The 56,191-nt window shown below is 62.1% G+C and carries 55 protein-coding genes and 2 tRNA genes (2 of these 57 running past the window's edge); 24 read left to right on the top strand and 33 right to left on the bottom strand.

Annotated features, from left to right (window positions below; genetic code table 11):
• Positions 1-71, bottom strand: the beginning of a protein-coding gene (rpiB, locus tag NJ75_RS02735; RefSeq protein ID WP_039331261.1) for a ribose 5-phosphate isomerase B. 367 nt of this gene lie to the left of the window's left edge; only the first 71 of its 438 coding nucleotides appear in the window; its start codon is at positions 69-71; its stop codon lies off the left edge, out of view.
• A gap of 200 nt (positions 72-271) precedes the next feature.
• Here rpiB and NJ75_RS02730 point away from each other — a divergent pair, with 200 nt between their 5' ends.
• Positions 272-1,564, top strand: coding sequence for a flavin-dependent oxidoreductase (locus NJ75_RS02730; protein WP_039331259.1), 1,293 nt, complete (start codon positions 272-274; stop codon positions 1,562-1,564).
• Entirely contained in the window at positions 1,561-2,016 is a 456-nt protein-coding gene (locus tag NJ75_RS02725) for a DUF3237 domain-containing protein (RefSeq protein WP_039331257.1), read from the top strand. Before NJ75_RS02730 ends, NJ75_RS02725 begins: the two co-directional genes overlap by 4 nt.
• Positions 2,017-2,040: 24 nt before the next feature.
• Here the strand turns inward: NJ75_RS02725 and NJ75_RS02720 are convergent, their stop codons facing one another.
• The 4 genes from NJ75_RS02720 to NJ75_RS02705 form a co-directional block, all read right to left on the bottom strand.
• Complete coding sequence (locus NJ75_RS02720; protein WP_236727042.1) at positions 2,041-2,745, bottom strand: FkbM family methyltransferase; 705 nt, start codon at positions 2,743-2,745, stop codon at positions 2,041-2,043.
• A 122-nt stretch (positions 2,746-2,867) separates the two neighbouring features.
• Entirely contained in the window at positions 2,868-4,871 is a 2,004-nt protein-coding gene (rpoD, locus tag NJ75_RS02715; protein ID WP_039331253.1) for an RNA polymerase sigma factor RpoD, read from the bottom strand.
• A gap of 64 nt (positions 4,872-4,935) precedes the next feature.
• Positions 4,936-6,795, bottom strand: a complete 1,860-nt coding sequence (gene dnaG / locus NJ75_RS02710) for a DNA primase (RefSeq protein ID WP_039331251.1) — start codon at positions 6,793-6,795, stop codon at positions 4,936-4,938.
• A 7-nt stretch (positions 6,796-6,802) separates the two neighbouring features.
• Positions 6,803-7,258, bottom strand: coding sequence for a GatB/YqeY domain-containing protein (locus tag NJ75_RS02705; protein ID WP_039331249.1), 456 nt, complete (start codon positions 7,256-7,258; stop codon positions 6,803-6,805).
• A 160-nt stretch (positions 7,259-7,418) separates the two neighbouring features.
• On the opposite strand from NJ75_RS02705, the gene carA reads away from it, so the two are divergent.
• From carA to greA, 4 genes are all read left to right on the top strand, one after another.
• Positions 7,419-8,594, top strand: a complete 1,176-nt coding sequence (carA, locus tag NJ75_RS02700) for a glutamine-hydrolyzing carbamoyl-phosphate synthase small subunit (RefSeq protein WP_039331247.1) — start codon at positions 7,419-7,421, stop codon at positions 8,592-8,594.
• Positions 8,594-9,016 (top strand): ribonuclease E inhibitor RraB, encoded by a 423-nt coding sequence (locus NJ75_RS02695; RefSeq protein ID WP_039331245.1) that lies wholly within the window; start codon positions 8,594-8,596, stop codon positions 9,014-9,016. The genes carA and NJ75_RS02695 overlap by 1 nt, the downstream gene beginning before the upstream one ends.
• 35 nt (positions 9,017-9,051) lie before the next feature.
• The gene (gene carB, locus NJ75_RS02690) at positions 9,052-12,375 is read left to right on the top strand and encodes a carbamoyl-phosphate synthase large subunit (RefSeq protein WP_039331243.1); all 3,324 of its coding nucleotides are present in this window, start codon (positions 9,052-9,054) and stop codon (positions 12,373-12,375) included.
• Positions 12,376-12,504: 129 nt separating this feature from the next.
• Positions 12,505-12,981: a transcription elongation factor GreA gene (greA, locus tag NJ75_RS02685; RefSeq protein WP_039331241.1), complete on the top strand. Its 477-nt coding sequence runs from the start codon at positions 12,505-12,507 to the stop codon at positions 12,979-12,981.
• Between the two features lie 64 nt (positions 12,982-13,045).
• Here greA and NJ75_RS02680 read toward each other — a convergent pair whose 3' ends face one another.
• The 5 genes from NJ75_RS02680 to NJ75_RS02660 all read right to left on the bottom strand — a co-directional run bounded on the left by NJ75_RS02680 (position 13,046) and on the right by NJ75_RS02660 (position 15,141).
• On the bottom strand, positions 13,046-13,267 hold the full coding sequence (locus NJ75_RS02680; protein ID WP_039331239.1) for a DUF4170 domain-containing protein: 222 nt from the start codon (positions 13,265-13,267) through the stop codon (positions 13,046-13,048).
• 91 nt (positions 13,268-13,358) lie between these two features.
• Positions 13,359-13,871 carry a hypothetical protein gene (locus NJ75_RS02675; protein ID WP_039331237.1) on the bottom strand — a complete coding sequence of 171 codons (513 nt, stop codon included), beginning with the start codon at positions 13,869-13,871 and terminating at the stop codon, positions 13,359-13,361.
• 1 nt (position 13,872) lies between these two features.
• Complete coding sequence (locus NJ75_RS02670; RefSeq protein WP_039331235.1) at positions 13,873-14,157, bottom strand: hypothetical protein; 285 nt, start codon at positions 14,155-14,157, stop codon at positions 13,873-13,875.
• A complete protein-coding gene (locus NJ75_RS02665; RefSeq protein WP_052241879.1) occupies positions 14,154-14,534 on the bottom strand; it encodes a phage holin family protein in 381 nt (126 codons plus the stop codon). Before NJ75_RS02665 ends, NJ75_RS02670 begins: the two co-directional genes overlap by 4 nt.
• Positions 14,535-14,562: 28 nt before the next feature.
• Complete coding sequence (locus NJ75_RS02660) at positions 14,563-15,141, bottom strand: hypothetical protein (RefSeq protein ID WP_052241877.1); 579 nt, start codon at positions 15,139-15,141, stop codon at positions 14,563-14,565.
• Positions 15,142-15,363: 222 nt separating this feature from the next.
• On the opposite strand from NJ75_RS02660, the gene eno reads away from it, so the two are divergent.
• Complete coding sequence (gene eno, locus NJ75_RS02655; protein ID WP_039331231.1) at positions 15,364-16,650, top strand: phosphopyruvate hydratase; 1,287 nt, start codon at positions 15,364-15,366, stop codon at positions 16,648-16,650.
• Positions 16,651-16,718: 68 nt separating this feature from the next.
• Here eno and NJ75_RS02650 read toward each other — a convergent pair whose 3' ends face one another.
• Positions 16,719-17,243, bottom strand: a complete 525-nt coding sequence (locus NJ75_RS02650; RefSeq protein WP_039331229.1) for a helix-turn-helix domain-containing protein — start codon at positions 17,241-17,243, stop codon at positions 16,719-16,721.
• A gap of 626 nt (positions 17,244-17,869) precedes the next feature.
• On the opposite strand from NJ75_RS02650, the gene NJ75_RS02645 reads away from it, so the two are divergent.
• Genes NJ75_RS02645 through NJ75_RS02630 form a run of 4 tightly spaced genes read left to right on the top strand, consistent with a single transcriptional unit; the run spans position 17,870 to position 21,162 of the window.
• On the top strand, positions 17,870-18,958 hold the full coding sequence (locus NJ75_RS02645) for a phosphotransferase family protein (RefSeq protein WP_039331228.1): 1,089 nt from the start codon (positions 17,870-17,872) through the stop codon (positions 18,956-18,958).
• Positions 18,958-20,052, top strand: coding sequence for a hypothetical protein (locus NJ75_RS24700; protein ID WP_169745689.1), 1,095 nt, complete (start codon positions 18,958-18,960; stop codon positions 20,050-20,052). Before NJ75_RS02645 ends, NJ75_RS24700 begins: the two co-directional genes overlap by 1 nt.
• Positions 20,045-20,638 (top strand): DUF1214 domain-containing protein, encoded by a 594-nt coding sequence (locus tag NJ75_RS02635; protein ID WP_169745688.1) that lies wholly within the window; start codon positions 20,045-20,047, stop codon positions 20,636-20,638. Before NJ75_RS24700 ends, NJ75_RS02635 begins: the two co-directional genes overlap by 8 nt.
• Before the next feature lie 53 nt (positions 20,639-20,691).
• Entirely contained in the window at positions 20,692-21,162 is a 471-nt protein-coding gene (locus NJ75_RS02630) for a DUF1254 domain-containing protein (protein WP_156135684.1), read from the top strand.
• 4 nt (positions 21,163-21,166) lie between these two features.
• Here NJ75_RS02630 and ribH read toward each other — a convergent pair whose 3' ends face one another.
• Complete coding sequence (ribH, locus tag NJ75_RS02625) at positions 21,167-21,586, bottom strand: 6,7-dimethyl-8-ribityllumazine synthase (protein WP_039331220.1); 420 nt, start codon at positions 21,584-21,586, stop codon at positions 21,167-21,169.
• Between the two features lie 370 nt (positions 21,587-21,956).
• Between ribH and NJ75_RS02620 the strand changes: the two genes are divergently transcribed.
• Positions 21,957-24,890: a TonB-dependent receptor gene (locus NJ75_RS02620; RefSeq protein WP_052241876.1), complete on the top strand. Its 2,934-nt coding sequence runs from the start codon at positions 21,957-21,959 to the stop codon at positions 24,888-24,890.
• A 70-nt stretch (positions 24,891-24,960) separates the two neighbouring features.
• Here the strand turns inward: NJ75_RS02620 and NJ75_RS02615 are convergent, their stop codons facing one another.
• The 8 genes from NJ75_RS02615 to NJ75_RS02580 form a co-directional block, all read right to left on the bottom strand.
• Complete coding sequence (locus NJ75_RS02615; protein WP_039331218.1) at positions 24,961-25,302, bottom strand: putative quinol monooxygenase; 342 nt, start codon at positions 25,300-25,302, stop codon at positions 24,961-24,963.
• Positions 25,303-25,393: 91 nt separating this feature from the next.
• Positions 25,394-25,469, bottom strand: a tRNA-Lys gene (locus NJ75_RS02610).
• Positions 25,470-25,515: 46 nt separating this feature from the next.
• Positions 25,516-25,591: transfer RNA gene (locus NJ75_RS02605), tRNA-Lys, on the bottom strand.
• Positions 25,592-25,669: 78 nt separating this feature from the next.
• Positions 25,670-26,785, bottom strand: coding sequence for a rod shape-determining protein RodA (rodA, locus tag NJ75_RS02600; protein WP_039331216.1), 1,116 nt, complete (start codon positions 26,783-26,785; stop codon positions 25,670-25,672).
• Positions 26,785-28,866, bottom strand: a complete 2,082-nt coding sequence (gene mrdA, locus NJ75_RS02595) for a penicillin-binding protein 2 (RefSeq protein ID WP_039331214.1) — start codon at positions 28,864-28,866, stop codon at positions 26,785-26,787. The genes rodA and mrdA overlap by 1 nt, the downstream gene beginning before the upstream one ends.
• 2 nt (positions 28,867-28,868) lie before the next feature.
• A complete protein-coding gene (locus NJ75_RS02590; protein ID WP_039331212.1) occupies positions 28,869-29,420 on the bottom strand; it encodes a hypothetical protein in 552 nt (183 codons plus the stop codon).
• Positions 29,420-30,352: a rod shape-determining protein MreC gene (mreC, locus tag NJ75_RS02585; RefSeq protein ID WP_236727041.1), complete on the bottom strand. Its 933-nt coding sequence runs from the start codon at positions 30,350-30,352 to the stop codon at positions 29,420-29,422. The genes NJ75_RS02590 and mreC overlap by 1 nt, the downstream gene beginning before the upstream one ends.
• A 50-nt stretch (positions 30,353-30,402) precedes the next feature.
• Positions 30,403-31,449, bottom strand: coding sequence for a rod shape-determining protein (locus NJ75_RS02580; protein ID WP_039331208.1), 1,047 nt, complete (start codon positions 31,447-31,449; stop codon positions 30,403-30,405).
• A gap of 188 nt (positions 31,450-31,637) precedes the next feature.
• On the opposite strand from NJ75_RS02580, the gene mutL reads away from it, so the two are divergent.
• Together mutL and NJ75_RS02570 are read left to right on the top strand one after the other, a co-directional pair.
• On the top strand, positions 31,638-33,437 hold the full coding sequence (mutL, locus tag NJ75_RS02575) for a DNA mismatch repair endonuclease MutL (RefSeq protein WP_039331206.1): 1,800 nt from the start codon (positions 31,638-31,640) through the stop codon (positions 33,435-33,437).
• Positions 33,437-33,937 (top strand): hypothetical protein, encoded by a 501-nt coding sequence (locus tag NJ75_RS02570; RefSeq protein WP_039331204.1) that lies wholly within the window; start codon positions 33,437-33,439, stop codon positions 33,935-33,937. The genes mutL and NJ75_RS02570 overlap by 1 nt, the downstream gene beginning before the upstream one ends.
• Before the next feature lie 4 nt (positions 33,938-33,941).
• On the opposite strand, the gene NJ75_RS02565 is transcribed toward NJ75_RS02570, so the two are convergent.
• The 3 genes from NJ75_RS02565 to NJ75_RS02555 all read right to left on the bottom strand — a co-directional run bounded on the left by NJ75_RS02565 (position 33,942) and on the right by NJ75_RS02555 (position 36,072).
• The gene (locus NJ75_RS02565) at positions 33,942-34,400 is read right to left on the bottom strand and encodes a MaoC family dehydratase (protein WP_039331202.1); all 459 of its coding nucleotides are present in this window, start codon (positions 34,398-34,400) and stop codon (positions 33,942-33,944) included.
• Positions 34,401-34,443: 43 nt separating this feature from the next.
• The gene (locus NJ75_RS02560; protein WP_039331200.1) at positions 34,444-35,247 is read right to left on the bottom strand and encodes a DUF1206 domain-containing protein; all 804 of its coding nucleotides are present in this window, start codon (positions 35,245-35,247) and stop codon (positions 34,444-34,446) included.
• Positions 35,248-35,310: 63 nt separating this feature from the next.
• Positions 35,311-36,072, bottom strand: a complete 762-nt coding sequence (locus NJ75_RS02555) for a MauE/DoxX family redox-associated membrane protein (protein WP_039331197.1) — start codon at positions 36,070-36,072, stop codon at positions 35,311-35,313.
• A 44-nt stretch (positions 36,073-36,116) separates the two neighbouring features.
• Between NJ75_RS02555 and NJ75_RS02550 the strand changes: the two genes are divergently transcribed.
• Complete coding sequence (locus NJ75_RS02550) at positions 36,117-36,512, top strand: MerR family transcriptional regulator (RefSeq protein WP_039331195.1); 396 nt, start codon at positions 36,117-36,119, stop codon at positions 36,510-36,512.
• 3 nt (positions 36,513-36,515) lie between these two features.
• On the opposite strand, the gene ychF is transcribed toward NJ75_RS02550, so the two are convergent.
• Positions 36,516-37,616 (bottom strand): redox-regulated ATPase YchF, encoded by a 1,101-nt coding sequence (gene ychF / locus NJ75_RS02545; protein WP_039331193.1) that lies wholly within the window; start codon positions 37,614-37,616, stop codon positions 36,516-36,518.
• Positions 37,617-37,728: 112 nt separating this feature from the next.
• Here ychF and NJ75_RS02540 point away from each other — a divergent pair, with 112 nt between their 5' ends.
• The gene (locus NJ75_RS02540) at positions 37,729-39,234 is read left to right on the top strand and encodes a tetratricopeptide repeat protein (protein ID WP_039331191.1); all 1,506 of its coding nucleotides are present in this window, start codon (positions 37,729-37,731) and stop codon (positions 39,232-39,234) included.
• Positions 39,235-39,292: 58 nt separating this feature from the next.
• Here NJ75_RS02540 and NJ75_RS02535 read toward each other — a convergent pair whose 3' ends face one another.
• Entirely contained in the window at positions 39,293-40,009 is a 717-nt protein-coding gene (locus NJ75_RS02535) for a cistern family PEP-CTERM protein (RefSeq protein ID WP_039331189.1), read from the bottom strand.
• A gap of 182 nt (positions 40,010-40,191) precedes the next feature.
• On the opposite strand from NJ75_RS02535, the gene NJ75_RS02530 reads away from it, so the two are divergent.
• Positions 40,192-41,706, top strand: coding sequence for a tetratricopeptide repeat protein (locus tag NJ75_RS02530; protein WP_039331187.1), 1,515 nt, complete (start codon positions 40,192-40,194; stop codon positions 41,704-41,706).
• A 13-nt stretch (positions 41,707-41,719) separates the two neighbouring features.
• Here the strand turns inward: NJ75_RS02530 and NJ75_RS02525 are convergent, their stop codons facing one another.
• From NJ75_RS02525 to NJ75_RS02495, 7 genes are all read right to left on the bottom strand, one after another.
• On the bottom strand, positions 41,720-42,100 hold the full coding sequence (locus NJ75_RS02525; protein WP_039331185.1) for a PEP-CTERM sorting domain-containing protein: 381 nt from the start codon (positions 42,098-42,100) through the stop codon (positions 41,720-41,722).
• 154 nt (positions 42,101-42,254) lie between these two features.
• Positions 42,255-42,824, bottom strand: coding sequence for an aminoacyl-tRNA hydrolase (gene pth / locus NJ75_RS02520; RefSeq protein WP_039331488.1), 570 nt, complete (start codon positions 42,822-42,824; stop codon positions 42,255-42,257).
• 131 nt (positions 42,825-42,955) lie between these two features.
• On the bottom strand, positions 42,956-43,561 hold the full coding sequence (locus NJ75_RS02515; RefSeq protein ID WP_039331184.1) for a 50S ribosomal protein L25/general stress protein Ctc: 606 nt from the start codon (positions 43,559-43,561) through the stop codon (positions 42,956-42,958).
• Positions 43,562-43,682: 121 nt separating this feature from the next.
• Positions 43,683-44,600 (bottom strand): TraB/GumN family protein, encoded by a 918-nt coding sequence (locus NJ75_RS02510; protein WP_052241873.1) that lies wholly within the window; start codon positions 44,598-44,600, stop codon positions 43,683-43,685.
• Positions 44,597-45,514 carry a TraB/GumN family protein gene (locus NJ75_RS02505; protein ID WP_039331486.1) on the bottom strand — a complete coding sequence of 306 codons (918 nt, stop codon included), beginning with the start codon at positions 45,512-45,514 and terminating at the stop codon, positions 44,597-44,599. The genes NJ75_RS02510 and NJ75_RS02505 overlap by 4 nt, the downstream gene beginning before the upstream one ends.
• Positions 45,515-45,574: 60 nt before the next feature.
• On the bottom strand, positions 45,575-46,234 hold the full coding sequence (locus NJ75_RS02500) for a hypothetical protein (RefSeq protein WP_156135683.1): 660 nt from the start codon (positions 46,232-46,234) through the stop codon (positions 45,575-45,577).
• Positions 46,212-46,415, bottom strand: coding sequence for a helix-turn-helix transcriptional regulator (locus NJ75_RS02495; RefSeq protein WP_039331181.1), 204 nt, complete (start codon positions 46,413-46,415; stop codon positions 46,212-46,214). The genes NJ75_RS02500 and NJ75_RS02495 overlap by 23 nt, the downstream gene beginning before the upstream one ends.
• Positions 46,416-46,556: 141 nt before the next feature.
• On the opposite strand from NJ75_RS02495, the gene NJ75_RS02490 reads away from it, so the two are divergent.
• The 3 genes from NJ75_RS02490 to ppdK all read left to right on the top strand — a co-directional run bounded on the left by NJ75_RS02490 (position 46,557) and on the right by ppdK (position 52,346).
• Positions 46,557-47,462 carry a glycine--tRNA ligase subunit alpha gene (locus NJ75_RS02490; protein ID WP_039331485.1) on the top strand — a complete coding sequence of 302 codons (906 nt, stop codon included), beginning with the start codon at positions 46,557-46,559 and terminating at the stop codon, positions 47,460-47,462.
• Entirely contained in the window at positions 47,459-49,618 is a 2,160-nt protein-coding gene (gene glyS, locus NJ75_RS02485) for a glycine--tRNA ligase subunit beta (RefSeq protein WP_039331179.1), read from the top strand. Before NJ75_RS02490 ends, glyS begins: the two co-directional genes overlap by 4 nt.
• Before the next feature lie 64 nt (positions 49,619-49,682).
• Entirely contained in the window at positions 49,683-52,346 is a 2,664-nt protein-coding gene (ppdK, locus tag NJ75_RS02480; RefSeq protein WP_039331178.1) for a pyruvate, phosphate dikinase, read from the top strand.
• 69 nt (positions 52,347-52,415) lie between these two features.
• On the opposite strand, the gene NJ75_RS02475 is transcribed toward ppdK, so the two are convergent.
• Entirely contained in the window at positions 52,416-53,147 is a 732-nt protein-coding gene (locus NJ75_RS02475; RefSeq protein WP_407668271.1) for a class I SAM-dependent methyltransferase, read from the bottom strand.
• 122 nt (positions 53,148-53,269) lie between these two features.
• On the opposite strand from NJ75_RS02475, the gene NJ75_RS02470 reads away from it, so the two are divergent.
• The 4 genes from NJ75_RS02470 to NJ75_RS02455 form a co-directional block, all read left to right on the top strand.
• A complete protein-coding gene (locus NJ75_RS02470) occupies positions 53,270-54,061 on the top strand; it encodes a ComF family protein (RefSeq protein ID WP_039331174.1) in 792 nt (263 codons plus the stop codon).
• A 446-nt stretch (positions 54,062-54,507) separates the two neighbouring features.
• Complete coding sequence (gene hisI / locus NJ75_RS02465; protein ID WP_039331484.1) at positions 54,508-54,843, top strand: phosphoribosyl-AMP cyclohydrolase; 336 nt, start codon at positions 54,508-54,510, stop codon at positions 54,841-54,843.
• Positions 54,844-54,874: 31 nt separating this feature from the next.
• Entirely contained in the window at positions 54,875-55,351 is a 477-nt protein-coding gene (locus tag NJ75_RS02460; protein ID WP_039331172.1) for a MerR family transcriptional regulator, read from the top strand.
• A gap of 29 nt (positions 55,352-55,380) precedes the next feature.
• On the top strand, positions 55,381-56,191 hold the 5' end (the start) of the coding sequence (locus NJ75_RS02455; RefSeq protein WP_039331170.1) for an acyl-CoA dehydrogenase C-terminal domain-containing protein. Its footprint extends 992 nt past the window's final position; 811 of the gene's 1,803 nt are visible here — the first part of the coding sequence; it begins with the start codon at positions 55,381-55,383; the stop codon falls past the right edge of the window.

Below are 56,191 nucleotides of genomic sequence, written 5' to 3'. Positions count from 1 at the left end.
CCGATGAGATACTCACGCAGTGCGGCCTTCAGGTCGACAGCGGCGTGATCGGAAGCGATGGCGATACGCATGGGGATCGTTACTCGACAGCGGTATTAGGGGATTCGTTGGCGCGCCCATAGGCTCTTGCAGCGCAACAAGCCACCGCAAATCGCTGGAGGAAATCTGCCCGATGGGGCTCATCCTAACAGGTGGGAGCGTCATGGCGGTTGCGACCGGATCGCGCGATGCGTAAAGGCCCGGCAATCAGGATCGGACGGGACGAACAGGAATGCCGCAGGAACACGTGCTCATCGCCGGGGGCGGCATTGGCGGGCTCACGCTCGCACTGACGCTCCACCAGATCGGGGTCTCCTGCACGGTCTTCGAATCCGTTCGTGAATTGAAGCCGCTGGGTGTCGGCATAAATCTCCAGCCCAACGCCGTTCGCGAACTCGAAGACCTCGGCATCGGTGAGGCCGAGATGGATGCCGTGGGCATTCCGGCGCGTGAGTGGGCCCTGGTCGGGCCGAATGGACGCGAGATCTACTCCGAACCGCGTGGCAAGCTGGCCGGGTATAACTGGCACCAGTATGCCGTGCACCGCGGCGAATTCCACATGCTGCTCTACCGCAAGGTGATCGAGCGCATCGGGCCGCAAGCGGTGAGACTGGGCAGCAAGGTTACGGGCTATCGCATGGAAGCGAATGGTTCGGTCACCGCCTTGGTCGAGGATCGCTCGGGCAAAGTCGAAGAGGCGGCAGGAACGCTGCTGTTCGGGGCAGACGGCATACATTCGGCAATCCGCGCGCAGATGCACCCCGATCAGCCTCCGATCCATTGGGGCGGCACGATCATGTGGCGCGGCACTGCCAAGGGCGTACCGATCCGTTCGGGATCATCGTTCGTCGGCCTTGGCACGAGCCGGCATCGCGTGGTGATCTACCCGATTTCGCACCCGGATGCGGACGGCTTGTCCGATATCAACTGGATCGCCGAGCAGACGTACGACACCAGTCACGACTGGACCAAGTCGGGATGGTTCAGGCCTGTCGAAATGGCGGAGTTTGCGCACGAGTTCGACGGGTTCGTCTATGACTGGCTTGATCTGCCGGCTCTGCTGGCAAAGTCGGACATGGCTTACGAGAACCCGATGATAGATCGCGATCCCTTGCCGACCTGGGTCGATGGGCCGGTCGGGCTGATTGGGGACGCGGCACATCCGATGTATCCCACGGGGTCCAACGGCGCCTCGCAGGCAATTGTCGACGCACGCCAGATTGGACGCATCATGGTGGAGCGCGGCGTTACGCCCGAGGCGCTTGCCCAGTTCGACGCCGAATTCTGTGGCCCGATCGGCCAGGTCGCGATGCGCAACCGCGGGGCGGGCCCGTTCGGCCTGCTCAATATGGTGGACGAACGTTGCGGCGGTCAGTTCGAGAATATCGACGATGTCATCCCGGCTGCGGAGCGAAGTGCCTTCATGCTGGCCTACCAGCAGGCTGCGGGCTTTGCCAAGGACCGCCTGAACGGCGCGCCGAGGACCATTCCTGAAGGTGCGCAAGTCGCCAGGGTGCCCGCGTGACCATTGCGCTGACCCATGTGACCGATCTGGTTGTCGAACTGTCGAGGCCCCACGAGATGGGCGAATGCCCAATAGGTGTCCGGCGGATCATTCCGATTGTCGGAGGTAGCGCCGATGGACCGCTGCTCGGCGGCCGCATTCTGCCAATCGGGGCCGACTGGCAGACCGTCTCACGCGGAGGGATCGCCGAACTGGATGCGCGCTATGCGATCGAGACCAGCGACGGCGCGGTGATCGAAGTCATCAGCCAAGGCATTCGCCACGCAACGGCAGAGGTGCATGCGCGCATTGCTGGGGGCGAGGAAGTCGACCCGGCCGAGTACTACATGCGCACGGCAATCCGGCTCGAGACCGGACATGCCGGATACGATTGGGTCAACCGCGCCCTGTTCATCGCGAAGGGCGGGAAGGTTGGGAATACGGTCCGTCTGGCGGTCTACAGGATCGACTAGCAGCTTCGACTGCCGGTCCGGAAGTCAGTCCAGCAATGCGCGGTGTCGGCTGGAGAGAAAGATCGCATTCTTTCGGGTGAGATCGCCCGGCACGAGGCGTTTTCCGTTCCAGCCGTAAGGCGACAGACCGAGTTTGCCGAGGACAGCAACGGCAGACGCGTCGGGCCGTTCGATCAAGATCACCGGCTGATGCGAGGCGATCGTTTTGATGCCACCGCCGATGACTTGCGATTCGAAGCCTTGCACGTCAATCTTGATGATGTCCGGGGCGAGTTCCAGCGCGTCGAGCTTCTCGATCCTTACCTTATAGCTGTCGATTACAAGCCGATCTGGCGTGAAACGCGCCATGCGCCGCTCATCAAGCCACTGGACCGCAGCTTCGCGGTCAAGAGAGGCAATGCCGTCATAGACGAAGTTGCGATAGCGCGGCACGTGGATGTGCTGTTCGCCAGTTGCAGCGCCGAGTGCAATCTCACGCACATCCACGTCGCTGTCCCCTGAGAATCGCTGGCGAAGTTCTTCCGCCAGCGAGGGGATCGGTTCGATGGTGATGATCTTTCGCGGCCGTGCATAGCGCTGCAAGGCCACAACGCTTTGCCCCCAATTGCCGCCTATGTCGATCGCGAGGTCCAGCGGGGCGAGCTTTCGCAGCAGTCGTATCTCGGGGTCGACAAACAGGCCAAGATGGCGCGTGGCAAGGTTGTAGGCCGAAAACTTTGCGCGACGCACCGCGGGAAAATGCGTCTGCAGATCTCGCAACTGCCTCCGCAGTTCGCGCAATGGCCAACTTTCGGGACGATACCCCCATTCCAGAACTGGTCCGGGGGCAGCGCCTTCCATCAGCGGATTGCTTACTGGTCGAGGAACGAGCGCATCTTGCGCGACCGCGACGGATGCTTGAGCTTGCGCAGCGCCTTGGCCTCGATCTGGCGAATACGTTCGCGGGTGACCGAGAACTGCTGGCCGACTTCTTCCAGCGTGTGGTCGGTGTTCATGCCGATACCGAAGCGCATGCGCAGCACGCGCTCTTCACGCGGGGTGAGGCTGGCAAGCACGCGGGTGACCGTTTCCTTCAGGTTGGCCTGGATCGCCGCATCGACCGGAATGATCGCGTTCTTGTCCTCGATGAAATCGCCGAGGTGGGAATCTTCCTCGTCGCCGATGGGCGTTTCGAGGGAGATCGGCTCCTTGGCGATCTTCATCACCTTGCGAACCTTTTCGAGAGGCATCGACAGACGCTCGGCCATTTCTTCAGGCGTCGGTTCGCGGCCCTGCTCGTGCAGGAACTGGCGGCTGGTGCGAACCAGCTTGTTGATCGTCTCGATCATGTGGACCGGGATACGGATCGTTCGGGCCTGATCTGCGATCGAGCGGGTGATGGCCTGCCTGATCCACCAGGTGGCATAGGTCGAGAACTTGTAGCCGCGGCGGTATTCGAACTTGTCGACCGCCTTCATCAGGCCGATGTTGCCTTCCTGAATGAGGTCAAGGAACTGCAGGCCGCGGTTCGTGTACTTCTTGGCGATGGAGATCACGAGGCGCAGGTTGGCCTCGACCATTTCCTTCTTTGCGATGCGTGCTTCACGCTCGCCTTTCTGGACCATGTTCACGATGCGGCGGAATTCGCCCAGCGACATGCCGGTGGCAGCCGCGATGTCGGCAATCTCGGCCCGAATACGCTCAACCGGAGCTGCCTCGTTCGCAGCAAACGCTGCCCACTTCTTGTCGCGGCCGGACAAGGCTTGCAGCCAACCGTCGTCAAGCTCATGCCCGACATACATGTCGAGGAAGTCCTTGCGCGACACCTTGTGGCGCTCGGCAAGGCGCAGCATCTGGCCGCCCAGCGTCGTCAGGCGACGATTGAAGGCGTAGAGATTGTCGACGAGGTATTCGATCTTCGAAGCGTGGAACTGCACGGATTCGACCTGTGCCGTCAGGTCTTCGCGCAGCTTCTGGTATTGCGCTTCCTTGGCGGCGGGGAAATCATTGCCCATGCCAAGCGCGTCGAGACGCTCTGCTTGGATCTTCTCGAAGGCACGGAACAGCGAGGTGATTTCGGCAAAGCGCTCAAGCGCCGCCGGCTTCAACTGCGCTTCCATCTGGGCGAGGCTGAGGGTGTTGTCCTCTTCTTCTTCCTCGGCCGGACGGGCGCGGCGCTCGCGCAGTTCGTCGTCCTCGTCGTCGGAGGATTCTTCCTCCTCGACGTCCTCTTCTTCCTTGAAGGTGGGGCCGGCGGTGGCTTCGCTGATCTCGGGCTCGGCCTCTTCACCGTCTTCCGACAGGTTTTCGGGCTGCGGTTCCTTCGAAAGCATGGCGTCGAGATCGAGAATCTCGCGCAGCTGCATCTCGCCGGCGTTCAGCGCGTCGGACCACTGGATGATGGCGTGGAATGTGATCGGGCTCTCGCACAGGCCCATGATCATGGTGTCGCGACCGGCCTCGATGCGCTTGGCGATGGCGATTTCGCCCTCGCGGCTGAGCAGTTCAACGGCGCCCATTTCACGCAGATACATGCGCACCGGGTCGTCGGTCCGCTCGACCGTTTCCTTGCGCTTGATGACGTCCGGGCGGTCCTCGACGGTCTCGGCTTCGTCGAGTTCGTCGTCCTGAGCCTTTTCCTCGGGATCAACCGCGTCCTCGTCGCTCTCGACGATGTTGACGCCCATCTCGGAGATCGCGGCCATGATGTCTTCGATCTGCTCGGAAGACATCTGGTCCTGGGGAAGGGCCTCGTTCAGCTCGTCATACGTGATGATCCCGCGGCGCTTGGCGCGCGCGATCAACTTCTTGATCGATGCATCGTTGAGGTCGATCAGCGGAGCGTCGCCGCTATCGGTCTTGTCGTTCGAAGCCATTTAACCCAGGTACCACCATCTGAGAACCGGGCCGAAGGCGACCCGGTTTGCGCCATTGCTATAATTATAACGCAGCACGAGCACGGCCCATTTGCCCCAAACGGGCACGCAAAGCCATACTCCGCGCTATCAATCTTTGCTGTTCGGCGAAGTTTTCTTCCGAAAGCTCGGTTTCAACGCGCTTGTTTGCCTCGACAAGCGCCTCTTCAACCGCTGGCCATTCAACCAGAATGGCAATTGCCTCGGCAAGTTCGTCTCCTGCCGAATCACCACCGCTGGCCAAAAAACCGAATCGCATCCCGGCATAGTCCTGCGCCGACGGGAGCCTGAGCCCACGTTCCAGCAATATGGTGCGCAAGGTCGCGCTTTCAAGCGGTTGTGCCCCGTCCGACGTGACAAGCAGTGCATCGATCAGTGCGCAAGTGTCTGGATTCTCGGGCTGAAGGCGGGCGAGGGCGTCAGCATGGCGCGCAATGTGCTGCGGATGGCAGATCAGACCGTCGAGCACGGCTGCCAGCAGGCTGTTGCTCGGCCCCGTGCCGATGCGCAGCATTTTCGCCTTGTCCTGCTCGGCAAGTGGTGGCGGTGCCGGTTTCCAGGGCTGGCCTTTCGCGCGTGAACCTGACGGTCGTGGCTGAAAAGGCGCCCGTTCCTTTCGGGCGAACGCCAGTTCGCCAAATCGCTCGGTCAGTTCGCGCCTGTAGAGCGACTTGATGTCGGGGTGCTGGATGGTCTCGCAATGGGAAAGCAGCCTGGCCTTCAATCCAGCCTTGTCTTCTGGCGTCGCCAGCGGGGCAGCATCGCGTTCCGCTTCCCAGAGAACGTCGACGAGGCTTCGGGCACCGTCCAGCAATTCCTCCATCGCCGCCGCGCCCTGCTTTTTCACGACGTCGTCCGGGTCCATGCCTGCTGGCAGCGTGACGATGCGCAGCGAATGTCCGGGGCGGAGCAGGGGCAGGGCGCGCGTGATCGCCCGCATCGCTGCGCGCTGGCCCGCGCTGTCGCCATCGAAGCAAAGCGTGGGCGTTTCGACCAGTCGCCACAGGCGTTCGATCTGGTGCTCGGTCAGTGCCGTGCCAAGCGGGGCGACCGCTTCGCCGATTCCTGCGGCCGCGAGCGCCACCACGTCCATATATCCTTCGACGACCACGACACGTCCGCTCTGGCGGGTAGCAGGCCCGGCGCGATGCAGGTTGTAGACCGTGCGGCCCTTGTCGAACAGCGGCGTATCGGGAGAGTTCAGGTACTTTGGCGCGTCGGTCTTTTCCGCAGTGAGGATGCGACCGCCGAACGCAATCACGCGACCGCGCGGGTCAAGGATCGGCAGCATCAGGCGGCCACGGAAACGGTCGTAGGGTTCCTTGCCTTCGACCACGATTCGCAAGCCAGCCTCGATGAGCATCTCATCGGGGAAGGCCGACAGCGCCTCTTTCAGCGCAGTGCGGCTATCCGGAGCGAAGCCGAAGCCGAAATCCCGCACGATCTGTGCCGGGAACCCGCGAGAGGCGAGATAGCGTCGCGCCTCCGCACCACGCTCCTCGCCAAGGCAGCGCACGAAGAAGTCCTGCGCCGCCTGCATAACGTCATGCAACGACTTCTGCTGCTCAGCCTTCCTTGCTGCGCGGGGATCGGGGGCAGGAACTTCCATTCCAGCCTGCAGCGCCAGTTCCTTCACCGCGTCCATGAAGGGCAGGCCCTGATGGTCGGTCATCCAGCGGATGGCGTCGCCATGCGCGCCGCAGCCGAAGCAGTGGTAGAAGCCCTTCTCGTCGTTTATGGTGAAGCTGGGCGTCTTCTCGTTATGGAACGGGCAGCAGGCCTTGAATTCGCGCCCCGCCTTGGTGACGCGAACGCTCCGCCCGATCACGCCCGAAAGCGAGATGCGGGAGCGGAGTTCGTCCAGCCATTGCGGGGTGAGGCTCATGGCGCGGTCAGGCCGAAAGCGCCGCCTTCACCAGCCCGCTTGCCTTGCCCATGTCGAGCTGTGTGCCGTGCTTTGCCTTCAATGCGGCAACGACCTTGCCCATATCCTTCATTCCAGCCGCGCCGGTCTCGGCGATGATTGCGCCGATGGCGGCCTTGGTGTCGTCCTCGCTCATCTGTTGCGGAAGAAATTCCTCGATCACCGCAAGCTCGGCCTTTTCGACTTCTGCGAGTTCCTGGCGGCCGCCCTGTTCATAAAGCGAGATCGATTCGCGGCGCTGCTTCGCCATCTTCTGCAAAACGTCGGTGACGAGCACGTCATCCTCCGGCACAGCCGAGGCGGTGCGCAGTTCGATGTCCTTGTCCTTGAGCTTGGCGAGGATCAGGCGGACAGCGGCGAGGCGGGGCTTGTCGCCCGCTTTCATGGCCGAAACCTGCGCGGCCTTGATGGTATCGCGGATCATGTAATCGTATTTCCCGTGGAGTTCTCCGCCGTCATGGCGAGAAACCTTCCATGTAGGCCAAACTTTCGGGAATCGCTAGGTTGACGCTGCGTCGAGTCGGGTCTAGCAGCCGCCCCTTAGCAACATCGCCAGAACACCTGCCAACGGAGCGCCCCATATCATGGCCGACCCCGCACTTTCGCACGCGCCTCAACCAGATGGCGCGACGGGAGTCCTCGTACTTGCCGATGGGTCTGTTGCCTGGGGACGTGGTTTCGGCGCTGCCGGCGCAGCCGTCGGCGAGGTGTGCTTCAACACCGCGATGACCGGCTATCAGGAAGTGATGACCGATCCGTCCTATGCGGCGCAGATCGTGACGTTCACCTTCCCGCATGTCGGCAACGTCGGCACCAACCCCGAAGACATGGAAAGCCATGACACGCCCGGCGCCGTCGGCTGCGTGGTGCGCGAGGATGTGACTGCGCCTGCCAACTTCCGCAGCGCCGGCACCTTCCAGCAGTGGATGGAAAAGCAGGGTAAGATCGGCATTTCCGGCCTCGACACCCGCGCCCTGACCCGCCGCATTCGCATGAGCGGCGCGCCCAACGCGGTGATCGCACACGATCCCAAGGGAGAGTTCGACATCCCCGCATTGGTCGAGCGTGCGCGCAACTGGCCCGGCCTTGAAGGCATGGACCTTGCCCGCGTCGTCACGCGCGATGGGCAGGAGGCCTGGGAAGGCTCGGTCTGGCATCTCGGCAAGGGCTATGGCCGCTCACCGCATGACAAGCGCCCCCACGTCGTCGCCATGGACTTCGGTGCGAAGGACAACATCTTCCGCAACCTCGTGAAGGCGGGCGCGGCGGTGACGGTGGTTCCCGCCGAGACCTCGCTGGAAACGATCCTTGAATTGAAGCCCGATGGCGTGTTCCTGTCGAACGGCCCGGGCGATCCGGCGGCGACGGGGGCCTATGCCGTGCCGGTGATCCAGAAGCTGCTCGAGATGGACATGCCAGTCTTCGGCATCTGCCTCGGCCACCAGATGCTGGCGCTGGCCGCCGGCGCCCGCACCACCAAGATGCACCAGGGCCACCGCGGTGCGAACCACCCGGTCAAGCGCATGGAAGACGGCGTGGTCGAGATCACCTCAATGAACCACGGCTTCGCGGTCGACAACGCACCGGGCGCGCTGGGTGACAACGTGGTCGAAACCCACGTCTCGCTGTTCGACGGCTCGAACTGCGGGATTGCGGTGAAGGGCAAGCGGGCATTCGGGGTGCAGTATCACCCCGAGGCATCGCCGGGACCGCAGGACAGCTTCTACCTGTTCGAGAAGTTTGTGGGGATGTTGGGGTGATGAACTTCCTGCGTCGCTGGTTCGGACCAAAGCAGCGGTCGGTCTTTTCCGACGAGGCTGTCGGGGACGAACAGTACGACCCTGAGACGCAGGAAATGATCCTCTCCAGCTTTGATCTGCTTGAACATATGTCTGCCAAAGGGGAAAGTTTTGAGAAGGAGAGGGTAGTTAGCCATTTCTTCGCGGGCGAACCCCGGAACGTCAGCCGCGCAGCCTTGATGTTTCAGGACTTGGCATTTGTAACCGACATACCCGATCATGATCGCCTACACGTTGTCGGCCGAGCGCTCCTTTCACATCAGTGGGTCGAACAAACCATGCCATTGATGTGTCGTTTGGCTGGCGAGTTTGAACTGAATTACGACGGCTGGGATTGTGGGCCTGAAATTGGCCCTGACCAGCAACTGACCATTTTGAACTGACTCCGGCGACGGCCGTCAAGAAACCGCAGGACAACATGCCCAAACGCACTGACATCTCCTCGATCCTGATCATCGGCGCCGGGCCGATCATCATCGGCCAGGCTTGCGAGTTCGATTATTCGGGCACGCAGGCGGTGAAGGCGCTCAAGGAAGAGGGCTATCGCATCATCCTGGTCAACTCGAACCCCGCGACGATCATGACCGATCCGGACATGGCGCACGCGACTTATGTCGAACCGATCACGCCCGAAGTCGTCGCCAAGATCATCGAGAAGGAGCGCCCCGATGCGCTGCTGCCGACGATGGGCGGGCAGACCGCGCTCAACACCGCGCTGGCGCTGTTCAACGATGGCACGCTGGAAAAGTACGGCGTTCAGATGATCGGCGCCAATGCCGATGCGATCGACAAGGCCGAAGACCGCCAGCGCTTCCGCGAGGCGATGGACAAGATCGGCCTCGAATCCGCGCGCTCGGGCGTGGCGCACACCATCGACGAGGCGCTCGAAATCCTCGAGCGCACCGGCCTGCCTTCGATCATCCGCCCCAGCTTCACCATGGGCGGCACCGGCGGCGGCATTGCTTATAACAAGGAAGAGTTCGTCAAGATCGTGAAGGGCGGGCTTGAAGCATCGCCCACCACTGAAGTCCTGATCGAGGAATCGCTCCTCGGCTGGAAGGAGTACGAGATGGAGGTTGTCCGCGATAAAAAGGACAACTGCATCATCATCTGCTCGATCGAGAACGTCGATCCGATGGGGGTCCACACCGGAGACTCCATCACCGTCGCCCCGGCGCTGACGCTGACCGACAAGGAATACCAGATCATGCGCAACGCATCGATCGCGGTGCTCCGGGAAATCGGTGTGGAAACAGGCGGTTCGAACGTACAGTTCGCAGTCAATCCGAAAGACGGCCGCCTCATCGTCATCGAGATGAACCCGCGCGTTTCGCGCTCCTCGGCACTGGCCTCGAAGGCCACCGGCTTCCCGATCGCCAAGGTCGCGGCCAAGCTTGCCGTGGGCTACACGCTCGACGAGATCATGAACGACATCACCGGGGCCACCCCGGCGGCGTTCGAGCCGACCATTGACTACGTCGTCACCAAGATCCCGCGCTTCGCCTTCGAGAAGTTCAAGGGCGCGGAGCCGCTGCTCGGCACCGCAATGAAGTCGGTCGGCGAAGTCATGGCGATTGGCCGCAACATCAAGGAATCGATGCAGAAGGCCCTGCGCGGGCTGGAAACCGGCCTTGATGGCTTCAACCGCGTCGTCGGCCTCGAAGGCGCCAGCCGCGATGAGATCACCGCCGCGCTCGCCCGCGCCACGCCCGATCGCCTGCTGGTGATCGCGCAGGCTTTCCGCGAGGGCCTGTCGGTGGATGAAGTCCACGCCGTCACCAAGTACGAGCCGTGGTTCCTGCGTCATATCCACGAGATCGTGGAAGCAGAGAACGTCATCCAGCGCGATGGCTTGCCCAACGACGCGGCGGGCCTGCGCCGCCTGAAGGCGATGGGCTTCTCCGACAAGCGCCTCGCCACGCTGGCCGTGCGCGGCATTGGCGTTGCCGGTGGCATGGCAGAGACCCAGGCCAAGCGCTCGGGCCTGCTGCATGACGCGCTGCGCGCCATGGCCGGTGCCACCAGCGAAGCCGAAGTGCGGTCGTTGCGCCACAAGCTCGGCGTGCGCCCGGTGTTCAAGCGCATCGACAGCTGCGCCGCCGAGTTTGAGGCGGTCACGCCCTACATGTATTCGACCTACGAAGGCGCGCTGTTCGGCGAGCCGGAGAACGAGGCTGCTCCGACTGACGCCAAGAAGATCGTCATCCTCGGCGGTGGTCCGAACCGCATCGGTCAGGGCATCGAGTTCGACTACTGCTGCTGCCACGCCTGCTTCGCGCTGGGTGACGCCGGGTTCGAGACCATCATGGTCAACTGCAACCCGGAGACCGTGTCGACCGACTACGACACCTCGGATCGCCTCTACTTCGAGCCGTTGACCGCCGAAGACGTGCTGGAAATCCTCGCGGTCGAACAGTCGAAGGGCGAACTGGTCGGCGTGATCGTGCAATTCGGCGGGCAGACCCCGCTGAAGCTGGCGCAGGCGCTGCAGGATGCGGGCATCCCGATCCTCGGCACATCGCCGGACTCAATCGACCTTGCCGAAGACCGAGAGCGCTTCGCAGCATTGGTCGCCAAGCTCGGCCTCAAGCAGCCCGCCAACGGCATTGCCCGCAGTCGTGATGAGGCCGTCGCGGTGGCGAGCCGCATTGGCTATCCCGTGCTGATCCGTCCGAGCTACGTGCTCGGCGGCCGCGCGATGGAGATTGTCGACAGCCAGGCGCAGCTGGATGACTACATCGCCACTGCCGTGCAGGTCTCGGGCGACAGCCCGGTGCTGATCGACCAGTACCTGCGCGACGCGATTGAGTGCGACGTCGATGCTCTGGCCGATGGCACGGACGTAACCGTTGCAGGGGTCATGCAGCACATCGAGGAAGCCGGCATTCACTCGGGCGACAGCGCCTGCACCCTGCCGCCCTACAGCCTGTCAGCCGAGATCATTGCAGAGATGGAGCGCCAGGCGGTTTTGCTGGCACGCGGCCTCAACGTGCGCGGTCTGATGAACATCCAGTTCGCGATCAAGGACGGCGAGGTCTATCTGATCGAGGTGAACCCGCGTGCCAGCCGCACGGTGCCGTTCGTGGCCAAGGCCGTGGGTACGCCCATTGCCAAGATCGCGGCGCGCGTCATGGCGGGCGAGAAACTGGCCGATCTCCCCGCGATCAAGCGCGAGATCGACTACATGGCAGTCAAGGAAGCCGTGTTCCCGTTCGCCCGTTTCCCCGGCATCGACCCCGTGCTCTCGCCGGAAATGAAGTCAACCGGCGAAGTCATGGGCGTCGACAAGACCTTCGCGGTCGCTTTCGCCAAGTCGCAGCTTGGTGCAGGCACCAAGCTGCCGCAGAGCGGAACGATCTTCGTTTCGGTCAAGGACAGCGACAAGGCGGTGATCCTGCCCGCCGTGCGCAAGGCGATCAGCCTCGGCTTCAAGATCGTGGCCACCGGTGGCACGGCCCGCTATCTGACCGATGCGGGCCTGATCATCGAACGAGTGAACAAGGTGGCCGAAGGCCGTCCGCACATCGTCGACCGGATCATCGATGGCGACATCGCGCTGATCTTCAACACGACTGAAGGCTGGCAGAGCCACAAGGACTCGCAATCGATCCGCGCTTCGGCGTTGAACTCGCGCGTTCCCTACTTCACGACGGCTGCTGCTTCCGTCGCTGCGGTCGAGGCAATCGAGGCACTTCGCTCTGCCGAACTTGAAGTGCGTTCGTTGCAGGACTATTATGCTTGAACCTTATTAGTCCCCCGGCATTGTCATGAGACTGGTCCGGCTCGGCGCATTCGGCGTCGGTCGGCGGGGGCAGGTTTTCCCTCGGTTGCCGTAGCGGTAGCCGGGGCGTGACAGGAAAGAGAGTTACGGATGGCGAGTGTGGAAAAGCTGCCGATGCTTGCGGAAGGCTATGAAAAGCTGACTGCCGAGCTGAAAGCGCTGCGCGAGGAGCGGCCCAAGATCGTCGACGCGATCGAGGAAGCGCGCGCCCATGGCGACCTTTCGGAAAACGCGGAATATCATGCGGCCAAGGAACGTCAGGGCCAGGTCGAAGCGACTATCGCCGATCTCGAGGATCGCGTCAGCCGCGCTCAGATCATCGATCCGGCGACTCTCTCGGGTGACAAGATCATCTTCGGTGCCACCGTGACCTTGCTCGACGATGACGAAAAGCCGGTGAAGTACCAGATCGTCGGTCCATACGAGGCCGATGCCAAGAAGGGCATGATCAGCTACAACTCGCCGCTCGGCAAGGCACTGATCGGCCGCAAGGTCGATGAGGAGATCGAGGTGACTGTCCCCTCGGGCGACAAGTTCTACCTTGTCCAGAAGATCGAGTTCATTTGAGCGATCGGCATCACTAACGAAAAAAGGCCCCGGAGCGATCCGGGGCCTTTTTTTATAAGCTTGCTCAATCCTTCGGCAGGGCCGGTTCAAGCAGGCGATGGAGGTGCACGATCACGTAGCGCATCTCGGCGTCGTCCACGGTCCTCTGTGCGGCACCGCGCCAAGCTTCTTCAGCGCTGGCATAGTCGGGGAACACGCCGACAAGGTCGATTGCCTTGAGGTCTTGAAATTCGAGGCCCTGGGGGTCTTTGACCCGCCCGCCCATAACGAGGTGCAGCTTTTGCATTGGCGACTTTCCTTTGGGGAGGATTCGTGTGCGCCACTGACAAAAAGACGAGCCGCGCGCAAGTCATGCGAACGGCTCGCCTGAGCCCTTTTTAAGGCTTAACGCGCGCAGTGAGTTCGTTCACCTTGCGCAGCGCCGCTTCGCTCGCCTCTATGGCGGCTGAGCGAACGATCTCGGAAAGATCGAAAGCCTTGCGACGGGCCTCTTCGCTGCCGTCGGCAATCTTTTCGCCAACCGTGCCACTGAGCTCCTCAACCTTGTTAAGGCCGTCACGACCAACGTCCCGCGCACGGGTTGCATAGTCGATTGCGAGCTTTCCGGCGACTGCCGCCAGACCCGACGCGCTCTTGCGCAACGAACTGGCCGCGTCCTCAGCGGCGCCCCTGGCCTTGGTGCTGCGCCGGCCGACAGAGGGCAAGGCCTTCGCAACGAGCGCGCCCAGAAGTATACCGGCGGCGACCGACGCCACCGGGTGCTCCTCGATCAGCCCCTTGACGGTCTGGACCGACTTCGAGCTGGCAGTGCGTTCCGCCAGGCGCGACTTGGCCGCGTCAACCTTTTCGCGCAGGGTCTCTGCGCCGTTTACTTGCAGTTCTTCGCTCATCTCAATCTCCTGATCGGACTTTGTCGATCACGCGCTCGGCCAATTCCTGGATCGGTTCCCGGAGGAACCAGCCAAACAGTGCAGCGACGGTTACGCCGATCACCACCTTGTTCTCGTCGGCAACTGCACGAGCGCTATCGAGCATTTCAACGGCTTCCCCCACCGCACGTTCCTTGACGCGCCCCGGAGAAAGCTCCAGCTTGGCTATTTCCAGATCGCCCTTGACCACGGCCAGCGCTTCATCCCGAAGTGCCCTTGCGGCAGCCAACTCTGGTGGGGCGGTCATGGCTTCCCTCCTGCGCTGAGCGCCGCCTTGGCAGCGCGGATGCGCTTGGTCGCTCGCGCCAGGCATATGACAGCCAAGAGAGCGAGTGCACCGCCGACAATGGCAAGAGCTCCCCAAACGCCCACGTAGTGGGCAAGAGCAAGCAACAGCCCGACGACGATTGCCAGCAGGGTGAAGAAGCCGAATGCCAACCCAAGCAGCAGAAAGACGATGATCGCCTTTGCTTCGCCCAGGCCATATGACGCCTGAGCCTTCCTGTACGCGATTTCGGCTTCAAGGAGGGTTTGCCCGTCATCGATCAGGGCTTTGATGGCCGCACCGATCCCTGCCTCAGACGGGGAGGGATCAGGCGTCCAGGTTGAATTGTGCTCGCTCATCGGACCAATGCCGCCGCGTTCAGCGCGGTCAGTCGTCCGATCCGCCCGACAGCAATCGCGCGATGGCAAAGCCGGCCACCGCGGCAACACCGATTGCCACGCCCGGGCTCTTGCGCACGAATTCCTTCACGTCTTCGCCAAGCTCGCCAAGGTCCTTGGCTTCGAGCTTTGCCGCGGTCTCCTGGATCGAACGCGCTGCGCTGCGAGCATAGTCGCCGTACTGCACACCCAGCTTTTCGTCGATCGTGGTTGCAGTGTCGGAGATGGTCTTGCCCAACGCGCCGAGTGCGTCGCTGGCCCGGGCCTTGCCTTCTACGGCAAGGGCCGCGCCCTTTTCCTTTGCCTGCCCCGCGTAAACCTTGGCTTCGTCGACCCAGTCTGCGGTCGTGCCGCTGACCTTGGCCTTGTAGGCAGCACCCTTTTCCATCGCCTCACCCTTGAGAGCTTCGGCGCCAGCCTTTGCCTCCTCGATAGCCTTGGTAAAACGGCCCTTTGCAGTATCTGCGGCGCTTTCGTTGGTGTCAGCTACAGTGGCGACCACATTCTCTGCCGCCTTCGAAGCGCGCTTCTTGGGGGCGTCAGCGGGGGTCATTGTGGTGTCGGCCATGTTTGTTTCCCTTCGGCAGTTCGCACGGGTGCTAGACCCTCGATATGGGCGGTCTTGTCCATCTTGCTAGACCCTTGCAGCGGAATGCAAGAGCCTTGGCGCACAAGACCGGCCCGGATAGGCATGTTGCACTGCAAACGCGGCTTGCTTGCCACGGTTCCAGCCGATAGGAGCCGCGGCAACCTTGGCGCTCAATTCTCGCCGAACTGCAGGGAGCAGATAATGACCGCGATCATCGACATCCATGCGCGTGAAATTCTCGACAGCCGTGGCAATCCCACCGTTGAAGTCGACGTCTTTCTCGAAGACGGAAGCTTTGGCCGCGCTGCTGTTCCCTCAGGTGCATCAACAGGCGCCCACGAAGCAGTCGAACTGCGCGATGGCGACAAGGCCCGCTATCTGGGCAAGGGTGTGACCAAGGCCGTCACTGCGGTCAACTCCGACATCGCGGAATGCATCCTCGGCATGGACGCTGAAGATCAGCGGGACATCGATCTCGCCATGATCGAGCTCGATGGGACTGAAAACAAGGGCCGCCTGGGCGCGAACGCGATCCTTGGCACCAGCCTCGCAGTTGCCAAGGCAGCCGCGGACGCCCGCGGACTGCCGCTTTACAGCTATGTCGGGGGCGTGGCTGCTCATGTTCTCCCGGTGCCGATGATGAACATCATCAACGGCGGTGAGCACGCCGACAACCCTATCGATTTCCAGGAATTCATGATCATGCCCGTCGGCGCGCCGTCGCTGGCCGAAGCCGTGCGTTGGGGGGCGGAAGTGTTCCACACCCTCAAGAAGGGTCTTCACGAAAAGGGCCTCGCAACGGCGGTCGGAGACGAGGGCGGGTTCGCTCCGAACCTTGCCAGCACGCGCGACGCACTCGACTTCGTGATGGCGTCCATCGAGAAGGCGGGCTTCAAGCCCGGTGAAGACATGATGCTCGCGCTCGATTGCGCGGCAACGGAATTCTTCAAGAACGGCAAGTACGAAATCAGCGGAGAAGGCCTTTCGCTCTCGCCCGATGCCATGGCTGACTATCTCGCCGCGCTCTGCGACGCCTATCCGATCATCTCGATTGAAGACGGTATGAGCGAAGACGATTTCGAAGGCTGGGCAGCGCTGACTGCGAAGGTTGGCAAGCGCGTGCAGCTTGTGGGAGACGATCTCTTCGTGACCAATCCCAAACGTCTCGAGATGGGCATCGGAAAGGGTTTGGCAAACTCGCTGCTGGTCAAGGTGAATCAGATCGGGTCGCTCACCGAGACGCTCGAGGCCGTGTCGATCGCGCAGCGCAATGGCTACACCGCAGTCATGTCGCACCGTTCGGGCGAAACCGAAGATGCGACCATCGCTGACCTGGCGGTTGCCACCAATTGCGGCCAGATCAAGACCGGCTCTCTCGCCCGCTCCGATCGTCTCGCCAAGTACAACCAGCTCATCCGCATTGAAGAAGAGCTGGGTGTATCGGCGCGTTACGCCGGCAAGGCTGCCTTCGGTCGGCTTGGTGCCTGATCTTCGTAATAACTGAACTTGCGTTCGGAGGGGCAGCCTCAATTTAAGGGCGGTCCCTCTCACGCAGTTTAATGTGCTATTCTCAGTGAGCGCTTCACGATGTCCTCTTCGCTCTGCAGATCACCGGCGATATTTGAAAAGTAGGCCACCATTTTCTCGTAGCCATCGCTCGACAGCCGGACGAACACGCGGCGGGCGTCGGTCGCATCAGCTTCACGGACGATCAGGCCCTTGTCTTCAAGCACCGTCAACCAGCGCAATGCGGTGGTGGCTGGCACTGCCGCCCCGATGCATGCGCTGGTGACCGGCAGTCGCTTGCGTTCTTTCGCGGCGATAAAAAGGTCCAGCAGGATGTCCCAGGCTGGCTCTCCAAATAGGGTCGCGTCTGCGAAAATGTCCAACCGCCGGCGCCTGTCGCGATAGGCGGTTCTGGCGACTTCGGCCCAGACGTGGCTATCCTTCGGGATGGTGATGGCTTCCCGGTCGATCTGCAGTTCACCTTCGTTCAATTCCATTTCATGGGCCATCGCGAGCAATTCATTGGCGACGGAAATGAGTCGCCTGGCCCGTGACCTCACCTGTTCCCTGCCCATCCCATCACCCCTACTGTGCGCCCGCAAAGCGCTTCACGGGACCAGTCCGCCATCAGCCTTGTTAGCTTTGCGAAATTGGCAGGAGTGCGTGACGCAGCCATTCGGCGTTCCACTTAGGGCTGGCTCGTAGTCCTTGGGGTATGGCCAAAAGAAATCCGCAAATTTCAATTATATGATGCGATGATGACGTGTTGTATTCATCCGTAGTTGAACCAGAATGGAGCAGGTTCAATGCTCACCGGACGACAGTCTACGTTTTGGTGAGATCAGGTAGCACCAAACTCCCCAGGCATTTATGAGCAGCAATGCGCCGTTCTGTATTACGAGCGAACCTGAATTGCTCCTCAACCCCGCCACGATCCACGTGATTGCCACCGCCATGAACAGGACGAATCCCCACCCCGTCCAACGACGCCCCAGGTCTGCCGCTACGAGACTCGCCGCGACAATTGTACCCAGGGCTGCAAACCATTCGAGTGGGCCATCCACATCGCTGTCCTTTCTCCATGTGTCGTTCTGCCAAAACTGCGGACGATGGAGCGTTCCCTCGCACTGATTTAATCGGTCATTTGAATCGCCCTTCCAAAGTATGGCAGTCTCTGTCAGCCTGCATTCGGGAGAACGAGATGGCTGATTTTCCGACGCGCGCCGACGAGGTCGACGTTGCATGGCTTGAAGTGCAACTTGCCAAGGCCGGTGTGCTGGGTGACGCGCGGATTGCTGATATCGAATGGCAGGCAATCGGTACGGGGCAGGTGGGCGATACCGCACGGTTCACTTTGCGATACACCAACAATGCACCTCAGGCTCCAGCAACTGTCGCTGCAAAGTTCCCCTCAAGCGATGCTACCAGTCGCCAGACCGCGGCCCTGTTCTCGCTCTATTCACGTGAAGTCATGTTCTACCGGGAAGTGGCATCTCTGACACAGATGCGGGTACCGCAGGTCTATGCTGCCATGCTCGACGACAACGGTTGCGATTTCGTGCTGCTGTTCGAAGATCTTGGTCCCTGTAGTGCCGGAAACCAGCTGGCGGGATGTACCTTGCCTCAGGCGCAAGCAGCCATGCGCCAAGCTGCAGCCCTGCATGCGCCCACGATGGACCATCCCGTGCTCGACGCTGCATGGCTGCAGCCCGACCCGCAAGCGAGCCAGACGTTGCGGGACCTGTACCCGCAAGCCCAGGCAATCTTTCGGGATCGCTATGCCGATGCCCTGGAGCCCGATCTCATGGGGGTCTGCGAGGCGTTGAACGAGAATCTCGACCTGTGGTTCGATCGGAAACATTCACGCCGGTCCTTCCTCCACGGAGATTTTCGGCTCGACAACATGCTCTTCGGGATCATGGGAGGTCAGCAGCCCATTGCCTTGGTGGATTGGCAGACGGCGGCGGCAGGATGCGGCTTGACCGACGTCGGGTACTTCCTTGGCTGCGGCATCGGCTCGGAATTGCGCCGCCCGAACGAACGGGCGTTGCTCGACATCTACTGCGCTGAAATGACCCGTCTGGGCGCGCCACATACTCTAGACGATGTCTGGGACGACTATCGCATTGGAGCGCTCCACGGTGTTTCTACCGCCGTTTTCAGTGCCACTTTCGTGGTGCGCACGGACCGTGGTGATGCCAATTTCCTGTCGATGGCTCGCGGTGCCTGCGAACTTGCGCTTGAACATGACAGTCTCGGGGCGCTGAAGCGCCGGATGGAGCTTGCCTGATGTTGACCAAGGGAGACGACTATCCGCTGCACCAGACCCCGGAACCGATTGCCTATGCCGGTACGGACCGTAACTTCTACGATCGATACTTCTTTAATGGCTATGCACCCGACGGCTCCGGGTTCTTTGCGGTTGCACTCGGCATCTACCCGCATCTGAACGTCGCTGATGCCCATTTCTCCTGCATTCGAGAGGGAGTTCAGTACAACCTCCATGCCTCGCGCGAACTGAACATGGAGCGGTTCGATCTGGTGGTCGGGCCCATCAGCATTGAGATTATCGAACCCCTGAACGTCCTTCGGGTACGAGTGCGCGGGGAAGGGCTGGCGGCGGACCTCACTTTCACCGGCCGCGCTTTTCCGATTGAAGAGCCACGGTTCATCCATCGTATCGGCCCGCGGACGTTCATGGACTACACCCGCCTGACGCAGAACGGCCGCTACACGGGGTGGATCGAAGTCGATGGCGAAAGAATTGATCTGGCCACCGGAACTTGCGGCACCCGTGACCGCAGTTGGGGTGTGCGTCCCGTCGGCGCGTCCGACGCTCAGCCTCACGGGCATGGCGTGGTCTCATCCTTCTTCTGGCAATGGACGCCGGTTAATCTGCCAAATCGCAGCCTGTTTTTCCACATCAACGCTGATCGCCATGGTGCGCCGTGGAACACTCGCGCCGTGATCGCACCGGACGGTGGCGAAACGGAATCGTTCTTCGAAACTCCCGCCGCAGCCATGGTCTCCCCGATGCAGCCGGGCACACGGTGGCCCGCTGGCGGGACGCTGACCATCCAGCGGCCCGAAGGTTCGTTGGCGTTGACGTTTGAACCGCTCGTGAGATTTCAGATGAGGGGGCTTGGCTACACCAGTCCCAAGTGGGGGCATGGCCTTTATCATGGGCCGCTCGCCGTCGAGCGCGAGGACTTTGTCCTGGCTGACCTCGACCCGATGGCTCCAACGCTCGACAATCTCCACGTCCAGATCATCTCTCGCGTGTCCACCAGCGATGGCGAGACCGGCATCGGTGGTTTCGAGCAGCTTGTTATCGGCCCATATGGCCCGTGGGGCCTCACTGAATATTTCGATGTCGGTGCGTAGCCCCGCAAAGGCTGTCGGCGTGCTTGCTATGGTCGCGATCGGCCTCGTTGTCGGTGCTGCATCGGCGATCATTGCGCTGAAGCACGTCGGCATGGGAAGCGAGGAGTACAGCGGCTGGAGTGGCAGCCGCGTAACCGGATCGGCCGAGGCGGGGCCCTTGCTGCGTGCCAGAGTGGCGCTGACAGGACTGCTGGCGCTCAACCGCAGCCAGGCAATCTATTTCACCCGCAAGGTCGATGATCTTGGCGAACCCCTGCGAGAGGACTGCCATTACCGGCTGGTCGGCGGGCCGTTGCCGGGGAAGTGGTGGTCAATCACCGCATATGCCTCTGACGACTACCTTCCGCAGAACAAGGACGACGCGCTTTCTGTCGACGCCTCGGAAGTCACGCCGGACCAGCGTGGCATCTGGGAGGCGGAAGTCGGCCCGTCGGCCAATCCGGCCATGCCGTGGCTGTCAACCAGGCAAGCGGGCGAGTTCGACCTGACGCTGCGAATCTACAATCCTGCTTCGCAAGCACAGCGGGATTTTGCTTCGATCGCATTCCCGAAGGTCGAGCGCATTTCGTGCGGAGAAAGCCGGTGAGGGGCAGGGTGCTATATGGCGTTGCCTTCATCGCGGCAGTGGCTGTCGGTCACATGGCAACGATATTGGCAGCGCCTCAAGTCATAATGCACATCGCGATGCGGAGGCTCTCCGGCGACGGAGAAAGCGTAAACGTCTTCCGCTTCGCAGATCGCACGACCGCAGCTTCCCGGCAGATCGTTCGTCCGTCGCCAGACCTTGCCTACGCCAGTTGCGTCTATGACTTGTCTGCCGGCCCGATACTTGTCGATGTCCCGCCCAGCCCAAACAAGGGCTACGTATCGGTATCGGTCTTCGCGGCGAATACAGACAACGTGGCGGTGATGGATTCACTGCGCAGCCCGGACGGCATCCGCTTTATCCTTCAAAAGGAAGGTGGGCTGGTTCACCCCGTCGAACTGCCGGTCATCTACACGCCAACGGAGCGGGGCATCATTCTCGATCGTAGGTTGGCGCCTACCCAGAAGGAATTTGATCTGGCAGACAAGGCGCGCCGCGACGATCGCTGCGCGCCGGTTGGCTGATAGGTCAGGCCCAGCGTTCGCGAAGTGCAAGCAGGGCGAGTGCAGCCTTCGCTGCTTCGCCACCCTTGTCCTTCTGCGCAGGATCGGCGCGCACGATGGCCTGCGCTTCGTTCTCGACGGTTAGGATACCGTTGCCGATAGCGACGCCATCCATTGTCAGCGCCATGATGCCGCGTGCGCTTTCCCCGGCTACGATCTCGAAGTGATAGGTTTCGCCCCGAATGACCACACCGATGGCGACGTAGCCGTCGAAATCGCCTGACTCATCTGCGAGGGCAATGGCGCCGGGAATTTCGAGGGCGCCGGGTACAGTGAGTACTTCCACCTTATGGCCTGCTTCCTTTAAAGCGGCCGTGGCACCGGCGATCAGCATGTCGTTGAGGTGATCGTAAAACCTGGCTTCGACGATCAGAAACTTGGCCATTGGAACTTGATCCTTCAGTGATTGCACATCCGCAGGGCGCGTTTGCGCCCGCCATAGTGCGAGCTTGGCCGGAAGGCCATGGGCGAGATTGTTGGGCCGGTGATTCTTGCATCCGATTCGCTGGTGACGGAAAATAGCGATCTAATTCAGCATAATGCACACTAGAATGTCGCATCATGCATAGATTTCCCCATTACGATGTCATGCATTTTCATGCAAACCTTGCCAGAATGGTCTCTTCTGCAACGGCATTCCCCTACGGAAACCCGCACTTTTAATTATCCGGTTGACAAAGAATTGCTGAAGTTATGTCCTGTCTCCAGGTCACCCGCGGTTAATGACGGGGGCCGCTGGAGAGAGAGGTCTGACTATGAGGGGCAAGCTTTCCCTGCTTGCGGGCGTGTGCGCCGCAGCCGTCGCTACACCGGTTTTCGCCCAGAGTGCGCCGCAATCCGCCGATGAAGGCATTGGTTTGCAGGAAATCATCGTTACTGCGCAGCGCCAGGCCCAGTCACTGCAAGACGTGCCGATCGCGGTTTCTGCATTCTCAGCTGAGAACCTGACGAAACAGCAGATCCAGAACTCGACTGACCTGCAGCTTTCGCTGCCAAACGTGACATTCACGAAGACGAACTTCACGTCCTCCAGCTTTACCATCCGCGGTATCGGTGACTTGTGCGTCGGCGTCTCCTGCGACGCCGCGACTGGCATCCATCTCAATGACATGCCGATGGTTTCCAGCCGACTTTTCGAAACCGAGTTCTTCGATCTCGAGCGTATCGAGGTGCTTCGCGGGCCCCAGGGGACGCTGTTCGGGCGAAATGCGACATCGGGCGTGGTCAACATCATTACAGCGAAGCCCGACCTGTCAGGCTTCGGTGCTGCAGGCGAGGCTGACTACGGAAAATATAACTCTGTCCGGCTGAAAGGTATGGTTAACGTCCCACTGGGCGAGACGCTGGGCGTCCGCGTGGCCGGCATGTATAATCGTCGTGACGGCTATACCTACAACATCGGCACAAACAGCCGTATCGACGGTCGCGACATGTACGCATTCCGTGGTTCGCTCCGCTGGGAGCCAAGCCCCGATACAACCATCGATCTTTCGGCATACTATTTCCGCGAAAACGACAATCGCAGCCGCATCCAGAAGCAGCTTTGTCATCGTGATCCGACCGGGGTTCTGGGGTGCTTGCCCGACAAGCTTGCAAACGAGACGACAAACGCAGACTCGACCCTCGCCTCGCTGCTCTCTTCGCGGGAATTCCTTGGCATTGCCGTTTCACCAGCGTTTGCTGCGCTTGGCCTCGGCAGCATCTACAGCAACGACGGTGACGCCAATACCGGTGTGGTTAATCCGGCAGACGTCCGCACTGTCGATATCGATTACCTGCCGACCTATTTCGCGCAGGAAGAAGTCTACCAGGGCAAGCTGCAGCAAAGCCTTGGCACCGGCCTGACGCTGAACGTCACGGCAGGGTTCTCGCGAAATACGGTCCGCAGCCGTTCTGACTACAACCTCGCCACGCAGCGCAGCCTGGTCGGCAACCCAGGTCTGGCCGCTCTAGCTGCATTCGCACAAAGCCCGACGCTGGGCTTTGCCTTCGCCCCGATTGCGGCAAGGCTTATCCCCAACGGTCCCACCGGAAAGATCTGTCAGTCCGACATCGATCCGAACAACGTCGGCGTCTATGGTGCTGGCAACAAGGCAGTCTGCGCCAACACGTCGCTTGATTTCGACGAGTCCGGACAGGAATACAAGCAGTACGCTGCCGAGGCGCACATTGACTCCGATTTTGACGGGATGTTCAACTTCCTGATCGGCGCAAATTACCTGCGTGGCATCACGACGAACAACAATTACTACGTCAATTCATTCGGTCTCGATTATGCGGCGGGCCTTCTCGGCGCGGCGGCAGCAGCAACTGGTGCATTCGGTCCCCAAGCTGTATTCCGTCCTTCGCCCTTCTTCCGCAGTAACACGGCTCGGGGTACGCTCGACAGCTACGGCATCTTCGGTGAGACCTACTTCAAGTTCAATGACCAGGTTAAGCTGACGCTTGGCCTGCGTTATAACCACGACAAGAAGTTCACCCGGGCACGCACCACCTTGCTCAGCAATGGCCTGTCGAGTGAGTTCGCTGGCGGTGGTGCAATCTACGCTCCCGTGGGGGCACAAGCGCTCGAAAATGCCTTGAACTATGCAACGGCTGGCGACTTCGACAAGGGTACTGCTGGCGTGCAGGCATTCCAGGAACGCTCGGTCAGCTTTGGCAGATTCACCGGCCGTGCGGTGCTCGATTACCAGATCAGCCCGGACAACCTGATTTACCTGTCATACTCGCGCGGTTACAAGTCAGGCGGTATCAACCCGCCGCTTTCGGTCGGCTCGGTCAATGACTCGTTCAAGCCGGAATCGGTCGATTCCTTTGAAATCGGGTCGAAGAACCGCTTTGGCGCCCTGCAACTGAACCTCTCGGCGTTCTACTATCGCTACAAGGATCTGCAGCTCAGCCGCATCACCGCGCGTACTTCGGTCAACGACAACATTGACGCGAATATCTATGGCGTTGAAGCAGAAGCAATCATGGCTCCGACGCGGAACCTGCTGGTCAACCTGTCGGCCAGCTATCTCAAGACCAAGGTGGTAGGCGATCAATTCTTCGTCGATACCCGTGACGTGTCGGCGGGGCGCTCGGACACCGTGATCATCAAGGACATCACGCTTGGTTCGAACTGCGCCGTAACCGGCGTCAGCGCTGCGGCGGCAAATGGCTTCGTAAACGCCATCAACGCCGGTGTCGGCCTGCGTCCGACCACCCCGATTCCCGGCACGAACACCACTGGCGCGTTCTCTATCTGCGGTGCGCTTGCAGCGCAGGCGGCTGGCGCCGCTGGTGCCGCCTTCGGTGGCATCCGGGTCAGTTCGGGCATCGAAAAGAACGTCCGGGGCAACGAACTGCCGCAGGCGCCGGAGTTCAAGTGGTCGGCTGGTATCCAGTACACCATCGAGATGGGCGACATGTCGATCGTACCGCGTTTCGACATCAACTACACCGGTGAAAGCTACGGCACGATCTTCAATGGCAACATCAACCGGATCAAGGGCTACGAGGTCATGAACGCCCAGATCCAGCTGAACGGCCGCGATGATCGCTGGTACCTGCGTGGCTACATCCAGAATATCACCAATAACAACGCAACGACCGGTCTGTACGTGACGGACCAGTCTTCGGGGCTGTTCACCAACATCTTCACGCTGGAGCCGCGCCGCTACGGTGTGGCTGCCGGCTTCAAGTTCTGACCTTCGACGTCGAACCAGACGCGAAAACCTTGCGCCGGAGCCTTCGGGTTCCGGCGCTTTTTATGTCAAGTCAGTCGAACGCCGCCTGAGGGACCCCGCTGCCGTCGTACACCGGTTGCTTCTGGACCACGCGATACTTGTCGACCTCTGCACCGGTCATGCCGGCCTCTGCAAGGTAGCCGGCCATGGCGCGGTAAAGTGGCCCTTCGAGATGTTCGGCCAGCGCCTCGATGCTGTCCCATTCCTCAAACACCCAGATACGGTCAGGCTTGAGCGGATCGGCATTCCAGACATAGTAGATGCATCCGCGCTCCTCGTACGTCGGCAGTATGAATTGCGCGCCACCGCGAACAATCGCTGCCGCATCCTTGCCTTCAAAGTCGATCCATCCCCACAGTGTCACCCTCTCCACGCCTGCTCTCCTTGTTCGTGATGACAAAAAGCTAGGCGCGCATACGCCAAGGCGGAATTGGCGTTTCCATCAGGTCTGGCTGATTGGGAGGTGGTGGACGCACTAGGGCTCGAACCTAGGACCCGCTGATTAAGAGTCAGCTGCTCTACCAACTGAGCTATGCGTCCGTACCCGGCAAGGGGCCGCTTGGTGGCGGCGAGGGGAAGGCGATGGTGGTGGACGCACTAGGGCTCGAACCTAGGACCCGCTGATTAAGAGTCAGCTGCTCTACCAACTGAGCTATGCGTCCATGCCATCAGGCATTCCCGTTCGGGAGCCGCCCCAATAGCGATTTTATCAGCCCTGCCAAGCCCCAAATTTGCGTTTTTCAGGACAGGCTTCGTTGGCCTGACCGGCTCCAGCGCTCCACGGCCATGATCGATCCGATGCAGATCATGTTTGTCATCATGGAGGATCCGCCATGGCTCATCCAGGGCAAGGGAATACCGACCACCGGTGCGAGGCCCATGACCATCATCAGGTTGATGCACATGTAGAAGAAGATCGTCATGGTCATGCCCGCTGCCAGCAGGCGTGAGAATCGATCCGGTGCCCGGTTGGCGACCTTCAGGCCCCAGCGGAAGATCAGGCCGAACACGATCAGCACGAAGAGGCCGCCTACCATGCCCCACTCTTCAGCCATCGTCGCAAACACGAAATCCGTGTGCGCTTCGGGCAGATAGTTCAGGTGGCTCTGCGATCCGTTGCCGAACCCCTTGCCAATGATCCCGCCCGAACCGATTGCGATTTTCGACTGCGTGATGTGGTATCCGGTGCCAAGCGGGTCGCTTTCCGGATCGAGGAACACCAGCACGCGATTACGTTGATAATCGTGCAGCAGAAAAAAGAAGGCGAGGGGCGCAGCGATCAGGCCAGCGGCACCCGCGCCAAGAAACCAACGCAACGGCAGGCCTGCAAGAAACATCACCATCACCGCGCCGAAACTGATCGCAAGGCCCGTGCCCAGATCGGGCTGCAGCATGACCAGACCTGCCGGAACGGCAAGCAGTATGACTGCGGGCACGAGTCCACGCCAGCCCTGGGTCTCGCCGATGGGAAGTACGGAGTAGAACCACGCCAGCACGAGCACGATGCCGGGCTTCATCAGTTCCGAAGGTTGCAGCGTCATAAAGCCGAGGTTCAACCAGCGCTGACTGCCACCACCGACGCCGCCGATCAACTCGACGAGGACCAGCAGCAGACATAGAACCACGTAAACCGGCATGGCCATGCGCCTGAACAATTCCTGTGGCAGACGGGCAATGACCATCGCCATCACCAGGAAAACCGCAAAGCGCAGCAAATGCGACATCGACCAGATTTCGAAGCGCCCACCCGCAGCCGAATCCAGCACCGCCGCACCAAAGGCAACCAGCGCGATAAGAGGAAGCAGGACGCTCCAAGGCTGTCTGGCTATCGCCGCCGGTACGTAGGCGCGCGGCATTATTGCACACCCGCGGATACGGAAGGCGCAGTATTCGGCGCAGCCGGTTGCAGGACGACAACGGGCGGCGGTTGTTCAGGTTCAGGCCGGGGCGCCGCAGCGTCAGTCTGTGCGGTTGCTGGTTCTTCCGCTGTCTTTCGGCCATCCTCTACCCGTTCGGTCAACGATTCGTCGTCCGGCACGGTCTTCGGGGCGGTCTCCCCATACTTGGCGGCAAAAGCGTTGTATCGTGAAGACATGCGCTGCTGCACGTTGCCGCCCCACTGCTTCTCGAACTCCTCGAGCACAGCCATCGCCTTGCCCGGAGCAAAGATGTAGGTCATGACATCGCGCGCGATCGGATAGGCGGCTGCCGAACCGCCGCCGTGTTCGATCACCACCGCGCAAGCGTATTTCGGCTTGTCGAACGGTGCGAAGCAGATGAAGTGCCCATGGTCGCGGTACTTCCAGGCCCCGCTCTTGCCGTTGGCAATGTTGAGACCGACCACTTGCGCGGTACCGGTCTTGCCGGCAAGCAGCACGTTGTCCACCGGCAACCGTGCCCTGCCGGCCGTGCCACGGCCATTGACCACCTCGCTCATGGCCGCATGAATGTAATCAAGGTGTTCCTGCGAGAAACCCATCGACTTCACAGGCGGAGCATTACGATCCAGCAGCAGTCGCGGCATGACTTCACGCCCTGATGCGATGCGCGAAGCCATGACAGCCTGCTGAAGCGGATTGACCAGCATGTACCCTTGGCCAATCGTTGCGTTCACGGTGTCGTAAAGGGCCCACTCCTTCTTGTATTTGCGAAGCTTCCACGCCGGATCGGGAACCGTGCCATAGGATTGGCCGGGGTAGGGCATCGGGAATTCCTGCCCAAGCCCCAGCCTGCGCGCCATCGCAGCGATCTTGTCCATCCCGATCTGCTGCGCGAAATGGTAGAAATACACGTCGCAGGACTGGTAAATTCCCTTGGCCATGTCGACCGTGCCGTGGCCGCGCCGGTTCCAGCAGTGGAACACGCGATTGCCAACACGCAGGCCGCCACCGCACCCAACGCTCGCATTGGGATCGAGCCCGGCCTCAAGGAACGATAGTGCCACCATCGGCTTGACGGTCGATCCCGGCGGATACAATCCTCGTAGCACCTTGTTGCGCAGCGGCACGTGGTCATCTTCGGACAGCATCTTCCACTCGACACGGCCGATGCCGTCGGAGAAGCTGTTGGGATCGAAGCTGGGCATCGATGCCATGGCAAGAACGTCGCCGGTCTCGCAGTCCATGACCACGACTGAGCCTGATTCCAGTCCGATGCGTCGGGCAGCATAGTCCTGAAGCCCCGCGTTGATCGTCAGGGCAATCGGTTTGCCCGGCACGTCTTCGCGAGTGCCGAGATCGCGAACGATACGCCCGGAGGCGGTCGCTTCGACGCGGCGGGCTCCGGGCACCCCGCGCAGCCGAGCCTCGAAGTGCTTCTCCAGCCCGTCCTTGCCGATCTTGAAGCCGGGGGTGATCAGGAGTGGATTGCGTTCCTTCTCGTAGTCTTCGGCTGATGCCGCACCCACATAGCCCACAAGATGTCCTACTGACGCGCCGGCTGGATAGTACCGAGAATAGCCTCGTTGCGGGATGACGCCGGGCAGTTCCGGCAGACGGACCGAAACCGCTGCGAACTTGTCCCAGTCCAGACTCGAGGCGACTTCAACGGGCTGAAACCCCCGTGCCTTGTCGAGCTTGTCGCGGATATCGCGCACCTTGTCGGGGGCAAGTGACAGCAAGCCTGCCAAGGTGGCCATTGTCCTGTCCGGATCGTCGACCCGGTCAGGAATAAGATCGACGCGAAAATCAGCGCGATTTGCGGCAAGCGCCTTGCCAAATCGATCCAGCACCCAACCCCGGCGCGGTGGAATGAGCGTGAGGTTCACGCGGTTGCTCTCGGATGCGGCCTCGTACTTCTCGTTCTGCGCTACGGCAAGATAGCCAAGCCGCGTTGCCAAAAGCAGGCCCACGCCGCCCTGAAGCGCACCCAGCACGAAGCTGCGTCTCTCGAACCGATTGGTCAGGATCGCCGAGGTGACCGGCAGCCTTTGCCGCATGGTCAGATCCTCTTCAGCGGAAGCAGGCGGATACGGTCGAGCAGAGCCACCAGTCGCGTATTGACCGGATAGAGCACCACCGAAATCAGCAACTGCGGCACGATCACCGTGGGTAGGGGATAAGCCACCGCGAGCCCCGCCAGTGTGGATGTGAGGAAAAGATAGGCAGCAATCAGCGTGCTGGCTGCCAGCCAGTCCTGAACGAAGCCCCGCCACAGGAACTTTTCGTCGATCAGCTCCATGACGAGCATCGTCGCAGACCACAGAACGATGCCCGATCCGAACGGCATGCCAGAGTAGAGATCATCGAACAGTCCCAGCGGCAGGCCGGCCCATAGCGGCAACATTCCGGGGCGCATCATGCGCCAGGCAAGCAGCATCATGTAGGCGAATGGCGGCATCACCGGGGCAGAGGCTATCACCGGTGAGAAACTCGCCATCGATGCCAGCATGATCGTGGCCCATGGAAGACCGATTGCAAGGACTGGCCAAGGCTCGCGATTGATCCGCTTTCGCGCGATCTCTTCCGGCGTTCCGCGCAGCGGGCCGAGCATTACGGCTCCCCTGCGGCGGTTTTGGCGCCACGTTCCTCGATTGCCTCCATCTCTGTACGAGCTGCCGCGCTGTAGGCGGGCTCGACGATGACGAATTCGTTGTCCGCGGGATCTGCGGCGAGATGGCCGATGGCGCCGTCGCGATGCGGGTCAGTTGCCACCGCCACGGGGATGCCGGGCGGATAGAGCCCGCCGGACCCCGACGTCACGAACACATCGCCAGCCTTTACCGGATTGATGCCCTGGTTGATCAGGCGGATGTCTATGCGGCCGTTGGAGGCCCCTTGAACAAATGCCGTCAGCCCATCGCGGGCTCGCTTTACGGGAACGACGTTCTCCGGATCTGTGACGAGCAGCACGCGTGCCGTTCCTGGACCTGCTTCAACAACGCGGCCGATCAGGCCCGACGCCGCCCGCACCGGGAGTCCTGGCCGGACACCGCTCGATGTTCCGGCGTCGATGATCGCATAGCGCCGCGTACTGGCAGCGGTCGATCCGATCAGTCGCACAGTGGCGATCGGCTTGCGTTGCGGATCGACGATACCGAGCAGGGCCTTGAGCCTGCGGTTCTCATTCTGCAGCGATTGCATCGACACCGCGTTGGCACGTGCCGCCTCTACCTCCCGGCGAAGCTCGGCATTCTGGCGGCCGGCATTGAAGTAGGCTCCGATCGCAGCGAACACGCCCTGGCCGGTAGTCCGCCCGGTCGCGCCGGCCCGTCCGACTGGTCGGGCGACTTCGGCAGCTGCGCTTCGCGCAAAAGAGAATGCATCCGGATTTACGAGCGAAGTGATGAGCACGGCAACACCGGCCACGACGCCCAGAATGGCGACAACGTAGCCGGTGAAGATTCCGTACTGCGCCCTGCGCGAATAGCCCGGGCGCCGGTCCTGCGACCGCGCCATCCGTTCAACCCCTTCAATCCGACGCATGGAACCGCGCCGCGATGCAACCCGTGTGCCTCAGCAATACTCGAAATGCCTCAGGCGGTCATCAGCACGCCGCGGTAAATCTGGTCTTCCATGGCGCGACCGGTGCCGAGCGCCACGCACGACAGCGGATCTTCGGCGACGCTGACAGGCAGGCCGGTTTCCTCGCGCAGATGCTCGTCGAGACCGCGGATCAGCGCGCCACCACCGGTCAGCACGATCCCCTGGTCGACAATGTCGGCAGCAAGTTCAGGCGCCGTGTTTTCAAGCGCGATGCGCACGCCTTCAACGATCGCGCCGATCGGTTCGGACAGGGCTTCAGCAATGTTTGCCTGCGTGATCGTGATTTCCTTCGGCACCCCGTTGACCAGGTCACGTCCCTTGATGTGGATCGTCTCGCCGATGCCGTCGGCCGGGGCCGTGGCAATACCGTAGTCCTTCTTGATACGCTCCGCCGTGGCTTCACCGATCAGCAGGTTATGATGACGGCGGACATAGGAGACGATCGCTTCGTCCATCTTGTCACCACCCACGCGCACCGAGGTGGTGTAGGCAAGGCCGCGCAGCGAAAGGACGGCAACCTCGGTCGTACCGCCACCGATGTCGACCACCATTGAACCGACCGGTTCGGTTACCGGCATGTCGGCGCCGATCGCCGCAGCCATCGGTTCAAGAATGAGGTAGACCTGGCTGGCACCCGCATTGCTGGCCGCGTCGCGAATGGCGCGGCGCTCGACGCTGGTGGAACCCGAGGGCACGCAGATCACGATTTCGGGATAGCGCAGGAGGCTCTTCGACCCGTGAACCTTGCGGATGAAGTGCTTGATCATCTCCTCGGCCACTTCGATATCGGCAATCACGCCGTCGCGAAGCGGGCGGATCGCCTCGATGTTGTCGGGCGTCTTGCCCATCATCATCTTGGCATCGTCGCCCACGGCCTTGACCCGCTTGATCCCGTTGATCGTCTCGATGGCGACGACGGAAGGTTCGTTCAGAACGATGCCGCGATCCTGCACATAAACCAGCGTGTTGGCCGTGCCGAGGTCGATCGCGATGTTCTGGGAACCGAACTTGAAGAATCGGGAAAAGATCGAAGCCATCTAAGAATCCGTGATAATCTGCGGTTTGGCGCACGGGCACGCGCCAGACCCCTCCAGAAAGTGCGCCCGGGAAGGCGGCTTCCTAGCAGGCGCTTGGCGCAAAGCCCATGGGTTTGTGCGGGATTGGACGGATAACTTCACCACTTGTCTCGAAATAAATCGGCTTCGGCGCTAGTCGTGTCAGGACCATGCGAGTCATCCGCCGCCTTCCCGAAACGCTCATCAACCGCATCGCCGCCGGAGAGGTGGTCGAGCGCCCTGCAAGCGCGCTCAAGGAGTTGGTTGAAAACGCCATCGACGCCGGCGCAAGCCACCTCCACGTGCGCCTGTCCGAAGGTGGGCTGGCGATGATCGAGGTGTCGGACGACGGGTGCGGCATGCGGCCCGACGAGATCGAGCTCGCGCTCGAACGTCATGCCACGTCCAAGCTCCCAGACGAGGCGATCGAGATGGTCGAAACCCTCGGCTTCCGTGGAGAAGCCCTGCCATCAATCGCCTCCGTCGCTCGCATCACCATCGAATCCCGACCGCTAGGCACCGCCGATGGCTGGAAGCGCGTGGTCGATAACGGTGTTCTCGTGTCAGAAGGACCTGCTGCGCTTCCCCCGGGGACGCGCGTCCGGGTGGAACAACTGTTCGAGAAGATCCCCGCGCGCCGCAAGTTCCTGCGCAGCCCGCGTTCGGAATGGGCGGCCGCTTCCGACGTCGTTCGCCGCCTCGCCATGGCCCGGCCTGACATAGGCTTCACCCTGGAACATGATGGCCGCCGCGCGCTTCATGTGCAGGCCGGAGACACGCTCGAGGCGCGGGTCGCTCAACTCGTTGCCCGTGAACTGGCCGGAAATTCCGTCGAGGTGGACCTCTACCGGGGTGATTATCACCTCACCGGGATAGCCGGATTGCCAACCTACAATCGCGGCGTTGCCGATCACCAATATCTCTTCGTGAATGGGCGCCCTGTGAAGGATCGCCTGCTGATCGGTGCGGTGCGTGGTGCCTATGCCGATATGCTGGCACGCGATCGCCATGCAGTCCTTGCCCTGTTCCTGCAGGTCCCGGCGAGCGAAGTTGACGTCAATGTCCATCCCGCCAAGTCCGAAGTCCGTTTCCGCGATCCGGCCCTCGTGCGCGGCATGGTTGTCTCTGGCCTGCGCCATGCGCTGTCCACAGGCGATCAGCGCAGTGCGCAAGCTCCTTCGGCAAGCGCAATGGCGGCTTGGCAGGCAGAGCCGATCGTGCCGTCACCCCCGCCCGGTGCGCAGGGAAGCATGTTCTCGCAGCAATGGCGCCCGGAGGCGCTCGTGAGCGAGGCTGGGCAAGCGTGGCGTGGCTACGAGCAATCCGTGCTGGCGCCGCCTCAGGCGCGAGCCGAAGTCGCCGTCGAACCGGTCACTGAATCTGCACGGCATCCCCTTGGCGTTGCCCGTGGACAGATCTCCAACACCTATATCGTTGCAGAAGCGGAAGACGGTCTCGTGATTGTCGATCAGCATGCGGCGCATGAACGTCTCGTCCTCGAACGGCTGCGTGCTGCCGGGGCAGGGCAGGGCACTGCACCCGCTCAGGCGTTGTTGATCCCGGAAGTTGTCGAGCTTGAAGAAGTCGCGTGTGACCGGCTGGAAGAAGCGTCGCCCAAGCTTGCCGAGTTCGGTCTCGCGCTGGAGCGCTTCGGGCCTGGCGCGATGCTGGTACGATCCGTCCCTGCGGCCTTGGCCAAGGGGGATCCGGCACAACTCGTGGCGGATGTGGCAGATGACCTAGCGCACCATGGCGATGCCTTGCTCCTGGGAGAAAAGCTCGATCTCGTCCTGGCGACGATGGCCTGCCACGGTTCGGTGCGGGCAGGGCGGACATTGTCCGTCGTGGAGATGAATGCCCTCTTGCGCGAAATGGAAGTGACACCCCGCTCGGGGCAGTGCAACCATGGCCGTCCAACATGGGTCAAGCTGGCCCATGCCGACATAGAAAAGCTGTTCGGGAGAAAGTGATGCTGCACGCCAAGGCGCAGATTGCCGTGTTGTCCGCCATGGTTCTCGGACTTGCCTCTTGTTCAGACAAGGAGCCGACCGATGCCGAGGCGATTGCCGCAGTGGAGGCAGCGCAGGACGGCAAGCCACCGGTCAAGCCATTGGCGCTGCAGCCAATCCTCTACCCGGATATCAGCCAGAACAAGCTCCACGGCACCGGCTGTGCATTCGTCGCCGAAGGCGGCGGCCTTGGGGCTGTCCTGTTGGCGCAGGATAAGCGCGGAGTTATCAAATATGGCGACCACATCCAGGTTCTTGCGCCTGATGCCGGTTCTGCAAGGATGCCGAAGGGCAGCTTTTCGCGTTATACCGGCAAGGAAAATGCGGTCACATTAACGGCTGACGGCCCGGTCACACCCGTAGGCACGACCGAACAGTTCAAGGGCAGGATGATCGTGACCGACGCGTTCGAGCGCCCGGTCTATGAAGCGACTGGTGACGTTCAATGCAAGGCGATCTGACCCGTCAGGTAGTAGCCTTCTGGTCCCGTACGCGGATCAGTCCGATGGATTTCATGGTCATCACGACCACACCGTCCTGATTATAAACGCGCACGTTCGAGCGGAAGCTCCCCATTTCCGGACGCGACGCGCTCCGCTTCTTGTCGACGATTTCCGTTTCGACCGAAAGCGTGTCACCCGGATAGACAGGCTTCAGCCAACGTATCTCGTCAAGCCCGGGTGACCCGAGGCCAGCCTGCTTTTGTTCCTTCAAATTCTCCACCAGCATCGCCATGGTCATCGCGCAAGTATGCCAGCCGCTGGCTGACAGCCGACCGAAATGGGTCTGCGCCGCCGCCTCGTCGCTCAGGTGGAACGGTTGCGGGTCGTACTTTGACGCAAAATCGATCACTTCCTCTCGGCTGACGGCATATTTTCCGAACCGCTGGATCGCGCCGGGCTCGATATCTTCGAAGTACATCATTCGGTCAGGTTCGCTGCGTCGAGCCATAAAGTCAATCGCGCGATTAAATGCTGATTGCCCGCAAACCCATGGCTGGCGGGGTAGGGTCCGGAATGATCCGGTACCGCGCAGTGATGATGCTGAACACGCCGAAGAGCAGAAGCCCTGCTGCCACGAACTGGAAGCCAGTCTCCATGTCTCGCAAATTGTTGATGCCTTTGCCCAGCGAGACGACCTCTTCGCTCTCGCCGAACCATGCGGTGCGCAGCAGTGACCACCCGATCAGGGCCATCACCACAGCCCGTGCAGCATGGCCGGCACGGCCGATCCAGCATGTGAAGCGAGGCGCTCGCGAAGAAACATGGCGCATGAAGCCCGCCGTAACGGCGCTGCGTGCCTGGAATATTGCTGCAATCAGGATAGCTACGCCAATAATCCCGAGAAGAGTGCTGCCAAAGGGGAAATCAAGCACGCCACTAGCCATCTGGGCGGACGAATCTTCACCTGCACCACGTGCTCCGCTGGCTATCCGTGCGGCTGTCCAGGCAAGGCCAAGATGGATCACGGCGCTGGCGAGATAACCCACTCTCGATGCGCGCCCCTTCCAGGATGTGCCCTTGCGTTCGATATCGAACAGGGCTGCGGAAAGGCGATAGAGTGCGTAACCGACCAGACCTGCGGATGCGATGTAAAGGACCACCGGTCCACCCGGAATGGCATTCAGCACGCGGAAGATGTCGCCGGCACCATCGTCAATGTCAGACTTTCCCGCTGTGAGCGCGAGGTATCCCAGCAGGACGTAGACAAGTCCGCGTGCGGCAAATCCCACTCGGGCCAGCCAAACCACTTTCTCCGACTTGTCGACCACCAGCGCGTTCCTCTTTCCAGTTCGGGCATGGAACGCGCCGGAGGCCAACCGGTGCCGGGCCGGTCAGTTCATTGTCGGCATGAAAAGCATCCACAAGGCCATGCCGACCATGACGACATTCTCGGTGAGTGACACAAAACCGAGCGGGACGCGCCCCGATCCACCCACGCAGGCACACTTGAGCTCGCGCTTCTGGACATAGACTGCGTAGAAGACCGAGATGCCGCCGATGGTGCCGATGAACAGGGCAATCGGGATGGATAGCCAAGGCAGTGCCCTCGCTGCCATCAACACGCCGGCCAAGGCCTCGCCGAATGGATAGAGATAGGCATAGGGAACCCAGCGCCTCGCGAGCAGGTCGTAGCCAAGGAACATGGTCGCAAACCGGTCGACGTCCTGCAGCTTGAGCATGGCCAGAAGCGCCATGGCGAAGGCGATGAACCATTCGATCGCCCTTCCAGTGAACGGCGTGCCAAACGTCGCAAAGCTTATCGCGAGCGCCAGCGCTCCGGCGATCGCGAAAACGGCCAGAACAGGAACGTAGCTCGTGGCATCAGGATCGGCGACTTTCAGGCCAAGGAAGCGCCGCGTATCGTCATGCCCGCCAATGCGTTGTCCGTTGATGAACACTTGCGGCGTAGTCTTGACGTCATGAGCCTGCTTGAAGGCATCGGTCTCTTCTCGGGTGCGGAGCCAGTGGTCTTCGACCTCATAGCCTTGGCGTTCGAGAAGATGTTTCACCTTCACGCCGTAAGGACAGATGTGCGTTGGCATGACCATGCGATGCAGCACGGCGGTTCGATTCGGGGTGTATGCTTTTGTCATGAAGCTGCCTATAACTTGCGTACCATGGTACGGAGTCAAGCGATATGGCGATGACGATTTCCGAACTCGCCAGAAGCGCAGCCGTCGGGGTCGAGACGGTGCGCTTCTATCAACGCAAAGGCCTGTTGGATGATCCCCGGCCAGCCCGCAGCGGAAGGGAGGGGCGCAGGCACTATGGCCCCGATGATTTGCGGCGTCTGCGCTTTGTGCGCAGCGCCCAAGGCGCCGGCTTCACTCTCTCGGAAATCGCCGAATTGCTCGCACTCGATGCCGGGCATGACCGACCGCGCGCCCGACAGATGGCAAAAGCACGTCTGGAGGCGATCGATCAGGAGATCGCGCGCCTTGAGACGGCGCGACAATCGCTTCGCAAGCTTGCCCGAGAATGTGCAAAAGGCGACGCCGGACCGTGTCCGATCATCGCCGCCTTCGAGAACTGAGGCTCAGACGTTGAACTTGAAGTGGAGGACGTCGCCGTCCTTCACCACGTATTCCTTGCCTTCCTGCCGCAGCTTGCCCGCATCGCGCGCTGCGCTTTCGCCTCCGAGGCTGACGAAATCGTCATAGGCGATGGTCTCGGCGCGAATGAAGCCGCGCTGCATGTCGGAGTGAATTTCCCCCGCCGCTTCCGGAGCCTTTGCGCCAAGATGCACGGTCCAGGCGCGCGCCTCCTTTGGGCCGACGGTGAAGAAAGTGATGAGATGCAGCAGGTCATAACCGGCGCGGATCACGCGGGCGAGGCCGGTCTCATGCAGGCCCATTTCCTCAAGGAAAACCGAACGCTCCTCCGGATCCATGCCGACCAGTTCGGATTCGATCGCCGCCGAAACGATCACCGCATTGGCGCCCTCGGCCTTGGCCTTTGCGAACACGCGGGCCGAAAAGGCGTTGCCCTCCGCTGCGCTCTCTTCCTCGACGTTGCAGACATAAAGCACGGGCTTCGCGGTCAGCAACTGGGCCTGCCTGAACACGCGCGCTTCCTCGTCATCCTTCGGCTGGGTCAGGCGCGCAGGCTTGCCCTCGCGAAGCAGTTCCAGAGCCTGGCCAAGCACCGAGGCAATGACCTTCGATTCCTTGTCGCCCGCCTTGGCCTTCTTCTCGGCGGCCGGCACGCGCTTTTCCAGGCTCTCAAGGTCCGAGAGCATCAGCTCCGTTTCGACCGTTTCGGCGTCCGAGATCGGATCGACCTTGTTGTCGACATGCTGAATGTCATCGTTCTCGAAGCAGCGCAGCACATGGACGATGGCGTCAACTTCGCGGATGTTGCCGAGGAACTGGTTGCCAAGGCCTTCGCCTTTCGACGCGCCGCGGACGAGCCCGGCAATGTCGACGAAGCCAAGCTGGGTCGGGATGATCTTCTGGCTGCCCGCGATCTTGGCGAGAGTGTCGAGACGCGGGTCCGGGACGCCGACATTGCCGACATTCGGCTCGATCGTGCAGAACGGATAGTTCGCCGCCTGCGCCGCCTGTGTCTCGGTCAGCGCGTTGAACAGCGTCGACTTGCCGACGTTGGGAAGGCCGACGATCCCGCAACGAAAACCCATCTTCAAACTCCTTGGCTGGCCGCGCCTTTAGCCGGGCGTGCAGCATTTGGAAACCTTCACGGAAATTTCAGGGATTGAAGGCACTAAGTGCTTCATCCGTGGAGAGATTGCGATGAAGAAGCTGGCCTTCCTGACCTTGCCGCTGCTGCTGGCGGCTTGTACCGACAGCCCGCAGGAGCGCGCCGATCGGGCTCGCAAGGCTTTCGCTGCGCACGACTATCGCGCCGCTCAGGTGGATCTGGCCGCTGCGCTGGAGGCCAACCCGCAGGATCCCGCGCTGCTTGAACTCCATGCCCGCAATGCCCTTGCCATGGGAGACGGCATTGCCGCAGGTGCATCCCTGGCGAAGCTTCCCGAAGGTCGGCGACCGGCCGACTTCGCACAGCTTTCGGCAGAAGCGCTGCTGCTGCGTGGCCTGCCGGAAGATGCAATTTCGGCTTTGGGCACGGACACGTCAGCCGCGGCTCACCGCATCCGCGCTCTTGCCCTGCTTGCCAAGGACGATCGCGAAGGGGCCGCAAAGGCCTTTGCCGCTGGTGCTGCCGGGAGGGCCGATGCGCGCTTGCTGGCCGACTATGCGCGTTTCAGTCTCATGCGTGGTGATATAACGCAGGCCCGTATTCTGGCCTACCGGGCGAAGGCGGCAGACGCGGCGATGATCGATGCGCTGCTGGCCGATGCCGAAGTCGCGACCGCCGAAGGCCGCCTTGCCGAAGCCCTGTTGGCATACGATGCGGCGGCAAAGTCCTACCCTGGCAATCTGGCCGCCTTGGCCGGCAAGGCCGCCGTGCTCGGCGATCTCGGACGGACCAAGGAGATGGACAAGGTCCTTGAATCGCTTGCAGAAGTGAAGGGCGGGGGGCAGGTCGCCTATCTTCAGGCGCGTGCTGCCGCAGCGCGTGGCGATTGGGCTACCGTTCGAAGCGTCCTCCAGGCAAACGAAGCGCAACTGACCGACAAGGATGAGGCGACGGTTCTCTATGCGCAGGCACTCGTAGCGTTGAAGCAGCCTGAGCAGGCTCGGGCCAAGCTCCAGCCTCTGCTTACCCGTAACCCCGGCAGTGCAACGCTCCGCCGCGAACTTGCCAGGGCGCAGCTCGCCGCTGGCGATGCGCGCGGTGCAGTCGAGACGATGCGCCCGTTCGCCGAGGTCCAGACAGCCGATGCCGAGGATCTGCGCCTTCTGGCAAAGGCTGCAGAGGCTTCGGGCGATCCCGAAGCGGCGAGGCTGGCAGAGAAGGCGAAATTCCCGTCAGCGCAGGCGCTGGCGGCTACGCTGGCTCAGGCCGACACGGCAATGAAGCAGTCCAACTGGGGCAATGCCATTGCCGCCTATGAGCGTTTGCTTGCCGTGACTGACGGAAAGAACCCGCTGGTTCTCAATAACATGGCCTATGCCCAGGGAATGGTTGGCAACAAGGCCAAGGCACTGGAATTTGCCGAGAATGCATACAAGGCCGCCCCGACAAACGCTTCGGTGCTTGATACGCTTGGCTGGCTTCTCGTCGAAAGCGGCAAGGACCGGTCGCGCGGCCTAACCTTGCTGCGCGAAGCTGCCGCCAAGGCCCCCGGCAATGCGACGATCGCAGGGCACTTGCGCAGCGCCGAAAAGGGCTGAGCGCAAGGAAAAAGGGAGCCCACGGGTGCAGGCTCCCTTCCTCGAATTTCCGGTTTGATCAGGCTGCGAGAGCCAGGCGACGCGGCGCAGTCTGACGGCGGCGCGCCAGGGCAAGGCCGACAAGACCGATACCGAACAGCCCGAGCATGCCCGGTTCCGGGACAGGCGTACCGCCAGTTGACCCGCCAGTGCTGCTGATCGTGCCCGAACCGCTGGCAGAGCTGATGCCCGGCACGCCGCTGATCGACTGGTAGCGCACATAGAAGTCGCTGAGCGTCAGCGAACTGACCGGCTGCGAAAAGCTCAGCGTGAACGAACCGGTGCCGGTTTCGCCAAGTGTCAGGCCGCCGCTTCCGCCTCCTGCACAGCTCCCGGTCTGGGCATCCTTGAAGCACACGTCCACGGTGCCAATGCCGTTCGGATAGTTTGAATTCAGCGTGGTGTACGAAAATGCACCGGTGCTCGTGGCCGACGAGATGGTGGGATCGGTGTTGAACGCAAAGCTTGAGATACGCGAATCCGTAACCGGCGCGGAGCTGGTGTTGGAAACGCTGTAGTCGAACGTGTAGTCATTGCCGGAAATGCCGGTCAGCTTGAACGTGGTCGAGCCGGTCAGCCCGCCGATAGACGTTCCGCCCGAGAAGCCGTCATAGTTCAGCGTGAAGCTGCTGCCGATATCGCCCGAGCCGAGCGTGACGGAATCGGCAAAGGCAGGTGCTGCTGCCATCATTGCTGCACTGGCAGCGAGGCCCGCGAGAACTTTTCTGAAGGTCATCGAAACTGCTCCCCTGAACCGAAAGTCGGTTAATTGTTAGGTAAGCAACCCCTGTGCCAATTACGGATTTCAGCCATTTGTAATGATTAATAATGTTGAGGTCGTAAGATTTCTCGACATGCTCGCAGACGAAGTTGCTCCGCTTTCACCAATGATTCAGGCGTACGTGGCATCCAGTGCCCATGACATCCCGTCTTGCACTAGCCCTTCTTCTTGCCCTGACAGGTTGTGGTGACGATGCCGCCGAGCGTGTTGCTCGCGCCGAGCGTGAAATTGCCGGGATGGAATTGGGCGCGGCCAAGGTCGACCTCACTGCAGCTCTGGCCGACGCGGGTGATGATCCGGCAATTCTTCGCATGCTTGCAGCGGTGCAGCTCCGGTTGGGCGATGGCGATGGTGCAGCCGCCACGGCTTCCCGGCTTGAACGCTCGGGCGGATCACAAGCCGAATTGGCGTTGATCCGTGCCGAGGCGGCCGTCCCGCGGGGCAACTCGGACCAGGCGCTGGCACTTCTGGGGCAGGATGCCTCGCCTGCTGCAGAGCGGGTCAGGGCCGCCGCGCTGTCCGCCAAGGGAGACACAGCGGGTGCCTTCGCAGCTCTGCAGCGGGGCGCAGCATCAGGAGGCGATCCGCTCCTCCTTCGCGACTACGCGCGGTTCCTCATAGCGGCGCAGGATCTCGATGCGGCATCAAGGCAGGTTGAAGCCCTGTCGCGACTTCCGGCCGGAAAATTCGACGCTGCGCTGATTGCCGCGGATATCGCAGTGAGGCGGGGGCAGTTCGCCGAAGCGCATGCAGTACTTGAGCAGATGGCCGCGAAGTACCCGCGCGTGCCTGACCCATGGCTGGCAAGGGCGAATGCCTTCGATCTCCAGGGCAAGCTTGACGATGCCTTGGCAATGACATCGCGGGCCGCAGCGGTCGCGCCAGATGATCCGCGCGTTCGGGATCTGCAGGTGCAGTTTGCGTCGATGAAGGGCGAATGGGACAAGGTCCGATCGCTGTTGGCCAGGCAGGAGCGCGATCTTGATCCCCTGTCTGCCAATGGGCTCAGTTATGCCGAGGCGATGTTGCGGACCGGACATCCCGAACAGGCACGGGCGATGTTCCAAAGGGCGCTCACGCGCTCACCGAACAATCCTTTTGCGCGCATCATGTTGGCAGAAGCGCAACTGGCGACCGGGGACTCCCTTGCCGCTTTCGGCACGGTACGCCCTCTTGCAGCCAGCCAGTTGGCAGGCCCGCGGGAACTCGAGTTGGCGGTAAAGGCGGCCGACGCCGCGGGCCTGCCCGATGCAACGCCGTTGCGCGCGCGGCTGCGTGCCGCACAGGCAGGACAGGCGCAATCACTGGCAGCTGAAGGCCAGGCCGCCTTGGCACGCGAAGACTGGAGCGCTGCGGCTCAGGCCTATGCACAACTTGCGCAGTCAGGAGATGACCCGGAAGTCCTCAAGCGACTGGCGCTTGCGCTTAGCCATGCCGGGAAGGGCGAAGAGGCGATCAGGGCGGCCGACAAGGCGCGCGCACTGCGCCCCGAAGATCCTGATACGTTGTACATGGCCGGTCTGGTTCGCGCCCGGACGGGAACGGACCTGCCGACTGCAATCACCCTTCTTCGCAAGGCGAGCTCGGCCGAACCGACGAACGCGGTGTTTCGCAACACTTTGGCCCGCTATCAGACGCAACCCGGCGCCTGATAGCGGAAATGCGTCAGGCGCGGGGCTTGGTCTTGCGTGAGCGGGCGAAGCCGATGCCGAGAAGTCCGAGAGCCATCATGCCCAGCATGCCCGGCTCCGGCACAGCCGTGCCGCCCGAAGTGGTGGTCGTGCCCCCTGACGTCGTTGTGGTCCCGCCCGAGGTCGTTGTCGTACCGCCCGAAGTGGTGGTGGTGCCACCCGAAGTCGTCGTGGTGCCGCCCGAAGTGGTGGTGGTGCCGCCTGAAGACGTCGTACCCCCGCAGAGCGACGAACCGCCGCTGTGACCGCAGTTGCAGTAGTGCTTGTGAGTCAGCCACCAGGTTGCGTTTGCGGGCGATGCGGCTGACAGGCCCGCAGTTGCTGCCATGGCGAGGAATATCGAGCGAATGTTCATGTTAACCCCCATTGGTTAATCTCAGTCTGCCCCTGGCTAAGCAAAACCGGTGCCAACTGTGAAATTACAGGGCGGTACGTGGTTAACCTTCGCCGACGCAAAGGGCGATGTAAAGCAAGGCGACGAATAGTGTTTCCCGTTCGTTTCCAGAACGTCAGCCATTCTGCCGCAAGGCAACATCGTTCATGAAACGAACGTCATCTTTCGAAGCAAGCCAGCCCGCTTCGGAAGCGACTGCGCCCAGCATTTCGATCAGGTCGTCCTGCTCTGCCTTGGCGAATGCGCCCAGGACATGGCCCGTGACACGATCCTTGTGGCCCGGATGCCCTATGCCAAGCCTGACTCGCCGGAAATCGGCCCCAAGATGCTGATCGATCGAGCGCAGGCCATTGTGGCCGGCAGTACCGCCGCCTTGCTTCACCTTGACCTTGAACGGCGCAAGATCGAGCTCATCGTGGAACACTGTCAGCACATCCATGCCCAGCTTGTAGAAGCGCATCGCTTCGCCGACGGAACGCCCACTCTCGTTCATGAAAGTCGCAGGCTTGAGCAGCAGGACCTTCTGATTGCCGATCCGGCCTTCCTGCAGCCAGCCTTGGAACTTCTTCTGCACTGGCCCGAAGTTGTGGACCTCGGCAATCGTGTCGAGTGCCATGAAGCCGACGTTGTGCCTGTGAAGCGCATATTGCGGTCCGGGATTTCCGAGGCCGACCCAGAGTTGCATGTGCGGAAATTCCTTGGTTGCGAGGCCCTGCGCCTTGCCAGATAACACGGTGCAAAAAAAGAACCCCTCCCGCACGTCGCGGAAGGGGTGTCTTATAAGCGCGCCTGCCTGAGCAGGGCCAAGTTGGGCTATCAGCCTTCCTTGGTGGTGTCGCCTTCTTCGCTCTTCAGCGAGGAGGGGGCCACGATCGTCGCGATGGTGAAGTCGCGGTCCGAGATCGCGGGCTTCACGCCTGCGGGCAGGGTGACAGCGCTGATGTGGATCGAATCGCCGACTTCGTAGCCGGCAACGTCGACGATGATGTCGTCGGGGATCGCGTCAGGCTGGCAGATCAGTTCGAGTTCGTGACGAACGATGTTGAGGATGCCGCCCTTCTTGAGGCCCGGCGACTTCTCTTCGTTGATGAAGGCCACCGGCACGTCGACGTGGACGACCGAGTCCTTCGAAACGCGCAGGAAGTCTGCGTGCTGCGGACGGTCGGTCACCGGGTGGAAGGCGACGTCCTTGGGCAGGGTGCGGATGGTCTGGCCACCGACAGTGAGCTCGACGACCGAGTTGAAGAAGTGGCCGGTGCCCAGCGCCTTGTTCAGCGCCTTTTCTTCAAGGTGGATCGCGATGGGTTCTTCGTTGCCGCCATAGATCACGGCGGGGGTGCGGCCTTCGCGACGCAGTGCACGGGAGGCTCCCTTGCCTGCCCGATCGCGCGTCTCGGCCGACAGCGTAAGCGTCTCGCTCATGTGTCAGTACCTTCAGCTATGTTCAAACACTTCCTCCGCCACGCCTCCAGGGATGACCATGACAGGGAAGCGGCGGCCCTTAGCGGGTTTGCCGGGAAATGCAAGAAATCAGTGGGCGCTCTCAAGGCACTCGCTTGATTGTCCACCCCCGCGCCATCATCAGGCGCTGCAGGCTGTCGGACCCTGCCAGATGCGCGGCGCCCACGGCCACGAACGGTTTTGCGCCCTGCTTCAGCATCGCGTCCAGCTGATCCGCCCAAGCCCGGTTCCGGTCCGTCAGTAGCGCTTGATGCAGCCCAGGATCGGCCAGAAACCCCTCGTTCGCCTCGCGCGCAATGCCAAGGTCGTCGCCCTTGAGCCAGAGCGCGACCATGTCGGCCTCTTCATCCTTGTCGCTTGCGGCCTCCACCGTCACTTCCTGCAGCAGCACCTGTTGCTGGCGCGCAGGGAGGGCGTCGAACACGCCGAACTGGCTGTGGATCGTCTCGAACCCCGCGACCGGCTTGCCCACTGCCAGCTTGCGCAGGGCAGGCTCTGCCCCGCTGTCAGGATCGGCTCCCGCCTTCTGCCCGGCAATCGCCGCAAGCTGCAGCGCCACTGCCCAGCTTTCGGTATCGGCAAAGTCCGCATCGGAAAGACCGAGCTTGCGATAGACCTCGGCCAGCTTGGCTCGATAGGCAGGCGCAAGCCGCTGCGAGGGCGGCGGCAGGCCCTCGGTCCCGGCCAGTTCCGCCAGCGCCTCCCCCGCCACCTTCTGGTTCAGCGGCTCGGCGATCTCCAGCACCAGGCGGTCTGCCTGCGCCAAAGCCTCACCAACGGCGGGCCGCAACCACTGTGTATCAGGCGGCAGGGCATGGACGGTGCCGAACATGTAGCCGCGCACCGCCCCGGTCCTCTCCTCGATTTGCCATAGCGCCACGCGCGTATCCGGCAGCGGCGCAGGTTTCCCGCGCTCCAGCCAAGCCATGGCCATGCCCAGCAGCAATGCCGGGACCACGGCCCACAACAGGCGCGGCAGGAAGCGAGTCAGCTGCTTCATTGCACCCGCGTCGCCGTCAGACCCTGGGCCTTGAGCATATCCTGCACGCTCTGCACGCCGGCCAGATGCCCTGCGCCCACTGCGATGAACACCGTACCCGGCTGGTCGAGCCGCCTGGCAATCCACGAAGCCCAGTTACGGTTGCGCTGGTAAAGCAGCGTCTCAGCCAGTTCAGGATCGTCCATGTTCTCGTTGATCAGCTTGCCGAGCCCTTCCGGATCGCCCGAACCCCATTCATCAGTCATCGTGCCGATGATGGCAAAGCTCTTGTCGAAATCCCGCACCGCTTCACCAAGGAACTTGAGCTGCGCCTCGCGCGGCAACTGGTCGAACAGGCCCAGCTGGTATTCGACCGTCTCCAGTGCGCCGAGCTTCTTGCCCTTGGCCAAAGCGGCCTTGCGCAGGACTGCTTCCACGCCGCTGTCGGCCCCATATCCGGCCATGGCATAGGGCATGACGCCCAAGGTGATTCCGGCCAGCCAAGGTTCGAGCGGATCGAACGCCTCCGCCGGAATCTTGAGCTTCGCCAGCAGCGCCTCATAAGCTACGCGATCTGCATCAGGCATCAGCGAACGCAGCGTCTCGCCCTTGAGCAGGCCGACAGCCATCACCGTTTTCTGCTGCTCTGCCGCCGGCACTTCCGGAATCTCGGTAATGAGTTCGGCTGACCCGTCGAGCGCCTGTCCCACTGGCCCGTCAAGCCAGACAAGACCCTTTGGCAATGCATGGATCGTGCCGAACAGGTAGATCGTCGTGTCGGCGTCCGCCACCTTCCACAGCGCAGGCTTCAACTGCCTCGGCGCGGGTGCCTCCGCAGCAGGCTTGGCAGCAGGCGCCTCGGCGTGGACTGCTCCGGCAAAGGCGAAGACGGCCAGGGCAACCGTGGCGGCGAATGTACGATAGGCGCGTTTCATCATCAGGCTCCTTGTGCCCGCAAACAGGTTGCAGGGGAATGAAGGTTTGAAGGGGTGGCGTCAGAGGTGGCGCTGGCGGAACCAGACCACGCCCCATACCGCCATCGTGGCAAGGTAGACCGTCATGCCGTCAACTGCCGGCAGAAACCCGCCGCGATGGCCCAGCCACCAGATCGGCGCCATTGCGCTATAGAAGTAGAGCCCGACCAAGGCCCCGGTACGGTAGGATTGCTCTTCGTGCTCGTCGATATTGCGATGCCAGAACCACGTGACGGGTGTGATGACGAGCACGATGACCGCGATAAGTGCGGCGGCAACGCCTGCGGGAAGGGGGGCATTGGCCACGTCGAACGGCTGTCCCGGTGCGTCGCCGGCAATACTCATCCACGCCCCCATGACGAGGCCGAGTCCGCCTGCGACCACAGCGCTGATCGTGGCGCGGCGGGCACGGGGCGAAAGCGGACCGTTCTCGCGATAGTAACGGCGCGCGCTGACCCATGCGAACCATAATGCGGCGAGCGTCAGGGCAGCAAACACGCCCATGATGACCCATCCGATCGGCTTGACCTGTTCTTCCTTGCCAAGCGCACCAATAAGGCCCGCCGCAGCGCCGGAGAAGAACACCGCCGCCATCGTCGCGCCAAACATGTGCAAGGCAAGCTTGCCGAGGCTCATGGCGGGCTGGTCGATCCGGTCGTCAGTCATGTTGGAAACCATCATCGAAGATCTCCTCGATACGAAGCTGGAACAGGCGCGCGATGCGAAAGGCGAGGGGAAGCGAAGGATCGTGCTTGCCCGTCTCGATCGCGTTCACCGCTTGGCGGGACACGTCGAGTTTCAGGGCAAGATCGGCCTGGCTCCACTGTCGCTCGGCGCGCAAAACTCTCAATCGGTTGTTCATGTCATGCTGACCTGTCCATATGTCAGGTTATGCTGACAATATGTCGCGATTTTCTGACTATGTCAAGAATACCTGACATGGTGGCGAAAACCGCGCTTGCCGGTTGAATTTGCCGGGCGCATCGGCCAAAGCCGCGCGACCATGGCCGATACTGCTACAACGCCCCTCAGCCTGCAGGACATGATCCTGCGCCTTCATGCTTTCTGGAGCGAACAGGGCTGCCTGATCCTCCAGCCTTATGACATGCGGATGGGGGCAGGGACCTTCCACACCGCCACCACACTGCGCGCGCTTGGGCCGGAACCGTGGAACGCCGCTTTCGTGCAGCCCTGCCGCCGCCCGACTGACGGACGCTATGGCGAGAACCCCAATCGCCTGCAGCACTATTACCAGTATCAAGTTATCCTGAAGCCGAGCCCCGAAAACCTGCAGGAACTCTACCTGCAGAGCCTCGTCGAGATCGGCATCGACCCGCTGGTCCACGATATCCGCTTCGTGGAAGACGACTGGGAATCTCCCACATTGGGCGCTTGGGGCCTCGGCTGGGAAGTCTGGTGTGATGGCATGGAAGTCACCCAGTTCACCTACTTCCAGCAGATGGGCGGCTTCGATTGCAAGCCCGTCGCAGGTGAGCTGACCTACGGGCTTGAGCGCCTCGCCATGTACATCCAGGGCGTCGACAACGTCTATGACCTTGCCTTCAACAGCCACGGCGTCACCTATGGCGAGGTGTTTCTCGAGAACGAGAAACAGATGTCGAAGTGGAACTTCGAGGTCGCCGATACCGACAGCTTGTTTGAAGGGTTCCGCCGTGCCGAGGCCGAATGCCTCCGCAGCCTCGAGGCCGGCGTGCCCATCGCCGCCTACGAGCAGGCGATCGAGGCTAGCCACCTGTTCAACCTGCTGCAGGCACGCGGCGTGATCTCGGTGCAGGAGCGCGCCAGCTACATGGGCCGCGTCCGCGATCTCGCGCGTGGTTCCTGCGAGGCCTACATGGAAAAGAACGCCGATCAGTGGGCGGCCAAGTATCCGGAGTGGAGCAAGTGAGCGATTTCCTCCTCGAACTGCGCTCGGAAGAAATCCCGGCCCGCATGCAGGCAGGCGCCCGCGCCGATCTCGAAAAGCTGTTCCGCAAGCAGCTTGACGCTGCCGGCCTCAAGGCTGGCGAGATCACCGTCTGGTCCACCCCGCGCCGTCTCGCCCTAATCGCCCGCGACCTGCCGCTGGCAACCGAGGCCGTGTCCGAGGAAACCAAGGGCCCCAAGACTTCCGCCCCCGAACAGGCCCTCGAAGGCTTCCTGCGCAAGACCGGCCTCACCCGTGACCAGTTGACCGAGCGCGATGGCGTCTGGTTCGCCATCACCGAAAAGCCCGGCCGCGCCACCAGGGACGTGCTCGCCGATGCCATCCCCGCCATCATCCGCGCCTTCCCCTGGCCCAAGAGCCAGCGCTGGGGCGCAGCCTCGCTCTCCACCGAAAGCTTGCGCTGGGTGCGCCCGCTCTCCGGCATCGTTGCCATCCTGGGTGAGGATCTGGTCGAGTGCGAGATCGGCGGGGTGAAGTCGGGCTATGCGACGCTTGGCCACCGCTTCCACCACGCTGGCGAGATTACCATTGGTGGCGCGAGTGACTACGCCGAAAAGCTGCGCGCCTGCCACGTCATCGTCGACCATGTCGAGCGCGAGGCGATGGTGCGCGAAAAGGCCAAGGCCGCAGCTGAGGCCGCCGGTCTCGTGTTGGTCGAGGACGAAGGTCTGGTGATCGAGAACGCCGGCCTCACCGAATGGCCGGTCCCGCTGTTGGGCCGCTTCGACGAGGCGTTCCTCGACGTGCCGCCCGAAGTCATCCAGCTCACCGCGCGCGTCAACCAGAAGTACTTCATCTGCCGCGACGCTGCTGGCAAGCTCGCTAACGCCTTCGTCTGCACCGCCAATATCGAGGCCAAGGACGGCGGCACCGCCATCGTCGACGGCAACCGCAAGGTCCTCGCCGCCCGCCTGTCCGACGCCCGCTTCTTCTGGGAGCAGGACAAGAAGAAGCCGTTGTCGCTCCACGCCGAGAAGCTCTCGCGCATCACGTTCCACGAGAAGCTGGGGACGGTGGCGCAACGCCACGAGCGCTTTATTTCGCTTGTAAACGATTTTCAGGGCCAGTTGGAGGCGGGCGTCCCGGCTGCCAAACAGGCCGCCGCGATCCTCAAGGCTGACCTCGTGACAGAGATGGTCGGCGAGTTTCCTGAGCTTCAGGGGCTCATGGGAGGATACTACGCCGAAGCGGAGGCACTGCCTTCCGCCGTCTCTGACGCGGTGAGAGATCATTACAAGCCAGTGGGCCAAGCCGATGCGGTACCAACCGCCGGGGCGTCGATCCTTGTAGCTCTGATCGACAAGGTTGATGCGCTCGTCGGCTTTTTCGGTGCCGATCTCAAACCTACGGGCTCTAAGGATCCGTTTGCGCTTCGTCGTGCGGCTCTTGGAACAATCCGCTTGATCACCGAGAACCATCTGCGGTTGTCGCTTGGTCAATTGTTCCGCGCTGCCGCTCAGCTCTATCGCAATCAGGGCATCGCCGTCGAAAACTCGTCTGAAGACCTCCTCGCCTTCTTCGCCGACCGGCTCAAAGTCCAGCAACGCGAAGCAGGTGTCCGCCACGACCTGATCGACGCCGTGTTCGCCCTCGGCGGCGAGGACGATCTCGTCCGTCTGCTCGCCCGCGTCCACGCGCTGCAGTCCTTCGTCGGCACCGAGGACGGCACCAACCTGCTCGCGGGCTACAAGCGCGCGGCCAACATCCTCAAGAAGGAAGGCTTCGCCACCAACCCCAACGCCGGGTCCGAAGGCGAGGGCGTCGTCCCGCCGACCGGCGAGGAAGACCCGCTTGTGCTGGTTGACGACCCCGCGCTCAAGGGCGTCGCTGCGCAGTTCTCGCACCCCGAATGCAACTACACCCGCGAACCTGCCGAACAGGCGCTGGTCGATGCGCTCAATTCCGCAGAACCGCAGGCGGCAGGCGCGATTGCGGCCGAGGACTTCACCGCGGCTATGGCGGCATTGGCGTCCTTGCGCGCGCCAATCGATGCTTTCTTTGATCAGGTTACGGTCAATGAGGCGGACGCTAACAAGCGTTCCAGTCGCTTGGCCTTGCTTGACCGCTTCCGTGCTGCAGTGCACAAAGTTGCGGACTTTTCGCGCATAGAAGGCTAAGAGCGGGCCGACTCCGGGCCCGTTCCGGCAAGAACAGACTTACGCAGGGAGCCTCGTTGGCGGCATGAGCGCATACGTATTCCACTTCGGCGGCGGCGCATCGTCTTCGGACGCGCGGGCCAAGGACAAGACCATCGTCGGCGGCAAGGGCGCGAACCTTGCGGAAATGGCCGGGATCGGCCTGCCGGTGCCCCCGGGTTTCACCATCAGCACCGAAGTGTGCACCGCCTACAACGCCAGCGGCAAGACCTTTGACGATGCCTTGCGAGCAGGTGTCGCCAACGGCGTTGCGCATATCGAGAAGGCCACCGGCCGCACCTTCGGCGATGCGTCGAACCCGCTGCTCGTTTCGGTCCGCTCGGGCGCGCGCGTCTCGATGCCGGGCATGATGGACACCGTCCTCAACCTCGGCCTCAATGACCAGACCGTTGAAGGTCTCGCCGCCGGTTCGGGCGATCCACGTTTCGCTTGGGACAGCTACCGCCGTTTCATACAGATGTATTCCGACGTGGTGCTTGGCCTCGACCATCACCGCTTCGAGGACGCACTGGAAATCGTCAAGGAAGACAACGGCTTCTTCAACGATGTTGAGCTTGGTGCTCAACACTGGCAGGCGCTCGTCGGCGAATACAAGGCTATCGTTGAAGACCTGCTCGGCCGCCCGTTTCCGCAGGACGTGCACGAACAGCTCTGGGGCGCCATCGGCGCCGTGTTCGACAGCTGGGAGTCCGACCGCGCCAAGGTCTACCGCAAGCTCAACGACATTCCGCATGACTGGGGCACCGCCGTCAACGTGCAGGCAATGGTCTTCGGCAACATGGGCGATACTTCGGCCACCGGCGTTGCTTTCACCCGCGACCCGGCGACCGGCGAGAAGGCCTATTACGGCGAATGGCTGGTCAATGCCCAGGGCGAGGACGTCGTCGCCGGCATCCGCACTCCGCAGTACCTGACGCTCGCCGCGCGTGAACGGGCAGGTGCCAAGCCGCTGTCGATGGAAGAGGCGATGCCCGGCGCCTATGCCGAACTCGCCGCTGTGTTCGAGCTGCTCGAAAAGCACTATCGTGACATGCAGGACATCGAGTTCACCGTAGAGCAGGGCAAGCTGTGGATGCTGCAGACCCGCTCCGGCAAGCGCACCGCCAAGGCCGCCCTCAAGATGGCGGTCGATATGGTGGCTGAAGGCCTCATCGATGAAGCCACCGCAATCAAGCGCATCGATCCGATGGCGCTCGATCAGCTTCTGCACCCCACGCTCGATCCCAAGGCGCAGCGCGACGTGCTGACCAAGGGCCTGCCGGCATCACCGGGCGCGGCTTCGGGCGCGGTCGTGTTCGACGCCGATACCGCGCAAGCCCGCGCCGAGCGTGGTGACGCCGTGATCCTCGTCCGCGTCGAAACTTCGCCCGAAGACATCCACGGCATGCACGCTGCCAAGGGCATCCTCACGGCTCGCGGCGGCATGACCAGCCACGCTGCCGTCGTCGCGCGTGGCATGGGCCGCCCTTGCGTCTCGGGCGCGTCCGGCGTGTCGATCGACATGGCCAGCCGCACCGCGAAGATCGGCAACCGCGAGATCAAGGAGGGCGATGTCATCACTCTCGATGGCTCGAACGGCGATGTCATGGCCGGTCTCGTGCCGACGGTGGAGCCGGAACTCGTTGGCGATTTCGGCACCTTGATGACCTGGGCCGACAAGCACCGCCGCATGAAGGTGCGCACCAACGCCGAAACGCCGCTCGATTGCCAGGTCGCGCGCCAGTTCGGGGCCGAAGGCATCGGTCTGTGCCGCACCGAGCACATGTTCTTCGAAGCAGGCCGCATCAGTGCCGTGCGCCAGATGATCCTTGCCGAAGACGAGAAGGGCCGTCGTGCTGCCCTTGCCAAGCTGCTGCCCGAACAGCGCAGCGACTTTCAGTCGATCTTCGAGGTCATGGCGGGCCTGCCTGTCACGATCCGCCTGCTCGACCCGCCACTGCACGAATTCCTGCCCCACGCCGATGCCGAGTTCGCCGAACTCGCCGAAGCCACCGGGCTTGGCGTCGAACACCTGAAGCGCCGGGCGGGCGAACTCCACGAATTCAATCCGATGCTGGGCCACCGCGGTTGCCGCCTCGGCATTACCTTCCCGGAAATCTACGAGATGCAGGCCCGCGCTATCTTCGAGGCGGCCTGCGACGTTGCCGAGAAGAGCGGCGATGCACCGATTCCCGAAGTGATGATCCCGCTGGTCGCCACGCGCAAGGAACTCGAAATCCTGCGTGCGCTGATCGACCGGGTCGCGCTCTCGGTTTTCACCGAGAAGGGGCGGACGCTGGAATACATGGTCGGCACCATGATCGAGCTGCCGCGCGCCGCACTGATGGCAGGCGAGATTGCCGAGGAAGCCAAGTTCTTCTCGTTCGGTACCAACGATCTCACCCAGACCACGCTCGGCGTCAGCCGTGATGACGCAGCGCGGTTCCTAAACCCCTACGTCGACCAGGGCATCTACCCGCGCGATCCGTTCGTGAGTCTCGACATTGAAGGCGTCGGCCAACTCGTCGAATTGGCAGCAGAACGTGGCCGCAAGACGCGCCCGGACATCAAGCTCGGTATCTGTGGCGAGCATGGTGGCGATCCGGCTTCCATCGCGTTCTGCGAGAAGACCGGCCTCGATTACGTCTCGGCAAGCCCCTATCGCGTGCCGATTGCACGGCTCGCGGCGGCCCAGGCGGCTTTGGGCTGATAACCTATCTGGAGTGTTTCCCCGGGGAAACACTCCACGTTGGTGCGTCGAACTTGCCTTGTGGGCGGCTCAGAACTTGGGCGGGCGCAGGGCCTTCGCCCAGCCGCTGAGCGTCAGAATCTCGAACCTTTCGTTAACCTTGCCGTCGGAATCCCGGCGAGCGTCGAAAGCTGCATGTGCGCGGGCCAGCGCGGCTTTCCCCAACGGTGCGCCGGGTCGGGCAAGGCAGTTGCTAAGACCTTGTCCACGCAAGTCAGCGATCATCCCGGCGAACGAGCTGAACCGTACGTCGACGTGATGGCTGTCGATCACCGGGTCGGCGAAACCGGCCCGCTGCAACAGCTGCCCGCCAGCGCGCACGTCGACTTGAGGATGGATGCGCGGGGAAGGGCGGTCACCATCGGCTTCGAGCATGATCGCGCGCAACGCCGGTAGCGACCCCGCCCCGAGGAAACACGCAATCATCAACCCACCATCGGCCAGAGCGCGGCGCAGGTGCACCAGCGCGCCGGGCAGATCATTGGCGGTATCGAGTGTGCCGAGGCTGGCGATGAAGTCGTACCCGGCAGGGGCAGGGTAGGGCGCCTCTTCGTCGACCAGCACGTCTCCCAATGCAGGATCGCGGCGGTCAACAGTGGCGCCCGAGGCCGCCAAAGCCGCACCAATCGCGTCGGTCCAGTCACCGATGACCAGAGCCCGCCGTGGTTCGTGGCGGAGGAAGGACAGGCGCTCGATCACGTCCTCGACCATGTCATCGACGATATAGCGCGGCGCGTCCGGAGGCGTTTGCAGATGCGCCATGCGGCGGCGGACGGCATTCCGCCGATTTCGAGCAAAAATAACGGGGGGAGTACTGGCCATTTCCGGGCAGTGCCCGTGTCCGCCGGTCTTGCCAAGAGGGGCATTCGTGCGACGATGCGGCAATGCCTTTGTCTGCTGCGCAGTTCTCCGCCGTGTTGACGCCGATCGTCGACTTCGTGTTCCCGCCCCGCTGCCCGCTGTGTGGCAGTCCCGTGGCGGCGCATGGTGGGCTTTGCCTGGGCTGCTGGGGCAAGATCGTCGTCCCGTCGGGCACTTGCTGCAAGCTCTGTCAACGCCCGATGGGGGAACAGCACGGGGCAGAGGCCGACCTGCTCTGCGCGCCGTGCATGGCAGAGCCACCCAGGCACACCGGTATCTCCGCTGCGACGCTCTATAACGAGCCGTCCCGCGCGCTGGTGCTGGCTCTCAAGCATGGACGGCGAATCGGGCTTGTGCCGATGATGGCCCGGATGATTCTGCCAAGGCTCGCCGGACTTGAAGGAGAATGGCTTGTTGTGCCGGTGCCGCTCCACCGCTGGCGGCTGATGCGGCGCGGATTCAACCAGTCGGCTCTTCTGGCGCGGGAACTTGCGAGATTGACCGGCCAGCGACTCATGGTTGATGGACTGCTTCGCCCGCGGGCGACGCCGTCACTTGGCGGTCTGAACCGCAAGGCTCGAGCTCGCGCGCTTACCGGTGCGATCCAGCCCAATCCGCGCCTCGCTTCGCGCTTGTCAGGAGCGCGCGTCTTGCTGGTCGATGACGTGATGACCAGCGGCGCGACGACGGATGCCTGCATGGTGGCACTGCGCAAGGCCAAGGTGGCCGAGGTGAAGATTGCCTGCTTTTCGCGGGTTCTCGACGAAGCCCTTGATGGTCTGCGCGCTCTCCCGGAGCCGGATGTGCAGGGCTGATGCCGTCGACAAAAGGAAACGCCCGGAACCGAAGTTCCGGGCGCCCTCGTGACGAAAATCTTGCGGCGTCCGCGTTGACCGCGATACCGACGGCCCCCTGACCGTCCCGCTTTTACCCTCACCATCCGGTCTCGCTTCGCGCGGCCCCTTTGGGCCTGCTGCGAGGCAGCCAACCGGCCCCTCATCAAGTGTCCCTGAACATTGGCGCTACGTCCACTGCCGCCCGGTTGCGGGCTGGCGGTTCAGTTGACGGTTCCCTCAAACCGCTGCGTCTTCATCACCCATTCATGCTTTGGACGGAAGCAGATTGTTCTGCGGCCATGGCTTTTGCAGCATTGTGTGGTTATCGTGCAACAAAACCGCCACACACAGTGACCTTCAGGAAGGCAACCCCCACTTTGTCATCTTCATGCGATGCCGGGCTGCGCGAGCAGGGCAACCAACTCATGCCGAAATTCGATTCGAACGGCCTGCTCACCGCTGTCGCCGTCGATCATGCGAGCGGGGCTCTACTGATGCTGGCGCACATGAATAGCGAGGCGCTGGAGCGGACGCTCGAGACCGGCTTTGCGCACTTCTTCTCACGTTCGCGCGGCAAGCTGTGGATGAAGGGTGAAAGCTCAGGCCACGTGCTAAAGATCGTCGAGATCAGGGTGGATTGCGATCAGGACGCGCTGGAACTTCGGGTCGAACCGGCAGGTCCAGCGTGTCACACGCTGGCGCCGACCTGCTTCTATCGTCGCATTACTCCGGAAGGCTCGTTGCAACGCATCGTCGATTGACGCTTACGTAAAGGTTAGTTAGCTTGGCGACATGTCACAGCATGCCGCCACAGCGACTCGCGATCCGTCTGCACAGAACGAGCACACCGGGCATCTCGATCAGCCCGATGCGCTCAAGCGTGACCAGTTCACCATTTCCGATCTTTCCAACGAGTTCGGGGTGACGGCCCGTGCACTGCGCTTCTATGAAGACGAAGGGCTGATCGCGCCCGAACGGATCGGGCTGTCACGCATCTATTCCAAGCGGGACCGCGCGCGTCTCGCCTGGATCATGCGCGCCAAGAACGTGGGTTTCAGCCTCGCCGAGATTCGCGACATGATCGATCTTTACGACATGGGTGACGGGCGCGCCGAGCAGCGCCGCGTCACGATTGCCAAGTGTCGTGAGCGGATCGAGAACCTGCGTCGCCAACAGGCGGACATTGCTGCGACCATCGACGAGCTGACCAGCTTTGTCGATCTCGTCATCGCCAAGGAGCGGTCTGAAGGCCGCGATCCAACGGTCTGAAAGCCGAACGCTTAAAGGGACAGGACCAAATGCCGATCTACAACGCGCCGACCCGCGACACCCGTTTCGTCGTCAACGAACTGATCCGCCTTGAAAGCTATGGCAACCTGCCGGGCTTCGAGAGCGCAACGCCGGATATGACCGATGCGATCATCGAGGAAGCAGGACGCTTCGTTTCCGAGGTCATCGCTCCGCTCAACCTTTCCGGGGACCGGGAAGGTTGCACTCGCCATCCCGATGGCAGCGTGACCACGCCGACCGGCTTCAAGGACGCCTATCGCCAGTATGTCGAAGGGGGTTGGGGGACGCTCTCCGCGCCCGAAGCCTACGGCGGTCAGGGGCTCCCCCACGTGATGGGCTTCATCATGGAGAAGTACCTCGCCACGGCCAACCAGGCATTTGCGATGTACCCCGGCCTTGCCAATGGCGCGATCTCGGCAATCATCGCCAAAGGCTCGCCCGAGCAGCAGGCCAAGTACCTGCCCAAGATGGTCACCGGCGAATGGCTCGGAACCATGAACCTGACCGAGCCGCATTGCGGCACCGACCTCGGCATGATCCGCACCCGCGCCGAACCGCAGGCCGATGGTTCCTACGCCATCACCGGCACCAAGATCTTCATCTCGGCGGGCGATCATGACCTGACCGAGAACATCATCCACCTCGTTCTCGCCAAGACGCCGGGTGCCCCGGAATCGAGCAAGGGCATTTCACTGTTCATTGTCCCGAAGTTCATCGTCAATGACGACGGTTCGCTGGGCAAGAAGAACGGCGTCTCGGTCGGGTCCATCGAGGAAAAGATGGGCATTCACGGCAACGCCACCTGCGTCATGAATTATG

Source organism: Novosphingobium subterraneum, assembly GCF_000807925.1.
Taxonomy (GTDB): domain Bacteria; phylum Pseudomonadota; class Alphaproteobacteria; order Sphingomonadales; family Sphingomonadaceae; genus Novosphingobium; species Novosphingobium subterraneum.
This window is presented reverse-complemented; position numbering and strand designations above follow the sequence as displayed.

Bases quoted from the DNA above. Each gene is read 5' to 3' on its own strand.
- NJ75_RS02620 (WP_052241876.1), top strand. From the start codon at position 21,957: ATGAGGGGCAAGCTTTCCCTGCTTGCGGGCGTGTGCGCCGCAGCCGTC.
- NJ75_RS02470 (WP_039331174.1), top strand. From the start codon at position 53,270: ATGCCTTTGTCTGCTGCGCAGTTCTCCGCCGTGTTGACGCCGATCGTC.
- NJ75_RS02570 (WP_039331204.1), top strand. From the start codon at position 33,437: ATGCTGCACGCCAAGGCGCAGATTGCCGTGTTGTCCGCCATGGTTCTC.
- NJ75_RS02525 (WP_039331185.1), bottom strand. From the start codon at position 42,100: ATGAACATTCGCTCGATATTCCTCGCCATGGCAGCAACTGCGGGCCTG.
- NJ75_RS02555 (WP_039331197.1), bottom strand. From the start codon at position 36,072: ATGACAAAAGCATACACCCCGAATCGAACCGCCGTGCTGCATCGCATG.
- NJ75_RS02680 (WP_039331239.1), bottom strand. From the start codon at position 13,267: ATGCAAAAGCTGCACCTCGTTATGGGCGGGCGGGTCAAAGACCCCCAG.
- rpoD (WP_039331253.1), bottom strand. From the start codon at position 4,871: ATGGCTTCGAACGACAAGACCGATAGCGGCGACGCTCCGCTGATCGAC.
- NJ75_RS02590 (WP_039331212.1), bottom strand. From the start codon at position 29,420: ATGCTCGGCCCGCTGCGCGGAACGCCGGAAGAGATCGCGCGAAAGCGG.
- NJ75_RS02675 (WP_039331237.1), bottom strand. From the start codon at position 13,871: ATGAGCGAAGAACTGCAAGTAAACGGCGCAGAGACCCTGCGCGAAAAG.
- NJ75_RS02550 (WP_039331195.1), top strand. From the start codon at position 36,117: ATGGCGATGACGATTTCCGAACTCGCCAGAAGCGCAGCCGTCGGGGTC.
- ribH (WP_039331220.1), bottom strand. From the start codon at position 21,586: ATGGCCAAGTTTCTGATCGTCGAAGCCAGGTTTTACGATCACCTCAAC.
- rodA (WP_039331216.1), bottom strand. From the start codon at position 26,785: ATGCCGCGCGCCTACGTACCGGCGGCGATAGCCAGACAGCCTTGGAGC.
- NJ75_RS02565 (WP_039331202.1), bottom strand. From the start codon at position 34,400: ATGATGTACTTCGAAGATATCGAGCCCGGCGCGATCCAGCGGTTCGGA.
- NJ75_RS02670 (WP_039331235.1), bottom strand. From the start codon at position 14,157: ATGACCGCCCCACCAGAGTTGGCTGCCGCAAGGGCACTTCGGGATGAA.
- NJ75_RS02650 (WP_039331229.1), bottom strand. From the start codon at position 17,243: ATGGGCAGGGAACAGGTGAGGTCACGGGCCAGGCGACTCATTTCCGTC.
- NJ75_RS02705 (WP_039331249.1), bottom strand. From the start codon at position 7,258: ATGATCCGCGATACCATCAAGGCCGCGCAGGTTTCGGCCATGAAAGCG.
- carA (WP_039331247.1), top strand. From the start codon at position 7,419: ATGGCCGACCCCGCACTTTCGCACGCGCCTCAACCAGATGGCGCGACG.
- NJ75_RS02505 (WP_039331486.1), bottom strand. From the start codon at position 45,514: ATGAAACGCGCCTATCGTACATTCGCCGCCACGGTTGCCCTGGCCGTC.
- NJ75_RS02460 (WP_039331172.1), top strand. From the start codon at position 54,875: ATGTCACAGCATGCCGCCACAGCGACTCGCGATCCGTCTGCACAGAAC.
- NJ75_RS24700 (WP_169745689.1), top strand. From the start codon at position 18,958: ATGTTGACCAAGGGAGACGACTATCCGCTGCACCAGACCCCGGAACCG.
- NJ75_RS02535 (WP_039331189.1), bottom strand. From the start codon at position 40,009: ATGACCTTCAGAAAAGTTCTCGCGGGCCTCGCTGCCAGTGCAGCAATG.
- NJ75_RS02510 (WP_052241873.1), bottom strand. From the start codon at position 44,600: ATGAAGCAGCTGACTCGCTTCCTGCCGCGCCTGTTGTGGGCCGTGGTC.
- NJ75_RS02515 (WP_039331184.1), bottom strand. From the start codon at position 43,561: ATGAGCGAGACGCTTACGCTGTCGGCCGAGACGCGCGATCGGGCAGGC.
- mutL (WP_039331206.1), top strand. From the start codon at position 31,638: ATGCGAGTCATCCGCCGCCTTCCCGAAACGCTCATCAACCGCATCGCC.
- NJ75_RS02660 (WP_052241877.1), bottom strand. From the start codon at position 15,141: ATGGCCGACACCACAATGACCCCCGCTGACGCCCCCAAGAAGCGCGCT.
- pth (WP_039331488.1), bottom strand. From the start codon at position 42,824: ATGCAACTCTGGGTCGGCCTCGGAAATCCCGGACCGCAATATGCGCTT.
- eno (WP_039331231.1), top strand. From the start codon at position 15,364: ATGACCGCGATCATCGACATCCATGCGCGTGAAATTCTCGACAGCCGT.
- ychF (WP_039331193.1), bottom strand. From the start codon at position 37,616: ATGGGTTTTCGTTGCGGGATCGTCGGCCTTCCCAACGTCGGCAAGTCG.
- ppdK (WP_039331178.1), top strand. From the start codon at position 49,683: ATGAGCGCATACGTATTCCACTTCGGCGGCGGCGCATCGTCTTCGGAC.
- hisI (WP_039331484.1), top strand. From the start codon at position 54,508: ATGCCGAAATTCGATTCGAACGGCCTGCTCACCGCTGTCGCCGTCGAT.
- greA (WP_039331241.1), top strand. From the start codon at position 12,505: ATGGCGAGTGTGGAAAAGCTGCCGATGCTTGCGGAAGGCTATGAAAAG.
- NJ75_RS02645 (WP_039331228.1), top strand. From the start codon at position 17,870: ATGGCTGATTTTCCGACGCGCGCCGACGAGGTCGACGTTGCATGGCTT.
- NJ75_RS02475 (WP_407668271.1), bottom strand. From the start codon at position 53,147: ATGGCGCATCTGCAAACGCCTCCGGACGCGCCGCGCTATATCGTCGAT.
- NJ75_RS02695 (WP_039331245.1), top strand. From the start codon at position 8,594: ATGAACTTCCTGCGTCGCTGGTTCGGACCAAAGCAGCGGTCGGTCTTT.
- NJ75_RS02665 (WP_052241879.1), bottom strand. From the start codon at position 14,534: ATGAGCGAGCACAATTCAACCTGGACGCCTGATCCCTCCCCGTCTGAG.
- NJ75_RS02580 (WP_039331208.1), bottom strand. From the start codon at position 31,449: ATGGCTTCGATCTTTTCCCGATTCTTCAAGTTCGGTTCCCAGAACATC.
- NJ75_RS02630 (WP_156135684.1), top strand. From the start codon at position 20,692: ATGGCAACGATATTGGCAGCGCCTCAAGTCATAATGCACATCGCGATG.
- dnaG (WP_039331251.1), bottom strand. From the start codon at position 6,795: ATGAGCCTCACCCCGCAATGGCTGGACGAACTCCGCTCCCGCATCTCG.
- mrdA (WP_039331214.1), bottom strand. From the start codon at position 28,866: ATGCGGCAAAGGCTGCCGGTCACCTCGGCGATCCTGACCAATCGGTTC.
- carB (WP_039331243.1), top strand. From the start codon at position 9,052: ATGCCCAAACGCACTGACATCTCCTCGATCCTGATCATCGGCGCCGGG.
- mreC (WP_236727041.1), bottom strand. From the start codon at position 30,352: ATGCGTCGGATTGAAGGGGTTGAACGGATGGCGCGGTCGCAGGACCGG.
- NJ75_RS02500 (WP_156135683.1), bottom strand. From the start codon at position 46,234: ATGATGGTTTCCAACATGACTGACGACCGGATCGACCAGCCCGCCATG.
- NJ75_RS02730 (WP_039331259.1), top strand. From the start codon at position 272: ATGCCGCAGGAACACGTGCTCATCGCCGGGGGCGGCATTGGCGGGCTC.
- NJ75_RS02540 (WP_039331191.1), top strand. From the start codon at position 37,729: ATGAAGAAGCTGGCCTTCCTGACCTTGCCGCTGCTGCTGGCGGCTTGT.
- NJ75_RS02530 (WP_039331187.1), top strand. From the start codon at position 40,192: ATGACATCCCGTCTTGCACTAGCCCTTCTTCTTGCCCTGACAGGTTGT.
- NJ75_RS02495 (WP_039331181.1), bottom strand. From the start codon at position 46,415: ATGAACAACCGATTGAGAGTTTTGCGCGCCGAGCGACAGTGGAGCCAG.
- NJ75_RS02490 (WP_039331485.1), top strand. From the start codon at position 46,557: ATGGCCGATACTGCTACAACGCCCCTCAGCCTGCAGGACATGATCCTG.